This window comes from Candidatus Amarolinea dominans (genome assembly GCA_016719785.1).
GTDB classification, from domain to species: Bacteria; Chloroflexota; Anaerolineae; order SSC4; family Amarolineaceae; genus Amarolinea; species Amarolinea dominans.
On sequence record JADJYJ010000001.1, the window covers coordinates 684,320 to 741,990 of the forward strand.

52 protein-coding genes (2 of these 52 running past the window's edge) are annotated in these 57,671 nt (G+C 62.3%); 31 read left to right on the forward strand and 21 right to left on the reverse strand.

Features of this window, described 5'->3' with window-relative positions; all coding sequences use genetic code 11:
- From IPM84_03270 to IPM84_03290, 5 genes are all read right to left on the reverse strand, one after another.
- On the reverse strand, nt 1-292 hold the 5' portion of the coding sequence (locus IPM84_03270; protein MBK9091792.1) for a thiamine pyrophosphate-binding protein. It extends 1,421 nt beyond the left edge of the window; only the first 292 of its 1,713 coding nucleotides appear in the window; it begins with the start codon at nt 290-292; the stop codon falls past the left edge of the window.
- 138 nt (nt 293-430) lie between these two features.
- Nucleotides 431-1,744: an MFS transporter gene (locus tag IPM84_03275; GenBank protein MBK9091793.1), complete on the reverse strand. Its 1,314-nt coding sequence runs from the start codon at nt 1,742-1,744 to the stop codon at nt 431-433.
- Nucleotides 1,745-1,820: 76 nt separating this feature from the next.
- Entirely contained in the window at nt 1,821-3,050 is a 1,230-nt protein-coding gene (locus IPM84_03280) for an alcohol dehydrogenase catalytic domain-containing protein (protein MBK9091794.1), read from the reverse strand.
- A gap of 2 nt (nt 3,051-3,052) precedes the next feature.
- The gene (locus tag IPM84_03285) at nt 3,053-3,295 is read right to left on the reverse strand and encodes a hypothetical protein (GenBank protein MBK9091795.1); all 243 of its coding nucleotides are present in this window, start codon (nt 3,293-3,295) and stop codon (nt 3,053-3,055) included.
- Entirely contained in the window at nt 3,259-3,858 is a 600-nt protein-coding gene (locus tag IPM84_03290; protein ID MBK9091796.1) for a sulfite exporter TauE/SafE family protein, read from the reverse strand. Before IPM84_03290 ends, IPM84_03285 begins: the two co-directional genes overlap by 37 nt.
- Nucleotides 3,859-4,115: 257 nt before the next feature.
- Here IPM84_03290 and IPM84_03295 point away from each other — a divergent pair, with 257 nt between their 5' ends.
- From IPM84_03295 to IPM84_03355, 13 genes are all read left to right on the forward strand, one after another.
- On the forward strand, nt 4,116-4,892 hold the full coding sequence (locus IPM84_03295; GenBank protein MBK9091797.1) for an alpha/beta fold hydrolase: 777 nt from the start codon (nt 4,116-4,118) through the stop codon (nt 4,890-4,892).
- A gap of 7 nt (nt 4,893-4,899) precedes the next feature.
- Entirely contained in the window at nt 4,900-6,546 is a 1,647-nt protein-coding gene (locus tag IPM84_03300) for a transporter (protein MBK9091798.1), read from the forward strand.
- Nucleotides 6,547-6,715: 169 nt separating this feature from the next.
- Nucleotides 6,716-7,435: a hypothetical protein gene (locus IPM84_03305; protein MBK9091799.1), complete on the forward strand. Its 720-nt coding sequence runs from the start codon at nt 6,716-6,718 to the stop codon at nt 7,433-7,435.
- A gap of 230 nt (nt 7,436-7,665) precedes the next feature.
- Nucleotides 7,666-8,898, forward strand: a complete 1,233-nt coding sequence (locus IPM84_03310) for an exo-alpha-sialidase (protein ID MBK9091800.1) — start codon at nt 7,666-7,668, stop codon at nt 8,896-8,898.
- Between the two features lie 55 nt (nt 8,899-8,953).
- A complete protein-coding gene (locus tag IPM84_03315) occupies nt 8,954-10,990 on the forward strand; it encodes a hypothetical protein (protein MBK9091801.1) in 2,037 nt (678 codons plus the stop codon).
- A gap of 540 nt (nt 10,991-11,530) precedes the next feature.
- Nucleotides 11,531-15,031 (forward strand): S8 family serine peptidase, encoded by a 3,501-nt coding sequence (locus IPM84_03320; protein ID MBK9091802.1) that lies wholly within the window; start codon nt 11,531-11,533, stop codon nt 15,029-15,031.
- Between the two features lie 458 nt (nt 15,032-15,489).
- Nucleotides 15,490-16,515 (forward strand): PstS family phosphate ABC transporter substrate-binding protein, encoded by a 1,026-nt coding sequence (locus IPM84_03325; protein MBK9091803.1) that lies wholly within the window; start codon nt 15,490-15,492, stop codon nt 16,513-16,515.
- Between the two features lie 176 nt (nt 16,516-16,691).
- A complete protein-coding gene (gene pstC / locus IPM84_03330) occupies nt 16,692-17,645 on the forward strand; it encodes a phosphate ABC transporter permease subunit PstC (protein MBK9091804.1) in 954 nt (317 codons plus the stop codon).
- A gap of 31 nt (nt 17,646-17,676) precedes the next feature.
- Complete coding sequence (gene pstA / locus IPM84_03335; GenBank protein MBK9091805.1) at nt 17,677-18,561, forward strand: phosphate ABC transporter permease PstA; 885 nt, start codon at nt 17,677-17,679, stop codon at nt 18,559-18,561.
- 11 nt (nt 18,562-18,572) lie between these two features.
- Complete coding sequence (gene pstB / locus IPM84_03340) at nt 18,573-19,394, forward strand: phosphate ABC transporter ATP-binding protein (GenBank protein MBK9091806.1); 822 nt, start codon at nt 18,573-18,575, stop codon at nt 19,392-19,394.
- Nucleotides 19,395-19,468: 74 nt separating this feature from the next.
- Entirely contained in the window at nt 19,469-20,149 is a 681-nt protein-coding gene (gene phoU / locus IPM84_03345) for a phosphate signaling complex protein PhoU (protein ID MBK9091807.1), read from the forward strand.
- 61 nt (nt 20,150-20,210) lie between these two features.
- Nucleotides 20,211-21,881: a CHAD domain-containing protein gene (locus IPM84_03350; GenBank protein MBK9091808.1), complete on the forward strand. Its 1,671-nt coding sequence runs from the start codon at nt 20,211-20,213 to the stop codon at nt 21,879-21,881.
- Nucleotides 21,882-21,894: 13 nt separating this feature from the next.
- On the forward strand, nt 21,895-22,344 hold the full coding sequence (locus tag IPM84_03355) for an arsenate reductase ArsC (protein MBK9091809.1): 450 nt from the start codon (nt 21,895-21,897) through the stop codon (nt 22,342-22,344).
- 36 nt (nt 22,345-22,380) lie between these two features.
- Here IPM84_03355 and IPM84_03360 read toward each other — a convergent pair whose 3' ends face one another.
- On the reverse strand, nt 22,381-23,070 hold the full coding sequence (locus IPM84_03360; protein MBK9091810.1) for a hypothetical protein: 690 nt from the start codon (nt 23,068-23,070) through the stop codon (nt 22,381-22,383).
- Between the two features lie 281 nt (nt 23,071-23,351).
- Here IPM84_03360 and IPM84_03365 point away from each other — a divergent pair, with 281 nt between their 5' ends.
- Nucleotides 23,352-23,774: a hypothetical protein gene (locus IPM84_03365; GenBank protein MBK9091811.1), complete on the forward strand. Its 423-nt coding sequence runs from the start codon at nt 23,352-23,354 to the stop codon at nt 23,772-23,774.
- Complete coding sequence (locus IPM84_03370; GenBank protein MBK9091812.1) at nt 23,771-24,199, forward strand: HNH endonuclease; 429 nt, start codon at nt 23,771-23,773, stop codon at nt 24,197-24,199. Before IPM84_03365 ends, IPM84_03370 begins: the two co-directional genes overlap by 4 nt.
- A gap of 44 nt (nt 24,200-24,243) precedes the next feature.
- Here the strand turns inward: IPM84_03370 and IPM84_03375 are convergent, their stop codons facing one another.
- From IPM84_03375 to IPM84_03405, 7 genes are all read right to left on the reverse strand, one after another.
- On the reverse strand, nt 24,244-27,489 hold the full coding sequence (locus IPM84_03375) for a hypothetical protein (protein ID MBK9091813.1): 3,246 nt from the start codon (nt 27,487-27,489) through the stop codon (nt 24,244-24,246).
- Nucleotides 27,413-27,682, reverse strand: coding sequence for a hypothetical protein (locus tag IPM84_03380; protein MBK9091814.1), 270 nt, complete (start codon nt 27,680-27,682; stop codon nt 27,413-27,415). The genes IPM84_03375 and IPM84_03380 overlap by 77 nt, the downstream gene beginning before the upstream one ends.
- A gap of 311 nt (nt 27,683-27,993) precedes the next feature.
- Entirely contained in the window at nt 27,994-28,446 is a 453-nt protein-coding gene (locus IPM84_03385) for a DUF3800 domain-containing protein (protein MBK9091815.1), read from the reverse strand.
- Nucleotides 28,436-28,606, reverse strand: a complete 171-nt coding sequence (locus tag IPM84_03390) for a hypothetical protein (GenBank protein MBK9091816.1) — start codon at nt 28,604-28,606, stop codon at nt 28,436-28,438. The genes IPM84_03385 and IPM84_03390 overlap by 11 nt, the downstream gene beginning before the upstream one ends.
- Nucleotides 28,607-28,609: 3 nt before the next feature.
- Nucleotides 28,610-31,813 carry a helicase gene (locus IPM84_03395; protein MBK9091817.1) on the reverse strand — a complete coding sequence of 1,068 codons (3,204 nt, stop codon included), beginning with the start codon at nt 31,811-31,813 and terminating at the stop codon, nt 28,610-28,612.
- A gap of 231 nt (nt 31,814-32,044) precedes the next feature.
- Complete coding sequence (locus IPM84_03400) at nt 32,045-33,199, reverse strand: carotenoid 1,2-hydratase (protein MBK9091818.1); 1,155 nt, start codon at nt 33,197-33,199, stop codon at nt 32,045-32,047.
- A 167-nt stretch (nt 33,200-33,366) separates the two neighbouring features.
- Complete coding sequence (locus tag IPM84_03405) at nt 33,367-34,158, reverse strand: SDR family oxidoreductase (protein MBK9091819.1); 792 nt, start codon at nt 34,156-34,158, stop codon at nt 33,367-33,369.
- 342 nt (nt 34,159-34,500) lie between these two features.
- Between IPM84_03405 and IPM84_03410 the strand changes: the two genes are divergently transcribed.
- Nucleotides 34,501-35,124, forward strand: a complete 624-nt coding sequence (locus IPM84_03410) for a histidine phosphatase family protein (GenBank protein MBK9091820.1) — start codon at nt 34,501-34,503, stop codon at nt 35,122-35,124.
- A gap of 14 nt (nt 35,125-35,138) precedes the next feature.
- Nucleotides 35,139-36,860, forward strand: coding sequence for a DNA polymerase/3'-5' exonuclease PolX (gene polX, locus IPM84_03415; GenBank protein MBK9091821.1), 1,722 nt, complete (start codon nt 35,139-35,141; stop codon nt 36,858-36,860).
- 15 nt (nt 36,861-36,875) lie between these two features.
- Here the strand turns inward: polX and IPM84_03420 are convergent, their stop codons facing one another.
- From IPM84_03420 to IPM84_03435, 4 genes are read right to left on the reverse strand one after another with little or no spacing between them, the layout of a single operon-like run.
- Entirely contained in the window at nt 36,876-37,061 is a 186-nt protein-coding gene (locus tag IPM84_03420) for a hypothetical protein (GenBank protein ID MBK9091822.1), read from the reverse strand.
- Between the two features lie 22 nt (nt 37,062-37,083).
- Entirely contained in the window at nt 37,084-37,488 is a 405-nt protein-coding gene (locus IPM84_03425) for a type II toxin-antitoxin system VapC family toxin (protein MBK9091823.1), read from the reverse strand.
- Nucleotides 37,485-37,811, reverse strand: coding sequence for a hypothetical protein (locus IPM84_03430; GenBank protein MBK9091824.1), 327 nt, complete (start codon nt 37,809-37,811; stop codon nt 37,485-37,487). Before IPM84_03430 ends, IPM84_03425 begins: the two co-directional genes overlap by 4 nt.
- A gap of 12 nt (nt 37,812-37,823) precedes the next feature.
- Nucleotides 37,824-40,439, reverse strand: a complete 2,616-nt coding sequence (locus IPM84_03435; GenBank protein ID MBK9091825.1) for a hypothetical protein — start codon at nt 40,437-40,439, stop codon at nt 37,824-37,826.
- Between the two features lie 190 nt (nt 40,440-40,629).
- On the opposite strand from IPM84_03435, the gene IPM84_03440 reads away from it, so the two are divergent.
- The 10 genes from IPM84_03440 (at nt 40,630) to IPM84_03485 (ending at nt 47,833) form a co-directional block, all read left to right on the forward strand.
- Nucleotides 40,630-40,890: a hypothetical protein gene (locus IPM84_03440; protein MBK9091826.1), complete on the forward strand. Its 261-nt coding sequence runs from the start codon at nt 40,630-40,632 to the stop codon at nt 40,888-40,890.
- 6 nt (nt 40,891-40,896) lie between these two features.
- The gene (locus tag IPM84_03445) at nt 40,897-41,202 is read left to right on the forward strand and encodes a DUF2442 domain-containing protein (GenBank protein MBK9091827.1); all 306 of its coding nucleotides are present in this window, start codon (nt 40,897-40,899) and stop codon (nt 41,200-41,202) included.
- A 339-nt stretch (nt 41,203-41,541) separates the two neighbouring features.
- Nucleotides 41,542-41,748, forward strand: coding sequence for a hypothetical protein (locus tag IPM84_03450; GenBank protein MBK9091828.1), 207 nt, complete (start codon nt 41,542-41,544; stop codon nt 41,746-41,748).
- 97 nt (nt 41,749-41,845) lie between these two features.
- Nucleotides 41,846-43,072 (forward strand): hypothetical protein, encoded by a 1,227-nt coding sequence (locus IPM84_03455; protein MBK9091829.1) that lies wholly within the window; start codon nt 41,846-41,848, stop codon nt 43,070-43,072.
- Between the two features lie 75 nt (nt 43,073-43,147).
- Nucleotides 43,148-43,612 carry a hypothetical protein gene (locus IPM84_03460; GenBank protein MBK9091830.1) on the forward strand — a complete coding sequence of 155 codons (465 nt, stop codon included), beginning with the start codon at nt 43,148-43,150 and terminating at the stop codon, nt 43,610-43,612.
- A 126-nt stretch (nt 43,613-43,738) separates the two neighbouring features.
- The gene (locus IPM84_03465; protein MBK9091831.1) at nt 43,739-45,253 is read left to right on the forward strand and encodes a CHAT domain-containing protein; all 1,515 of its coding nucleotides are present in this window, start codon (nt 43,739-43,741) and stop codon (nt 45,251-45,253) included.
- Nucleotides 45,254-45,266: 13 nt separating this feature from the next.
- On the forward strand, nt 45,267-45,644 hold the full coding sequence (locus tag IPM84_03470) for a hypothetical protein (protein MBK9091832.1): 378 nt from the start codon (nt 45,267-45,269) through the stop codon (nt 45,642-45,644).
- An 82-nt stretch (nt 45,645-45,726) separates the two neighbouring features.
- On the forward strand, nt 45,727-46,272 hold the full coding sequence (locus IPM84_03475; GenBank protein MBK9091833.1) for a hypothetical protein: 546 nt from the start codon (nt 45,727-45,729) through the stop codon (nt 46,270-46,272).
- Nucleotides 46,273-46,298: 26 nt separating this feature from the next.
- Entirely contained in the window at nt 46,299-46,973 is a 675-nt protein-coding gene (locus IPM84_03480; protein MBK9091834.1) for a hypothetical protein, read from the forward strand.
- 554 nt (nt 46,974-47,527) lie between these two features.
- Complete coding sequence (locus IPM84_03485; GenBank protein MBK9091835.1) at nt 47,528-47,833, forward strand: DUF2442 domain-containing protein; 306 nt, start codon at nt 47,528-47,530, stop codon at nt 47,831-47,833.
- A gap of 188 nt (nt 47,834-48,021) precedes the next feature.
- On the opposite strand, the gene IPM84_03490 is transcribed toward IPM84_03485, so the two are convergent.
- From IPM84_03490 to IPM84_03500, 3 genes are all read right to left on the reverse strand, one after another.
- Nucleotides 48,022-51,057, reverse strand: coding sequence for a fibronectin type III domain-containing protein (locus tag IPM84_03490; GenBank protein ID MBK9091836.1), 3,036 nt, complete (start codon nt 51,055-51,057; stop codon nt 48,022-48,024).
- 411 nt (nt 51,058-51,468) lie between these two features.
- Nucleotides 51,469-52,704 (reverse strand): PAS domain-containing sensor histidine kinase, encoded by a 1,236-nt coding sequence (locus IPM84_03495; protein ID MBK9091837.1) that lies wholly within the window; start codon nt 52,702-52,704, stop codon nt 51,469-51,471.
- 2 nt (nt 52,705-52,706) lie between these two features.
- On the reverse strand, nt 52,707-53,399 hold the full coding sequence (locus tag IPM84_03500; protein ID MBK9091838.1) for a response regulator transcription factor: 693 nt from the start codon (nt 53,397-53,399) through the stop codon (nt 52,707-52,709).
- Between the two features lie 161 nt (nt 53,400-53,560).
- On the opposite strand from IPM84_03500, the gene IPM84_03505 reads away from it, so the two are divergent.
- Nucleotides 53,561-54,400, forward strand: coding sequence for a hypothetical protein (locus IPM84_03505; GenBank protein ID MBK9091839.1), 840 nt, complete (start codon nt 53,561-53,563; stop codon nt 54,398-54,400).
- Nucleotides 54,401-54,438: 38 nt separating this feature from the next.
- On the opposite strand, the gene IPM84_03510 is transcribed toward IPM84_03505, so the two are convergent.
- Nucleotides 54,439-54,813 (reverse strand): hypothetical protein, encoded by a 375-nt coding sequence (locus IPM84_03510; GenBank protein MBK9091840.1) that lies wholly within the window; start codon nt 54,811-54,813, stop codon nt 54,439-54,441.
- 1 nt (nt 54,814) lies between these two features.
- Between IPM84_03510 and IPM84_03515 the strand changes: the two genes are divergently transcribed.
- From IPM84_03515 to IPM84_03525, 3 genes are all read left to right on the forward strand, one after another.
- Nucleotides 54,815-55,891, forward strand: coding sequence for a hypothetical protein (locus IPM84_03515; GenBank protein ID MBK9091841.1), 1,077 nt, complete (start codon nt 54,815-54,817; stop codon nt 55,889-55,891).
- Nucleotides 55,888-56,577 (forward strand): TVP38/TMEM64 family protein, encoded by a 690-nt coding sequence (locus IPM84_03520; GenBank protein MBK9091842.1) that lies wholly within the window; start codon nt 55,888-55,890, stop codon nt 56,575-56,577. The genes IPM84_03515 and IPM84_03520 overlap by 4 nt, the downstream gene beginning before the upstream one ends.
- Nucleotides 56,578-56,764: 187 nt before the next feature.
- Nucleotides 56,765-57,671, forward strand: partial view of a (Fe-S)-binding protein gene (locus IPM84_03525; protein MBK9091843.1) — the 5' end (the start) only. It continues 1,124 nt past the right edge of the window; 907 of the gene's 2,031 nt are visible here — the first part of the coding sequence; its start codon is at nt 56,765-56,767; its stop codon lies beyond the right edge, outside the window.

A 57,671-nucleotide genomic window follows, 5' to 3' on the forward strand; every position in this document is an offset into this window, starting at 1 on the left:
TGGCAATCACGGGGCTGCCCTCGGCATAGGCGGTGGCGATGCCGGAAACCATGTTGGCCGCGCCAGGGCCGATGCCGCCGATGACGACGCCTGGCTCGCCCCGGATGCGCGCCCAGGCTTCGGCCATGTGCGCGGCGGCCGCTTCGTGACGAGCCGACACGAAGCGCATGTCATACGCTTGCAGTTTGGTGAGGAACGAATTGTGACTGCCATCGAGCAGTCCGAAGATCGTGCTGACTCCCTCGGCCTTGAGGCATTTCAGCAGTAATTCTCCACCGGTCATCTGAGTCATGAAAAACAAACCTCCATTTGGATTTTTTTGCCACGAATTTCACGAATTTTCACGAATTGTTTTTTGTGTCAATTGGTGGAATTCGTGGCAGAGAATGTGTGGGTTCTTTGCCACGAATTTTCACGAATTATTTTCGTGTCAATTGGTGGTGGCATAGGCGGCGGCGGTGGCGCGGCCGCGCTCTTCGTTGACGAAACGCAGCATGAACAGGCCGGCCGCCAGGAAGACGGCGATGGACAGAATGGCGATGCGCTGGCCCATCTGCTCGGCGCTGGTCACCGCGACGCCCTGGCGCTCATACCAGAGCGCGGCTTCGGCGGCCAGCCAGCCGTAGACGGCCGGGCCGATGAAGGATGAGGTGCGCCCGACAATGGAAAAGAAGCCGTAGAACTCGCCGCTCTGCGCCGGGGGCGTCAGCGCACCCACCATGGTGCGGCTGACAGACTGCACGCCGGCCATGGCGATGCCGGCAAAAGCGCCGATGATGAGGAAGCCGGTCTGGGTCTGGTTGAAGTACAGCCAGATGACGACCAGGATCATCATGCTGATGGACAGGGTCAGCGTGCGCTTGCAGCCGTAGCGGTCGGCCAGGATACCGAAGAAGTAGGCGCCGACCACGTTGGTCACCTGGACGATGATGACGAAGACGATGAGCATGGTTTGATTCATGCCGAAGAGGACCGCGCCGATGATGGCGGCAAAGTCGAGCGCCATGATGATGCCGTCATCGTACAGCAGCACCGCCAGCATGAACTTGAGAAACTCGCGGAACTGGCGTGCGGTGCGGATAGTGCTTTTCACCTGCTGCAAGGCCATGCTGAAGTAAGTCTCGCCCGCAGGGAGCTGCTGCGCCCGGCCGCGCTCGCGCAGCCACAGGAAGATGGGCACGGCGAAGACGGCAAAGAAAAGTCCGGTAATGACCAGCGACACCCGCACGATGAAGGCGCCCTTGATGAACACGATCAGGGGCAGGATGATGAGCAGAATCACGACGCCGCCCGCGGAGCCGATGGCCCAGCCGGTGCCGGAGACGCGGCCGATCTCGGCCGGCGCCGCGATCTCGGTCAGCAGGGCGTTGTAGAAGACCTGCGCACTGCGGTAGCCGATTTCGGCCAGGATGAAGAAGATCATGCCCATGACGATGTCGCCCTTCTGCACGAAGAAGAGCAGACTGGTGAACGCGCAGGTGATGGAGGTGAAAATGAGCAAGAAGCGTTTCTTGCTGGCGGAAAAATCAGCGATGGCGCCGAGGAAGGGGGAAAGAATGGCGACCACGATCATGGCGATGGAGATCGAGAGACCCCACAGCCGTGTTCCCTCGGCGCCGCCCACCACTTCGTTCTTGAAGTAGGCGGAGTAGACGGCCAGCAGAACCACGGCGGCGTACGACGAGTTGGCAAAGTCGTACAGGTACCAGGCCCAGCGTTCGCGGTTGGTGGACAATGGTTTCATCACAGCACTCATCAGCAAAGCTCCTTTCTACACGACTCAACACGACGACGGCTTGTTGCGCCCGCAGCCTGGCAGTTTACGCTTCCGCGGTGGAGGCTGCCAGCCCCTCGAATGCAACCTTGATTGAACGGGCCTGACGTTTGTCCAGGGCGGTGGCAAACGCCTGGCGATAGGCGGACAGGGGAAAACGATGCGTCAACAGGGGATCGGTGCGCAGATCACCGCTCTGCAGCCAGCGCAAGGCCAGGTCGAAGGTGGAGATCTCCTCGCCCTGCCAGGAGACGATGTCATGGCCCACCGCGCCCAGCAGATTGACTTCCTGGTACCAGACGGGGGTCAGGTCCACGTTCATGCGGTGCAGGTTGACGCCCACCAGGACCACGGTGCCACGCGCGCGCGTCCAGCGCAGGGCGTTGGTCAGCGTGGCGGGGATGCCGACGACATCGAAGATGATGTCGAAGCCGCCCAGCAGCATACGATTGCCAGCGCGACCGTGGTAGAGACGAGCGCCGGTGCGCGCGGCCGTCTCAGCATAGCCATCGGCCTGGGCCAGAAAAACATGATCGGCGCCGCACGCGCGCGCCAAATCGGCCTGCCAGGGGAACTCGGCCACCGCGCTGATGGCGGCGGCTGGCTGCACCGCGCGCAAGACCTGGATGAGCAGGAAGCCGATGGCGCCCACGCCGAGCACCAGCACCTGCTGGCCCGCCTGCGGCAGGCAGCGCCAGGCGGCGTGAATGGCGACGGCGGCCGGTTCGGTGAAGATGGCTTGCTCGTCGCGCACGGCCGGCGGCACAGGCACCAACGTGCTGGCGGGGGTGATGAAGGTGTCGCCAAACCCGCCGCCGATGGGGTGATGCTCGCGCGGCTCGGACGCGCGCTCGCACAGCACGCGGTGCCCACGCGCGCAGGCCGGGCAGCGGTCAGGCAGGCCGCGGGCGGCGCAATCATCCGCGCGACCCCAACGCACCACCCGGTCACCAGGCTTGAATTGGGTCACGGCCGGGCCGGCCTCGATCACCTCGCCCACCATCTCATGGCCCAGGTAGATGCGGCGGTGCGAGGGCAAGGCCACAGGCGCCACGTCCAGGCTGGCATCCAGGAAGATCTGATGCAGGTCACTGCCGCAGATGCCGCACAGGCGATTGCGCACGCGCACCCAATCGGGCCGGGGCAGGGGCGGGTCGGGCAGAGTCAACAGGCGCAGGGGAGAGGAGCGGGCAAAGAAGGCCGCGGGGCTGATGCGGCTGAGCAGTTGCGTCAGCACAATGCGGGGGATGTCCATGTCTATCACCAACGTCTGCATGGTCAAACCTTTCGTGACAGTTCCTGCGCAATCAACACCAGGCCGGTCAGCAAGATCATCACGTTGAGGACCTGGCGAAAGCGGTCATGATCGAGTCGGCGATCCACCTGTGCGCCCAGGCCGACGCCGAGCAAGAGGGCTGGCAGGCCGATCAGGTAATGGGTCCACACCGTGGCGGTGAGATGGCCGGCCACCAGGTGTGAGGCGATCACCAGGGCGCTGCTGAAGAGAAAGAGCGCCTGCAAGATCGAACGGAACTCGTTGCGCGGCCAACCCTGCAGCGTGCCATAGATGATGACCGGCGGGCCGGGTGTGTTGTAAGCGCCGCCCAACAGGCCAGCCAGGAAACCGGCCAGATAAACGCCCGCGCCGGCCAGGACGAAGGCGCTGCCGGCGCGCGCCCGGCCGTTGGCGTCAGGCTTGTAGGGGCGGGGGTGAGCAGCGGGCGCAGCAGGGAATTAAGGGCGTAAAGGATCAGCACCGCGGCCAGAATTAGCTTGACCACGGTTTCGTTGACCGTGGCAACCATCCAGATGCCAAGTGGAATCCCACAGGCGGCCGCCAGGGCCAGCCGGGTGACGGCATGCCACTGCAGCGCCTGCCGATAGCGCAGGAGGTTGACCGCGTAGAGGGTGAACCCGGTCATGGCGACCAGCGGCGCGGCGATGCGTACGCCCATCACCCCAGGGGCGGCCACAGAGAAGGCCAGCGTGGCCAGGGGCATCGCGAGCAGGGCAAAGCCAAAACCCGAAATTGTCTGTAACAGCGCGGCAAACAAGACGATGACGGCAAAGAGAATGGTGGTCATACACCTCTGGCCTGGCCGGTGTCCCGTGCAGGTGGTAATCGCACGGGCCTGACGACATGGGGACGTTGCAAACAGTGTACCATAAGATGTAGGAGACCGCTATTTTCGGTAACGGGTGTTGCCAGTAATGCCAGTAAAGAAGGATTGAAGTTTTCCTGACTCTGTGCTAGAATGGAGTCCGGTCCTTCCCATGATACTTTGATCTCTGTTCTCTAGCCCTCACTCACTGCTCAACGAGGAAGACGATGAAACTGGAAATGATCTCGAAGTACCCACTCGCCAACCCGCGATCAACGCCCCTGCTTTTTGTACATGGAGCCTGGCATGCAGCCTGGTGTTGGGATGTTCATTTTCTCGATTACTTCACTCGACATGGCTTCGCGGCTCACGCCGTCAGTCTGCGCGGACATGGAAACAGCGAGGGACGCGGCAATTTGCGCTGGACCCGAATTGCCGATTACGTCGAAGATGTGGCAGCCGCTGCGTCACAATTGCCCAGCCCACCCGTTATCATCGGTCATTCCATGGGCGGGCTGGTGGTCCAAAAGTATTTGGAGAATGCCCTCGCTCCGGCCGCGGTCTTATTGGCTTCCGTGTCGCCGGCCGGTGTTCTAGCCACGACACTCAGAATCGCCAGGCGCCATCCGGTAGCCTTCGCCAAGGTCAACTTAACGCTGAGCCTGTTCCCCCTGGTGTCCACTCCCCAGCTGGCGCGCGAGGCTTTCTTCTCGGAGGGCCTGGGGGATGAACAAGCGCAGACCTATGCGCAAAGGCTACAGGACGAGTCTTATTTGGGCTTTCTCGATATGCTCGTGTTCAATCTGCCCAAACCGGGAAAGGTCAAGACGCCGGTGCTTGTCCTGGGTGGATCGAAGGATACCATTTTCAGCCCCGCCGAAGTTGAGGCAACAGCGCGCGCGTACAACACGCAGGCTGAAATCTTCGCGGGTATGGCGCACGATATGATGCTGGAGCCGAACTGGCAAGCTGTTGCAGATCGAATTTTGGTTTGGCTGACAGAGCGGGAGTTGTGAACACCAAATGATCGAAATCCTTCTCGCCAATCCCCTCCTCTTACTCTTTCTCGTCGGCGCAATTGGCTACCCGCTGGGCAGCATCAAGATTGGCGGCAGCAGCCTGGGCGTTGCGGCGGTTCTCTTCGTCGGCCTGGCGTTCGGCGCGCTGCATCCCGATATGAAATTGCCCGAACTGGTCTATCAGTTGGGGCTTGTGGTCTTTGTCTACACCGTGGGCCTGAGCAGCGGCCGCCAGTTCTTCGCCTCATTTCGCCGCCGCGGCCTGCGCGATAACCTGTTCATTCTCGTCATGTTGATCTTTGCCACCGTTTTGGTGGGCGCTGTGGGCACGGCGCTGCGCCTGTCGCCGGGCGTCACCACGGGCATGTTTACAGGCAGCTTCACCAACACCGCCGCGCTGGCGGCCGCCCTGGAATACATCAAGAGTGCGGCGTCACCGCAGTTGGTACAACAGATGCTGGCCGAGCCGGTCATCGGTTTCTCCCTCACCTACCCCATGGGCGTCATCGGCATGATCCTGGTCATCACCGTGCTGCAGCGCGTATGGAAGATTGATTATGCCGCCGAAGCCAGCCGCGTGCATGACGTCGCGGCCAGCAGTCGGCGTCTGGTCAATCGGACTATCCAGGTGACGGAGCCGGCCGCAATCGGTGTCACGATCGCTGAGCTTTTGCAGCGCCAGCATTGGGACGTCGTCTTTGGACGGCTGCAGCGCGAGGAGAAATTGACCATCGCCGCCGCGGACACTCAACTGCATCTGGGCGACCTGGTCAGCGTGGTAGGCACCGCGGAGGAACTTGACAAAGTGGCGGCCAGCCTGGGCCTGGTCAGCGAAGAGCATCTGGAGCTTGACCGCGGTGAGTACGATTTCCGGCGCGTCTTCGTCTCCCGGCCGCACGTGGCCGGGCAGCGTCTGCGTGACCTCAACCTGCCACAGCAATTCGGCGCGGTGGTCACCCGCGTGCGTCGGGGCGACATCGAACTGCTGGCCCAGGATGACTTAATCCTGGAATTGGGCGACCGCGTGCGCGTGGTGGTGCGGCGCGAAAATATGGACGCGATCACGAAGTTCTTTGGCGATTCCTACAAGGCGCTGAGCGAAATTGACATTCTGCCGTTCAATCTCGGCCTGGCGCTTGGCATCCTTCTGGGCATGTTGCCCATTCCGCTGCCAGGTGGGGTGACGCTCAAGCTCGGCATTGCCGGCGGGCCGCTCATCGCGGCTCTCATTCTCGGCGCCATTGACCATACCGGCCCGTTGGTGTGGAACCTTTCGTACAACACCAACCTGACGCTGCGCCAGATCGGCCTGGTACTTTTCCTGGCCGGCGTCGGCACGCGCTCCGGTTACGCGTTCGTCAGCACGCTGCAGCAGGGCGGCGGCGTCACCATCTTCATCGCCGGCGCGTTGCTCACCATGCTGATCGCCTTCCTCACTCTGTGGATCGGCCGCCGCGTCTTCAAGATTCCCATGGGGCTGCTGCTCGGCATGACGGCCGGTTTGCAGACACAACCGGCCGTCTTGGGCTATGCGTTGCAGCAAACGGGCGATGAACTGCCCAACATCGGCTATGCGGCCGTCTACCCCATCGCGCTGATCAGCAAAATCCTGCTGGCGCAGATCTTGCTCGCCGTCCTGTTGCGCCTGTAGCCGGAGACTTTTTGGGGCAGCCAGCCTGCACAAGGGGAGTTTCACGTCTCCTGTGCGCAAAAAGGCGATTGACAGGGCCGATGGGGGGTGTTATACTGACGATGTGAGACGCATCAGCCGTCCGCACTGGTTGACTTGTCAAACCCATGAACGCTTCGAGAAGGATTTCATGGCCCCTAACCCACCAGGTGAAACACGCAGTGTATGGCCTCTGCTGGCGCTCGCCCTTGTCAGCGGACTGATCACCATGGTCCTCTCTGCGCCGAACGGCGACGCCACCCGCGAGGCCGGCGCCGCCGGCGACATGAGCCGGCTGCTCTTCAACTCGCCCATCCAGACGCCCCGGCCGATCGGCGTCATCACCGATGACGCCCTGGCCCGCGTGTTGGGCGAGCGCCGCTATGCATACCCCAAGCCGACACGTATTGGTACTCTCACATCCACCCCGCAGAGGACTGCCACCGTTACTCGAACACCTGACGGTATTCGTACGATTACGCCACCATCTGCGGTGATCTTGTCGCTGCCACAGACAACTCACCTCACTTATCTTCCACATGTCAACGTTTTCTATGGCTGGAAAGGGGTTGGCAATGCCATCGAAGAAGGTCAGCATTGGTCGGACACCTCTCATCTCGACAACTTCAACCTGGGCTGGTGGTACGACTGGGGAGACGACAGCAGTTATGGCGAGTATGATCGCCTCGGCTTCGTGCCGATGGTGCGGTGCGGATTCTTCGGGAATTCCACTGACCCCTTGCGCGCGCTTGTTGCGCTGCATCCGGGACGCACTTGGTTGGTCTTCTGGGACCCCTACTCCCACCCCTTCGCGACTAGATGTGCGAAACTACCTGATGAAGCCGATGGCTGGATTCATGGGGTCATCTGAGAATCCTGGTTATCTCCGCCTTGCCTGGTTCAGTGTGGCTTATGGTGATGCGCGAACGCGCTTGATGGAAACCGAAGCAACCGGCACGCCGCCTTATCGGTTGACGATCTTAGGAAACGAATGGGCCAGTTACGACCCGGCGTGGCCGCCAACACCAACGATCACGCCAACGCATACACCAACGCCGTGAAGGGAGGCATTCAATGCGACGAATCAGGATGCTGATGACGATGTTTCAATGGATCACGGTTTCATTCGTCATGGTTTCTAGCGGCTGGGTAGAGGAGGTGTTGTCCGGTGCAGGGTCAGACGGCGCGCATTCCACGTTGCCGTTATGTTCGTCTGTTCCATATTCGTATTGGAGCAATCTCGTGCCTTCTCCAGTTTACGAGGAAGATCGCATGCTCTTTTTTGTCTACTCGCCACAACTCTGGCGCAGTCGTGACAACGGCGCTACCTGGCAGATGATCTATCATGCATCAGTCATTGGGGAAGAAGCCTACGACCTTGCTGTCGTTCGTGCGTCTGGAGATGCAGACGTGACGCTCTACATTCGACATTGGCATAATCGGCGTAAACTATACGGTTTCGTGCGCAGTACGGACGCAGGCATCACCTGGCAAGAACGCACAGCTTGCGATCCGTATTGCCAAGGGGTGTTTACCACGGATCGTGCAGAAACGATCTTTGCGGTTCGCGCTGAGCCATTGTTCCCCACCGAATCCGGTTCGGGTATTTTGCGCTCTGACGACGGCGGTCTGAGTTGGCAGGCGGTGTGGGACGCTACCAACGCCTATTTCTTGTATGTGTCGCCAACGTTTGCCGAAGACAGCACTCTGTATGGCCTGGCGGATTACCTGATAAGATCCACGGATGGCGGCATGACCTGGCAACGGCCTGAAGAAGATCCAGGGCCAGCCTACCTGGTGATATTTTCGCCGAACTTCGCCCGCGATCACACGGTGTTTGGGGCGCAGGTGCAGACCTTGCTCAGGAGCCAGGACGGCGGTTGGACCTGGCAACCGGTATTTGGTCTTGGCGGCGAAGCTCATATAGCAGACCTGGATCTTTCACCCAATTTTGTCGAAGATCGCACGCTGTTCATTGCGACCGAAAATGCTGTGCTGGTATCCTACGATGATGGCGCGAACTGGTCGGTCATCGCGAGCGGTGTGCAGAAACCACGCCTCGATGTCAGGAGGTCGGCAGGTGATTCCAACCAGGTTGCACCGGGTATTGGCGGTCTGCGCCAGCAGGGGAGCGGTCCAGAAGGTGTCGCGTCGCCTGCGGTCCGTGCAACGTTCAGTCACCAGGCTTACTTACCTTTGGCCGGCAAGACTGGGCTCCGTACCCGGCCGTTGAGCCTGTTTCTTTCGACCCAGGCTGGCAGCAACCTTCACTACTATCATTCAGACGACGGCGGGTTGACGTGGAACTGCCTGAATGCGCCGCCGGTGTTTTGACAGAAACCCGTTTTCTTGGAGAAAACGGGTTTCTATCTGAAAAGGACTCGACACGATGTTCAAACTCTGGATGTGGCTGCTCTTGCTCCCGGTTCTTTTGTATGACGGGGGTCTGGTGCAAGACGGCGCCCCCACGGTCTGGCCGCAGGAGAACCTCATCCTGACAGCCCAGGTTGCCGGGGATGTCTCGAGCGTGGCGCTGGCCGGCTCCTATGCTGCAATCGGCCTGGGCCAGACGGTGACAGTGCTGGACATCGCTCACCCCACGATGCCCGTTCTGATCGGGCGGTCGTTGGCGCTCTCGGCCCCGGTGGTCGCGATGACGTTTGCGGCGGTGGCGCCCGCACACGTCAACCGACGCGATCAGCCGCCTGCCTTTCTCTACCTGGTGACCGGCGCGACTCTCTCCATCGTGGATTTCACCGATCCCCTCTCGCCCACACTGGCGAGTTCCCTGGCGCTTCCGGCCGCGGCCGAGGATGTGGCCGCGGCCGCGGTTCCCACTGCGACCGGTTCCTGGTCGGTCTATGTGTACGTGCCGGTGGGCGAGGCCGGTCTGCGCATCGTAGATGTCAGCGACCCAACCCAACCGCGGGAGACTGGCTTCTACGACACGCCGGGCCATGCCTGGCGCGTGGCCGCCGATCTGACCAGCGTACCGGGGCAGGTGTACGCCCATGTCACCGATGAACACCGTTATTACTACATCGTCAATGTCACTGATCCCGACCAGCCGCTGTTGACGGCCAGTTATAGTGGCTACATGGGGATGATGCAAAGCGGCGATGTCGCTTTGGCCGGCGGCTACGCCTATATTGGCGGCGATTCCGGGATGGACATCATGGATCTCAGCGATATCACCCAACCACGTCGCGTGGTGGGAGCTTCGATGGTATCCATCGGATTCATCTCCAGGCTGGCAGCGGCGGAGCGCCGCGTGTTCGTCCTTGCGGACAGCGGGATCGTGAATACTATCAACGTCGCCAATCCACAACGCCCGCTGGTCAGTTGGCGCTATTACGATACGCTGGGAGAGGCGGGTGAGGTGGCGCTTGCCATGCTGCCAGGGCAGGAGACCCCCCTGGCATTTGTTGCCTGCGGCAGCCGGGGCCTGCAGGTCATCAGCGGCGCCGATCCCACCGCCCCCATGCGCGTGGGCTGGTTCAACCTGCCGGGGCGTGCGTATGGGGTCAGCCTGGCGTCGCAGTCGGTGTGTGAGGCCGGTAGCTGCACCCCCCAGGTGTTGGCCTATGTGGCGGATCATGATGGCAGCATGCACATCGTGAATGTCAGCCAACCCGACCAGCCGGCGCAGATGGCGGCATACGACAGCACGGGTATGGCCTGGAACGTCACCCTGGACGAGCAGATCGCTTACGTGGCGGCGGGACCGAAAGGGATGCGCATCGTGGATGTGCAGGATCTCGGCCAACCGTGGGAACTGAGTTTCTTTCAACCCTACGATACCTTTATCCGGGATGTTGCGATTGCGGGGCGCTATGCCTATGCGGCCGATCGCATGCACGGCCGTCTGTACTCACTTGACATGAGCGATCCGGTTCATCCTGCGGAGATCGGCCTCTTCGACTCGCCGGGAGGAGCGTATGCGGTCACGGCGGTGGACAACCTGGTCTACCTGGCCGACGGGGCAGCGGGGCTGCGCATCGTGGACGTTTCCAAGCCCGACAGCCCGTTCGAGGTCGGCTCCTGGCAGTCGCCGGGGGTAGCGGTGGAGGTGGCCGTCAGCGGGACGCTGGCCTACGTGGCCGGCCGTGAGGAAGGGCTGCACATTGTGGATGTCTCCAACCCGGCGCAGCCGCAGCTCGTGGCAACCTACGACACGCCGGGCCTGGTGTGGGGCGTGGCCGTGGACGGCACATCGGTCTACCTGGCGGACGGGCCGGCCGGTGTGCGCCTGCTGGACGTGAGCGACCCGGCGCGGCCGCGGGAGACTGCAGCCTATGTCACCCCTGGCTACGCCTGGAATGTGGCGGTGGCGGGGGATCAGGTGTACGTCGCGGCGGAGAGCGGCGGCCTGGTCATCCTGCGCCACGTCGTGCTGCAACCCCTGTATCTGCCGCTCGTGCGGTAGTAGCCCACCGAATGAATTCGGTGTCTGATATGTGAAACCCGCTCAAGCGGGTTGCGCTGGTGGGAACTGGTCTTGTCAGGTCGCGGTGGTTGGGGTTGTGAATTCGTTCTCCACAAGTCTTACGAATTCAGCCGTCGCACCCAATACCAACCTGCTTTAGCAGGTTTTGGTGTATCAGACCGTGAATTCAGCCCACCGAATGAATTCGGTGTCTGATATGTGAAACCCGCTCAAGCGGGTTGCGCTGGTGGGAACTGGTCTTGTCAGGTCGCGGTGGTTGGGGTTGTGAATTCGTTCTCCACAAGTCTTACGAATTCAGCCGTCGCACCCAATACCAACCTGCTTTAGCAGGTTTTGGTGTATCAGACCGTGAATTCATTCACGGGGGTGTATCAGACCGTGAATTCATTCACGGGGGTGTATCAGACCGTGAATTCATTCACGGGGGTGTACCAGACCGTGAATTCATTCACGGGGCTCTCGGCTTGCCCGGCGATTCGTGCGGCAGCCAGCCTGCGCAAGGGGAGGAAGGAGTATCTTATGCTAACTCGGTTTTCTCAATTTGACAGGACGCGGCGCCTGCGCGGGCTGGCGCGACTCATCATCCTCAGCCTGCTGTTGACTGGTTTGCCGGCCGGCGCGGCGCCGCCAGCGCCTGGCGACGGCAGTCATTTCGTGCGCATCTCTGATTTTGCTGTCAGCGAGGTGACTGCCCTGGGCCTATCCCCCCAGGCCGCCATCAACTACGGCAGTTTTCGCTGGCTGCAGTTGAATGCGGCCGACCTCGCCCGCCTGCGCGCCAGCGGCCTGCCCTTCACTGTGGACGAAGATGCCGGTAAGGTACAGGTGCGTGATTTTGTCTTCGATCCGCTGGCCGTGGGTGAACCCAATCTGCCGGAGGCCATGCAGACCCTGGACACCGGCCCGGCCCTGCGCCTGGTGCAGTTCGCCGGCCCCATTCAGGACGCCTGGCTGGCGGACCTGGCAGCAGCCGGGCTGAAGCCGCTGCAGTACTACCCCTCCAACACCTACCTGGTCTGGGGCACGGCGACGCAGGCTGAGGCGGCTGCCACGCAACCCTTTGTGCGCTGGCAGGGCGCTTTTCATCCGGCCTACAAGCTCAACGCAGACCTGCACAACCGCCGCGGCCGCATCGAGAATGTGGACGTGATGTTCTACAACGACGGCCAGCCCGACCAGACCCTGGCGGCGCTGGCGAAGTTCGGCGCTCAGCTTGTGCAGGTTTTTCCCTCGCAGCCGGACCGGGCCTTCTTCGACGCCATCGTCACGTTGGACGCCGACGCACTGACTGCTGTCAGCCAACTCGGCGCAGTCCTGGCTGTGGCCTATGCCAGCCCGCAGCCGCAGGTGCAGGATGAAGCGGCCGATCAGATCCTGGCCGGCAACTACGCAGCCGGCCGGCCGTTTCCGGGCTATCGCGCCTGGCTGGCGGACCTGGGCTTCGATGGCCGCGGCGTCACCTGGGCCGTGATTGATACCGGGGTGGATTACGATCATCCCGACTTCAGCGGCCGCATCGTGGGGGGGGCCGATTTCCCCGGCGCCTGCAGCATCCCCGGCCAGCCGGGCAGCGACTGCGCGGGCGGCGGTCATGGCACGCACGTCGCCGGCAGCATCGCCAGCAGCGGCGCCGGGGGCTTTGGCAATGCACAGGGTTTTCTGTACGGCCTGGGCGTGGCGCCTGGCGCCAACATCTTCGCCATGAATCCTCTCTCGGGCAACGTCTGGCCGCCGGCCGGCGGCTGGCAGGAGATGAGCCGGCTCGCCATCCTGGGCGGGGCGGTCGGCGGCAGCAGCGCCTGGACCAGCGGCGAAGGGATCAATCATGGCTATCAAGCCACGGAGCGCATACACGATTTCATCGTCCTGGACGGCAACTTCGACACGCCGACCATCGCCGAGCCGTTCGTCGAGGTCTTTCCGTCCGGTAACAGCGGCTATCTCGCCAACACGCTGACCGCGCCCGCCGAGGCCAAGAACCTGATCGTTGCCGCCAGCAGCGTGAATCCCCTCTTCGGCTGGGGTGATGACATGAATGCCACTTCTGAGTTCAGCAGCCGTGGGCCGACCGTGGATGGCCGCTATGGGCCAACGCTGGCCGCGCCGGGCGAAAACATCGCCTCCACGCGCAACCACCTGGGCGGCGATTGCAGTACAGCCATCCTTGGGGCCAACAACCTCTACGCCTACTGTTCAGGCGCCAGCATGGCCGCCGGCCACACCTCCGGCGCGCTGGCGCTGCTGACACAGTGGTGGCGCAGTTTCAACGCCGGCGCCAATCCCAGTCCGGCGATGGCCACGGCGCTGTTGGTCAACGGCGCCGTGGACATGGGCAGCGGCGCCATCCCCAACGTTCTGCAAGGATGGGGGCGCATCAACCTGACCAACGTCATCAGCAGTGGCCTGGCCATGGTCTATCATGACCAGTCCACCGTGCTACGCGACACGGGCGAATTCTGGGAAGTCACGGTGGGCGTGCCAGACCCGACCCGGCCGCTCAAGGTGACGCTGGCCTGGAGCGACGCGCCGGGCGCGGTGGGCGCCAACCCCGCCCTGGTCAACGACCTGAACCTGACCGTGACCGATGACGCAGTCACCTACAAGGGTAACGTCTTCGACCACGGTTGGTCGGTCAGCGGCGGCGCGGCCGACGCCAGGAACAACCTGGAAAACGTCTATCTACGCACGCACGGCGAGACTGCCACCATCCGGGTGGAGGCTGCCAACCTGCCGGGCGACGCGGTGTTGTACAACGGGGATGCCACCGACCAGGGGTTTGCGCTGGTGTGCGCCAACTGCACCGTGCGGCCCGATTTCACCCTGGCAGGCTTCCCGACCCGCCAGTCGGTCTGCGCGCCGATCAGCGTCGCCTACACGCTGACCGTTGGCGCCATCCTGGGCTTCGACCAGCCGGTGAGCCTGAGCGCCAGCGGCGCGCCGGCCGGGGTCATGGTCGGGTTCAGCGGCAATCCCGTCACGCCGCCGGTCACCCCGACGCTGACGCTCTGCAACACGGCCGCGGCGCCGCCAGGCGCCTACTCGATCAACGTGGTGGGCATGGCGGTCAGCGCCACGCACACCACCACCGTGGGGTTGGATGTCTTCGACGCGGCGCCGGCCGCGCCGGGGCTGCTCGCGCCGGCCGACGGCGCACCGTTGCAGCCGCGCCGGCCAACCTTCACCTGGGATGCGGCCAGCCAGGCGCAAACCTACGCCATCGAGATTGCGTTCGATGCCAGTTTCAGCACGATCGTCGCTGCCGCCAGCGGCCTGACCAGCGCCAGTTTTACACCGGCCAGCGACCTGCTCACCAGCACACGCTACTACTGGCGCGTCCAAGCGTTCAATACGTGTGGGGCGGGCGCAACCTCGGCCGTGTTCAGCTTCACGACTCTGAACATCCCCGGCGCCTGCGGGCCAGGAACGGCGCCGGTTACGCAGGTCATGCACGACTTCGACGGACCGCATGCGGCCGACGGCTGGACCGCCGTCACGGTGAGCGGGCCAAACCAGTGGGGGTTGGCAACCAACCGCTGGCACAGCCCGCCGCAGTATTGGCACGCCGGTGCGCCGGCCGCTGTCAGCGAGGTGCATCTGATTTCGCCGCGGTTCAGCCTGCCCAGCGGGCAAGCGCCGCTGACGCTCCAGTTTTGGAACAGTCAGATATTCGAGGACGGCACGGCCGGCTGTTACGATGGCGCTCTGCTGGAAATCACCACCGATGATGGGGTGACCTGGGCGCAGGCGCCGAACGAAATGCTCTTGACCCAGCCCTACAACGGGGTCATTTCGTCCGATTTCGACAACCCGCTGGCCGGTCGCCTGGCCTGGTGCGGCGATCAGTGGGAATACCTGCACAACATCGTGGATCTGAACGCATTCGCCGGGCAAACGGTGCGCTTTCGTTTTCGCGTCGGCACTGATCGGACGGTCGGCCGGCCCAGCGGCGGCTGGGAGATAGACGACCTGGCCGTGCAATCGTGCCAGTCGCAGGTTCGATACTTCCCCCTGGCGCCGTAACGTCCCCCCCTCGCAGGGCTGCGGCCAGACGACGACCTCAGAGGGGATCCCCCTCGCAGGGCTGCGGCAAGATGACGAACTCAGAGGCACGCAACGTCGTCACAAGTCAACGCTGCGATGTCCATTGGCCCCTGCGAGGGTTGTTGGCCGAAGAATCGCCCAACCTTGCGCAGGCCCGCCGGGTAAGGAGCTTGCGCCGCGGCGGGCGTTGTCGGCTGGCCCGGCGATGTGTGCGGCAGCCAGCCTGCGCAGGGCTGCGGGCAAGAGACGTTATCAAGCCTTAATCCACAAATTACCAATCATTAACCGTCGCATAATGCCGAGTTAAATCAAGCCGGCTATCCTCAGCGTGCGGATCGAGATCTGCGTGCGCCTGCCTTTCGATAGGGCAAGGGCCGCGGCAGCCTTTTCACCGCATGACGTAAACCTGTTAAGGTCAACATCGAGGAGAAATTTCTATGCGTACGAGATTCGTTTATGCCCTCACTCTGCTGGCGCTGACGTTGAGCGCGTGCGGCGCGCCCGCAGCCACCCAGGCGCCCGCAGCCACCCAGGCGCCCGCAGCCACCCAGGCGCCCGCAGCCACTCAGCCGGCCGTAGCCACTCAGCCGGCCCAGCCGACCGCTGCGCCCATAGCCGAATTGAGCGGCGACATCGCCATTGATGGCTCTTCCACCGTCTACCCCATCACCGAAGCGATCGCGGAAGAGTTTGGCGCCGTGCATCCCAAAGTCAAGGTAGCCGTGGGCATCTCTGGCACCGGCGGCGGTTTCAAGAAGTTCTGCAACGGCGAGACCGACATCTCCAATGCGTCGCGCGCGATCAAGGATTCCGAAAAAGAAGTCTGCGCGCAGAGCAAGGTCGAGTATACGGAGTTTCTGGTTGGCCTGGACGGCTTGACCGTCGTGGTCAATCCCAAGAACACCTTTGCCCAGTGCCTGACCGTGGCTCAGTTGAAGGCCATTTGGGACACCGGCAGCGCGGTCAAGAATTGGAAGGACGTTGATCCCAGCTTCCCGGATCAGCCGCTGACCCTCTACGGCCCCGGCACCGATTCTGGCACCTTCGACTTCTTCACCGAGGTCATCAATGGCAAGGCCAAGCAATCGCGCGCGGACTACACCGCCAGCGAAGATGACAACGTCCTGGTGCAGGGAATCGAAGGCGACGCCAATGCGCTCGGCTACTTTGGCCTGGCCTACTACATCGAAAACAAGGACAAGCTGCGCGCCGTGCAGGTTGATGGCGGCAAGGGCTGCGTCGAGCCGAACTTCGACACCGTCAACCAGGGTGCCTATGCGCCGCTCTCACGGCCGCTTTACTTCTATGTCAAGAACAGCGCGCTGAGTCGCCCGGAGGTCTTTGAGTTTACCAAATTCTACATTGACAATGCGCAGTTGATCGTAGATGAGGTCGGTTACGTGGCTGTACCGCAGGCGCGTTACGATGAAGGCAAGGCGGCCCTGGCCAAGTTTGCCAAGTAAACGTTGACCAGGGCCTGTTTGCGAGGCTCAAGTACAACGTAATGACACCATGCCAGCCCGGCGCCGGGTTGGCATGGTGTTGTGTTCAGAGTGGCGCAGAATTTCAACTTGGCGTAAAATTATGCTCAATCACGAGCTTGTTCAACTGACTCGCCAGGGAGACTGGCAGCAAAACCATGGATCAACTACAGGCGAATAGGACCGCGCAGCACGAGCGCGCTGCCCCTGGCGCGCCCCTGGTGGGCAACCGCTGGCGCTCAATGCGCGAGCGGATCATCGGCAGCGTGCTTTTTCTGTGCGCTGCCGTTTCTATCTTGACCACGGCCGGCATCGTGGGCGTCCTGATTTTCGAGGCCCTTGAATTTCTACGCGCCGTGCCCTTACTCGATTTTCTGACCGGCACCGTATGGACGCCCCTTTTCAGCCCGCCCAGCTTTGGCGTTCTACCGCTCGTGGCCGGCACCGCCGTCGTCTCGCTGATTGCCATGCTCATTGCCCTGCCATTGGGGCTGTTGGCGGCCATCTTCTTGAGCGAGTATGCCAGCCCGCGCGTGCGCCGGGTGCTCAGACCGCTTCTGGAAATTCTGGCCGGCGTGCCCACGGTAGTATACGGCTATTTTGCCCTGACCTTCGTCACGCCCCTGCTGCGTCAGTTGTGGCCCGATATGCAGGTTTTCAACGCCTTGAGCGCCGGCATCGTCATGGGCATCATGATCATCCCCCTGGTCTCATCCCTCAGCGAAGATGCCATGACCGCTGTCCCGCGCGCGCTGCGTGAAGCGGCCTACGGCTTGGGCGCCACCAAGCTGGAGGTGACGCTGCGCACGGTCGTGCCCTCCGCCCTGTCTGGCATCACCGCGGCCTTCATTCTGGCGATTTCCCGCGCCATCGGTGAAACCATGATCGTCCTCATCGCCGCCGGGCAGAGCACCATCATGCAGCTCAATCCGCTCAAAGCGATGGAGACCATGACCGCATTCATCGCCCGCGTCAGCCTGGGCGACAATCCGCAGCAGAGCATCGAATTCAAGACCATTTTCGCCGTCGGCATGCTGCTCTTCATCATGACCTTCGCGCTCAACCTGATCAGTCAACGCATCCTGACCCGCTATCGCCAGGTCTATCAGTAGATTTGTACCGCAATTAGGGTAAAAGAAATAGATGGACATAGCATCCAACCCAAATCTTGAGTTTCGCCGGCGCCTGGCGCGACGCAAGCGCGCCGGGCGCATCTTCGCCGCCGTGACCTTTGCCGCCACCCTCATCGGCCTGATCGTGCTGGCCGTCCTGCTGTTGGATGTGCTCAACAAGAGCCGCGGCTGGCTCGATTGGCAATTCCTGACCAGCTTCCCCTCACGTTTTCCACAGAAGGCCGGCATTCTTTCCGCCTTTGCCGGCTCCCTCTGGCTTGTCGGACTGACCGCGATCTTCGCCTTCCCCATCGGCGTGGCCGCGGCCATCTACCTGGAGGAATACGCGCCGCAGAATTGGGTCACGAATTTGATCCAGATCAACATCGCCAACCTGGCCGGCGTGCCGTCCATCGTCTACGGTCTGCTGGGCCTGGGCATTTTTGTGCGCACCCTCATGCTGGGACGCAGCCTGCTGGCCGGCGCCTTGACGATGAGCCTGCTCATCCTGCCCACGATCATCATCGCCTCGCGTGAGGCGATGCGCGCGGTGCCGCCCTCGCTGCGCCACGCTTCACTGGCCCTGGGAGGCACGCGTTGGCAAACAGTCTGGCGCACCGTGCTCCCGATGGCCTCCTCTGGCATCCTGACCGGCACGATCCTGGCGCTCTCGCGCGCGGTGGGCGAAACCGCCCCGCTCATCACCATCGGCGCCTTGACCTACATTGCTTTCTTACCCGAAAATATCTTCAGTCAGTTCACCGTGCTGCCGATCCAGATCTTCAACTGGACCTCGCGGCCGCAGGCTGACTTTCGCAACCTGGCGGCCGCAGGCATCGTCATCCTCCTGGCTGTTCTGCTGACCGCCAACGCCATAGCCATCCTGCTGCGCGATCGCCTGCAGAAGCGTTTCTAGCGAGTAACTCAATGCAACGAGAATCAGTCATTTTATCGCCGCCAGCTACAGGCGCCGCCTTGTCCAGCCAGAGCGCCTTTAGCGTCGAAGGCCTGAACTTTTGGTATGGCGCCAGCCAGGCGCTCAAAGACGTCACCCTGGAGATTCCCGAACGCAAGATCACCGCGATCATTGGCCCCTCAGGCTGCGGTAAGAGCACTTTCTTGCGCTGTTTCAACCGCATGAACGAACTGATCCCCGCGACCCGCGTGGCGGGCAGAGTCTGGTTCCAGGGTCTTGATCTTTACGCGTCCATCGTTGACCCGGTGGAAGTGCGCAAGCGCATCGGCATGGTCTTCCAGAAACCCAATCCGTTCCCGCAGTCCATTTTCGATAACGTAGCCTACGGCCCGCGCGTCAACGGCTATCACGGAGATATGTCCGAGTTAGTTGAACGCTCCTTGCGCCAGGCTGCGCTGTGGGACGAGGTCAAGGACAAGCTGCGCGCCAGCGCGTATGCCCTGTCCGGCGGACAACAGCAGCGCCTGTGCATTGCCCGCGCCCTGGCCGTGGAACCTGAGGTCATCCTGATGGATGAGCCGTGTTCCGCGCTTGACCCTATCGCAACTCTGAAAATTGAGGAATTGATGGTAGAATTAGCTACACAGTACACCATCGTCATCGTGACGCACAACATGCAGCAGGCGGCGCGTGTCTCCGACATCACCGCGATGATGATGCTGGATGACAATCGCAAATCAGGCACGGTCATCGAGATTGGCCCAACCCGTGCTATTTTCACCTCCCCAAACGACAAGCGTACCGAGGATTACGTCACCGGACGTTTTGGTTGAGTCATGCAACTTTGCGGCGCCACCTGCCGGATGGCGCTTGCAGGCCGACAGGCAAGCAGGAGCAGATCGTGTCAATTCGTCAGCACTTTGAACGTGAGATCGGAAAACTGCAAGCAGATGTCCTTCTCTTGGGCAGCATGGTCGAGAAGGCCATTCTCGATTCCGTGGACATTCTGCAACGTCGCGACCTGGATGCCGCCCGACAATTGGTCGCGGACGACCGCCTGATCAACGAGAAACGCCTTGCCATCGAGGACAACTGCCTGGCGCTGATCGCCATGCAGCAACCGATGGCGAGCGACCTGCGCACGCTGGCGTCCATTCTGGAGATTGCCACCGAACTGGAGCGCATGGGCGACTACGGCAAGGGCATTGCCCGCATCACGTTGATGCTGGCCGACGAACCGCTGACCCATCCACTGCATGATATTGACCTGATGAGCCGCAAAGCGTGCGACATGCTGCGCCGCGCCCTTGACGCGTTCAACCGCCGCGATGTGCAGGCCGCACGCACCCTGCCGGCCGAAGACGATGAGGTGGACGCCCTCTACGTGCGCACGCAGAATCGCCTGATCAGCAGCATCGTGGCCGACCCGCGCACCATTGACCAGGCCATGCGCCTGCTGTGGGTGGCGCACAACCTGGAGCGCGCGGCCGACCGTGTGACCAACATCTGCGAGCGCACCGTGTTCACGATCACCGGCCGCATGATCGAACTGGACGTTCTGGATTCCGCCCAAAGCTCCCCCGGCTAAACATCACTGTGGCGCAATCCGCCGGATTGCGCAATGACCGGATTGTCAACGAGGTGATGCCATGTCCGATAGCCCAGCCTCTGCCCTGGCCCAGGAAGTGGAGCTCAAGTTTCGCATTCCTGGCGAAGATGAGTTCAATCATTTACTCGCGCTCACACGCCTGGACGATTTCACCCTGCACGACAAGGGCGTGAAACGCGGCGAGGATGTCTATTTCGATACGGCCGAGCGCAACTTTCTGCACGCCGGCTTTGCCTGTCGCCTGCGCCCACGCGCAGATGGCGCCTGGCTGGTGACGCTGAAAGGTCTCCATGCCGGCGGGGACCAGGCGCAGGGCCTGCATCAGCGCAGCGAGGTTGAAGTCAGCCTGACCAGCCCCGGCCCGCCCGAAACCTGGCCGGATGGCCCGGCGCGCACCCTGGCCCAATCCCTCGCTGCGGGCGATGCGCTGGAAGAGTTGATCCGCATTCAGCAGACGCGCCACGTGCGCCAGGTCGCGTTGGCCGGCCGCGTGGTGGCGGAGATGAGCCTGGATGCGGTGTTGTTCAACGCGGCCGATGAACCGCTGTGGCTGGCGGAGATCGAGTTGAGCCAGGACGGCAGCCAGGCGGAATTGCAGATGTGCGGCGCGGCGCTGCAAGCAGCCTTTCCCGCATTGCAGCCGGAACCGCGTTCCAAACTGTTCATTGCCCTGGCGCTGGCCGGCGCCGCCGAGACAGAACTGGCCCTGGCCGCGGGCGAAGAGGTCGGCGTTCCCGATACGGCCAGCGCGGACAAGGGCGGTCGGGCGCCGGGCGTGCGCAGCGATGACCGCATGAGTGAGGCGGGGCGCAAGACTCTCCGTTTTCATTTTCGGCGCATGCTGCGCCAGGAAAAGGGCGCGGCCAAGGGCGAGGACATCGAGGCCCTGCACGATATGCGGGTGGCGACCCGCCGCATGCGCGCCGCGCTGAAGATCTTCGAACCTTATTTCGATGAGGATGCCCTGCGCCCGTTTGCGCGCAATCTGCGCCGCACCGGGCGCGCCCTGGGCCAGGTGCGCGATCTGGATGTGCTGCTGGATAAACTACAGCGCTACACCGCCAGTTTGCCTGAGGCGGAGCGCGCCGGGCTGGAACGACTGCGCCTGGCCTGGGAGGCGCAGCGCGCCGCGGCGCGCCGCGCCATGCTGGCCTTCCTGGAGAGCAACCGCTATCGCCAGTTCAAGCGCGATTTCGAGGCGTTCCTGACCACGGCGGACGCGGGCGCGCGACCGCTCGTTCGCAACCAGCCGCAGCGTGTGCTGGTCTGCCATGTGGCGGCCAGCACGGTCTGGCTCGATTTCGAGTCTATCCGCGCGTATGAGTGGGTGCTCGATCGGCCGTCGCTGGAGATGCTGCACCAGTTGCGTATCGAGATCAAGGGCTTGCGCTATCTGCTGGAGTACCTGCGCGAGGTGTTGGGCCACGAGGTCGCGCCGGTGATTGCAGAACTGGTGCAAACGCAGGATTTGCTGGGCGATCTGCATGACGCCGATGTAGCCGTACACCTGCTCAGCGATTTCCTGACCCAGCAGACCGGTCTGCCGGAGGCGCGCGCGGTCAAACAGCCCGAGATGACCGGGGTGGTTGCCTATCTGACGAGTCAGGAGGCGCAGGTGCGCAAACTACGACGCCGCGTGCCCGCGGCCTGGAAGCGGCTCAATGCGCCCAGGCTGCGGCGCCAACTGGCGCTGGCGGCTGCAAATCTGTGAGCAAGGGGATTCGATGAAACGCCGCGTTCTTTTCCTGTGTACCGGCAACTCCTGCCGTTCCCAACTGGCTGAGGCCATCGTCAACGCGCGGGCGGGCGACGCCTGGGCCGCGGTCTCCGCCGGCACGCAGCCCACCGGTTACGTTCACCCGCTGGCGCTGCAAGTCCTGGCTGAGATCGGCATTGTTCCGGCGCAGGCGCGCTCCAAACACGCCGACGAGTTCCGCCAGACGTCATTCGACCTGGTGATCACGGTATGCGACGACGCCGCGGAGAACTGCCCGGTCTGGCTGGGGCCAGGACGCCGCCTGCACCTCAGCTTTCCAGACCCGGCCAAAGCGCAGGGCAGCCCCGCAGAGATCCTGACCGCATTCCGCCAGGTGCGCGACGACATGACCGAGCGGGTGCTGATGGCGCTGCGCGCAGCGACCGCCTTTGGAGTCTCGCAGACCTCACGGGTCTGACAACCCGGCGCTGCACCATTTTCCCCATGACGCAACTCAATTCTCGCCCGCACTGACGCCCCACTCCTGCCGCCACAGTGGGTGTGCGACGGTCAGATGCTTGCCCACTTCCGGCGGTTGGGTGACCTCGATGTCTACGCCAGCCGCTTCGAGGATCTCCTGAAGCAGCGCCGGATCCGAGAGCGCGTCCAGGATGGCTGTGTGGCGCGCCCAGGTGGCGCGCAAGGCGGCTTCATCCCACACCCCCCAGTACCCGCCATCATCGAGGACCGCCCACTCGGCCATAAACGGCGCGACGATCTGCAGCAGATCGCATACCTGCATGTGTACTTCGGGTGAGCTGAACTGAGTCTTGGTGAAGAGGTGCTCGTGGATCAGCCCATAGCGCCCCGGCGTTGAATCGCCGAACGGCGCGTCGCAGTATTCGATCAGCCTGCCGGTGCGTCCGAAGGTGAGGTAGAGCGTTTCACAGCCCGGCGGCGCGATGACGACCCCCCGCACGTGATCGTCCACCGGCTCGACATCAATCTCGAACGTGCTGGTGGGGATGCCGTCATCGGTCTCGATCTCGATGCTCCGGTAGCGCTCGCCTGTTCCCAGAATGCGCTCGTCCACGACCCTGCACGGCCATCTCAGCCCCGCGCACGCGGCCTCAAGTCGGGCGCTAAGCTGCGGCAGTTGGCCCAAGTCACGCAGAGCGCCCTGATAAAAGATTGTAATGCCCACGATTACCTCCTACAAATGATGCGGACGGACCTATCGTATCGGCCACCCGCCGTGCGCCTCGATCACCGCGTCGATCTCCCCCATGACCCGGATCGTCTCGTTGAGTGCGACCACCATGCAGCCATAGGATGCAATCTTGCTTCAGGGCAACAAGAAAAGGTGTACGGTTCATGGGAAATGCCTCCTTGCTGCCTGAGGCGATTTGTGATAGACTGGCGTCAAGAACCTGGCGTCAAGAACAATGAGAGTGCAAAATCAGCTTCAGTAGGGATGAGATCAAAATGACTCTGCAAACCATCACGTTACGCTTGCCCGAGATGCTCTATCGGCAGGTCGAACACCGTGCTCAGCGGATGCGCCGCTCCGTCGAAGACGAGTTGATCATCGTGGTGTCAACCGCGCTGCCAACTACTGATGACCTCCCGCTCGACATTGCCGGCGATCTGGCACAGCTCACTTTTTTGACAGACGCTGAGTTGTGGCAGGCGGCGCAGACCACGCTGCCATCCAGGGATTCCGAACGGATGCAGGCGCTCATGTTCAAGCGACAACGCGATGAACTGACCGTCGCGGAAGAACGGGAGGCACAACGGCTGGCGCACCGCGCCGATCGGACGATGCTGGTGCGCAGCCAGGCGGCCGCTCTGCTCAAAGATCGCGGCCACGATGTCTCGGAACTGAAGCCGGCCAAGGCTGCGGCATGAGTCACGCCTACATCGCGCCGGTGCTCCGGCAGGCCGTGGTCGAACGGGCCGGGCATCGTTGCAGCTATTGCCAGACTGCCGAAAACATCACCGGCTCGCTGTTCACGGTGGATCATATCATCCCTGAATCGCTCGGCGGTCGCACGACGCTCGACAACCTGTGCCTGGCCTGCTGGTCCTGCAATCTGATCAAGCACGACCGCATCGTCGCCACGGATCCTGAGACCGGCGCCACAGTTCGCCTCTTCAACCCCAACACCCAGGAATGGCACGAGCACTTTGCCTGGCAGATGGGCAGCCTCTTGATCGTCGGTTTGACGCCGACGGGGCGGACGACGGTCAACGCCATCCGGATCAATCGGCCTGAGCTGGTCAACGCACGCCGGTTGTGGATCCAGATCGGCAGCCATCCACCGCAGGACTGACCCCCCTCTTATCCCCCTCTTCAATAAGGGGGCGACGAGACTCCCTACTGTATCGGCCAGCCGCCGTGCGCCTCGATCACCTCGTCTATCTCCCCCATGACCCGGATCGTCTCGTTCAGCGCGACCACCACGCGCTGGTAGTGCGCGATATCCTCCGCGGACAACACGCGCCCCTTGCGATCCTTGAGCCACTTCTCGCACACCTGGTAGCCGCCGATGTGGAAGTTCCAGACCGCCTCCGGCACGCCGCGGAAGCCGGCCGTCTGTGCCTTGTCGAGCCAGACCGCGCCATCGGCATAGACCACCTTTTCGACCGTGGGGGCCGCGGGGCCGGCATAGGTGGTGATGCGCCGTGCCAGCGCCGGCGATTCCAGCAGGTGCAGACCGACCAGCTCGCCGCCGAGTGTCGCCAGGGAGCGGAATAACTCCAGGCTACTCGTGAGCGGGACGCGCGGGAAGTCAATTTTCAGGAATTCGGCGTAGCGGGCGCGGTAGGTGGGGCTATGAAGTACCGCATATGCAAAACGAAAGATGTCGATCGCTCCGACTGAGCTATCTGAATCACCTTTGTCGCTGTCAACCGATTTCGCCCCAAGCTTGGTACGCACTTGCCGGATGAATTCCTCGGCCATGTTGAGAGTCGAATCAACCGGTAGAGATATTTGCAGGTTGCTGGGATAGACATGGAGCGGGAAATAGTAGTTATACTCTCGTGTGTTGATAGAGATCGCGTTTCCATCACCCATGTGTTTTGTGACAAAGACGTGAGAGAAACCTATTTTCGCCAATTGCCGCACCGTAATCAGCGCGACATTGGGCACCAGAAGGCTCTTCATGACAGTTCCGCGGGTACGTTTGATGACGCTATCGTGGAATAGGATAGGACGCACATCGAAAGGTCGATATAACCATTTCTGTCGGCATGCCTTGCCAGTATGTGTGTCTCTTAATGTTCGTCGGCATGTTCCGAGATCAAAACCGTCAAAATCAGGCAATTTATAACGTCTCCCGACTTCCTCGTTGCTAACACTTGGATCCATCAATACGGAGAGTCTGGCCTCGAAATCGGCTTCTGATTCACTCGAAACGAAGCTATCGCGACCGGTTTGTATCCCGCTTACAAACTCTCTGAATACCGTGGCGATCGAAGGCCAGTCCTCGTATTCCTCTGCTAGGCGTAGAGATTTGGGCACGAAGAAGAAAGTTGGCTTCGTTGCCGGCAGCGCCTGCCAAACCATACTTCGCGGCGCTGCTGTGGAAAGAACTGAGTACTTGGCACTTCGCGTGCCCCACATATCGTAATGAAGTAACGAGTTTTGAGCACCTCCAACTGTCCGACAAAACAATCCCACTGAGACACCTTGTTTGATATCAAATACGTTTTCGTCTGGCGAACCGTCAGGACAAGTATCGGCTTTCATCACGCTTCCGTGCAAGTCAACAATCCCTACCCAAGAGAACGCGCGGAGCAATGACTCTCGCATTTGTCGATGCGTAACACCATCCAAGTAGGTGTTGTTAGTGATAAACCCCAGTATACCCATGCCTGAGGCATCCAGAAGGTACTGGGCAAACCGTATGAACTTGATGAAGTCATCATCGAGGTTAATCTTTCGCTCGGCAAGCCCTCGTTTGTAGTCGTCCAGCAACTCAAGAATCCACGGGATTCGGTTCAACTGCCCGAAGTTGGAATACGGCGGATTCCCGATCACCACCGTGAACCGCTGCCACCGCTTGATCGCGTTCACCGCCTGCGCCTCGTGGGCCAGCGCGGGCGTCCAGCCGGCGAAGGCCAACTGCCCCCGCTCGTCGTCCGGCGGCTCCAGCGCGTTGGTCAGGTAGACGCGCACGCGCTCGACGCTGCCGAAGCGGTAGCCGGTCTCGTGCAGCTTCAGGCCGATCTTCATGTGCGCGATGGCGTAGGGCGCCATCATCAGCTCGTAGCCGTGCAGCCGGGGCAGCAGGTGGCGGGGGACGTAGTCGTTCCAGTAGTCGGCAAAGGATGAAGGCTGAAGGATGAAGGTTGAAAGGCCGGGTAGCTGCTTGCGCTCCGGAGAGTCCCACTTGGCCCGCAGGTGCCGGTAGATCACCTCGATCACCTCGACCAGGAAGGTCGCCGTGCCGGTCGCCGGGTCCAGGATCGTCACGAACGGCGACGCGGAGTCCGTGCCTTCAGGAATGGCAAAGACCTTTGAGGTTTCCGAAACCTCAAAGGTCTGGCGTGTAAAGGTCTGGCGCATCTCGCCCCACGTCACCGTAGACGCCAGCCCGTCCGCCAGCCCGAACTCAGTCTGCAACAGCTCGTGGACGCTGCGCACGATGTAGGAGACCACCGGCTGCGGGGTGTAGAAGATGCCGCGCTGCACCTTCAGCTTCTTGTCGTAGGCGGCCAGGAAGTGCTCGTAGAAGTGGATCACCGGGTCTTCGCCGCGCGTCCGGTTGCCGAAGTCGCGCAGGATCGCCGGCAGGTCGGTCTCGTCCCCGCGCAGCAGATCCACCACGTCCTGGATGCCCAGCTCGTCGAAGTTGATCCCGCCCTGGCGGCCGCCGATGTGCAGGAAGGTCTGGAGCATCTCCTTCAGGAACGGGTTGGTGATCGGCACCACCTCGGCCAGCATGTCGGAGTAGAGGGTCGTGTCGTGGCGGCCCCCTTGCAGGTCGGTGCGCTGGATGGCCGCGGTCAGCAGCCCATAGGTGACGGTCTGGGCGTAGGTGTCGGCGAACTGTTCTTCGGTCAGGTCATGGATCAGCGCGGTCTGGAACGCCCGGTGCAATTGGCGCAGCGGCCCGCGCTCCGATTCGTGCGCCATCAGAGTGTTCGCGGCCCCGCGGGTGCGCCGCGCCAGCTCGGCCAGCCGCTCGGCCAGCGCGTCCGACGTGCGGATCACGTGGCCCAGGCGGTGGCGGAAGGCGTCGGCCCACTGCTGGCGCCAGGCGTCCGCGTCCGCGGGATCGGCCGGCCAGCAGAGCCGCTCGTGCAGCACGGCCGCCACGTAATCCAGCTTCAGGCCGGTGTCCGCGCCGTCCCAGCCCAACACGCGCAGCGTGGGCAGGTCGCCGGCCTCCTGGCGGAAGTGTGCGAAGGCGATCTCGCGCTGGTCGCTCGCCTCATCGCCGAACGCGGAGATGAAGATCAGATCGCCCAACGCCCAGGCCGCCGACCCCGCCCGGTTGGCGCCCGCGCGCTGCTTCAGCGCCAGGTGGCTCAGGATCCTACGGAGCACCACCACCGGCATGCGCTTGCGCTCGAACTCCACGAAAAAGATGCCGAAGGGTTGGCCGTCGGCCATCGGCCGCAGTTGGTGGATCGCCTTGACTTTGGCCGCGTCCGCGTCCCGCAGCCCCAAGCTCCGCGGGCGAGTACTCGAAGGTGAGTTCGTCGAAGCCGTATTCCTGCAGCGGCCAGTCAAGCTCGTCTTCCAGGTAGCGCACCAGGTCGGGGAAGGTTTTGATAGAACGCAGGGTGTCGGCGGAAACGGGCATGGGATAGGCTCCTGTCAGTACTTTTACGCTGGGTCGCATGGCAATTGTGCAGCAATCTGCTGCACAATTGGACGCGAATTGGATGAAATGAGACGCGAATTAGATAGGGTTGGATACGCGCTCTTTGTGCAAGATACGCCTGCACAGAAAACTTTCGCGATATTGACAGCCGCAGCACTTCGTGGTATCCTCACATTTAGAAGTGCGGCTCGTAACACCTGGCGACTCTGACCACCTGCGGTGGCCTAGCCTACCGGCGCAATTCCGGCGGGGACAGATTGAGATCGGAGCCCAGGGTGAGCCGCTATTTTTTATTCCCACAGTGCGATCTGCAGCAACTCCTCAACCACAATCCGCGGCGCGATGAGATCGTAGAACTCACGTCTGTTGCGCGCATACTTCTGAAACAACGCCCACGCCACGAAATCCACTGCCTGTAAACCCTTCTCGGCAATGGAATCTCCATGTCGAATCGTGACATTTGCCGATAAGCCTGCCAGGTTATCCAGGATGGCATGTTCCAATAGCTGACGTAACCTGAGCGACGTGTACCGTTTATCGAGACAGAGGTCGAGTTGCGGCTGGCGTTTGGCCGCCCGGCGCACAGCATCGGCGACGACCAGGCGATAGATCGCACGTGGGTCGGTTGGCGGCCGCAGGATCGCAGCTTTGTCCAGGACGACGGCCACGATCTCGATCGGTGCCGCGGCAATCGCTTGCAATAGCCGTGCCGTCACTTCGGGCGGCGATGCGTCAGCCTTCATCTCGCCCGAAGCCAGACTCGGCGCCACGATTTGCGGCGGTGGATTGACGATCCACGTCCAGGGCACGCGGCTGCCCTGTGCTCAACAGCGCAACCACCAGATAGGGTTGGCCGCCGAACGGGATGTCATCTCCCGATTCATCGAGAAACGCGTGGGCCATTCGTTAGTTCAACTCCATCCAACATTTCAAGATCGGCGTGACCCCCACCGGCGCTTGCAGCGGACGCAGATAGTCGGCGACCACCTGCCGCTCCACCCGCTTGCGCAGCTCGGAGAGCGCCGCGCGATCCAGGGCGCAATGCCGCGGGGTGTCCGGCTCGGAGCGGATCAGGTTGGCGATGGCGCCCGGCTCGGTCAGGACGCGGCTGCCTTCGAGGTCGTAGCAGAGCCAGACCGTGAAGCCGGCCGCGTCGCTCCAGCGCGGCTGGCCCGGCTCGGCCTCGATCAGATTGGGATCGGGCCGCGGGATGCGATAGCAGAAGAAGACGGCGCGCGCGTCCGGCCGCGGCGAAACCCGGCCGGAGAAGACTTTGAGCGGCAGCTTCGCCAGCGTCGCGGCCAGCGCCGGGTGCGCCCCCAGCAGTGCCGTGTATTCCAGCCGCAACTGCTCCGCCTCTGACAGCGTGCCGTCGCACTGCTCGTTGATCTCCTTGATCGGATCGAAACGGTCGTCGGGGGTCAGCAGCGTGCGGCCCTCGATGCCCAGGGTGCGCGAGATCACCAGCGTCTTGCTGGTGACGCGCTGGAAGAGGTGCAGCAGTTCGTCCAACTCATCGGGCGGCAGGAAGTTCCAGAACGCCACCCTCCCGCGCAGCAGCTTCAGCTCCGGGTGATCGGCCACCAGGCGTGCCTCCACCGCGGAATTCATGCGCCGGTCCACGCGGCCGATGCGTTGCATCAGGCGGACGGGGTTCCAGTGGAGATCGTAGTTGATCAACCGGGTCGCGTCCTGCAAGTTCAGGCCTTCGGAGAGCACATCGGTGGAGATCAACACCCGGATCGGCGGCTTGCCCTGGGCGGCCAGCTCGGCGCTGCTCAGGCCGTTGTAATACGGTGCAAAGCGGCGGATCACATCGCTGCGCTGGCGTTGATTGCTGCCGCCATCAATGCGCTGCAAACCTGTGATGCCGGCGGCCGCCAACTCCCGCTCCAGGTAGCGCGCCGTGTCGGCGAACTCGGTAAAAATGATGACCTTCTGCGCCCTGAGCACCGGATCGGTCTTGAGGAGCTTGATCAGCGCCTTGAGCTTGTCATCCCGATCTGGCGTCACCCGCCCGACCTCGCGCAGGAAATCCACGAGTTGATCCAGATCGTCGAACGTGTCGTCCAGGATCTCATCCACATCGAACTGGGCCGGGTCACGCCGCTCGATAGCGCCGAGGATGTCCTCATTCAGGAACTCCTCGACCTCGTCCTCGTCGGCTTCTTCGGGCCACAGATCCAACTGGTGCGCCTGGGCATAACCGATCAACTCCCCGTTCTTGATCCGCCAGCGTTCCAGGCGGCGCCGATCGTGCTCGGACGTCACATGCACCGTGACCCAGGCCAGCAGCTTTCGCAACAGCCGCCAACATGACCCCTCGAACGCCCGCGCCGAGCTTTCGAAGCGTTTGAGGAACAGGGTTCGGATGAGCATGACGACCTGACGCTGGCGGTTCTCGTCGAACGACTTGTAGGTGACGCTCTCTTTGTCCCCGCGCCAATAGGCCAGGGGATAGTAGATGCCCAGGACGAAGAGCGGCCGCTCCTTGTGGAAGGCGGTGCGCACACTCTGCAGGAGCACGCCGTAGGTGGATTTGATGCTGTAGGGGACGACCTTCGGCGGTTCGCGCTCCGGGAAGAGCGCGCCGTTGCCGCCGTCGAGGCGCTGGCTTTCCTTCACATAGGCCCGGCTGCGCTGCACCACCAGGGCATCGAAGACCGGGTCGCGGCGCAGCGCGCGCTCCGCCTCTTTGATGTCCGCTTCGACCAGCAGGCTCATCTGCTCGGACGCCGGCAACCGGCCGAGGATCTTCTTCTCAAGATCAATGAAATGCCGGCGCAGACTGTGGATGCCCAGGGTGGGCGCGAAGCGCCGCTCGTCCCCGCCGGTGTACAACTCGATCATGTGCCGAAAATCATGCACCGAGTTATTGACCGGCGTCGCCGTGAGACAGAAGACCTGCTTGGGCCGGTCGCTATCCTGCAGGTAGCCCTGCAACAGGCGGTAGCGCGATGGCGTCTTGATCCCTTCGCCGGCAATGCCGGGGTTGCGGAAGTGGTGCGCTTCATCAATGATCACTGCGTCCGCGTCGCGCACGGTCATCTCGATCTCCCTGGGCCACTTGCCGTGCCGCTGCAGATCGGTATGGTTGTAGATGACCAGGTTGACGAAGCCGCTGAAGACCCGTTCCAGATATTGCCTGAGCACCGGCTCCCACACATCCTCGCGGGCCGCCTTCGGCGCGAAAAGGACGACCTGCTTGCCCTCCTTGAACACCAGCCGCTCGATCAGCATCAGCCCGACGTAGGTCTTGCCCAGGCCGACGCCGTCGCACAGGAACGCACCGCCGAAACGGTCGGCGATCTCCAGCAGCTTGCGGTAGGCGTCCTGCTGATATTTATCGAGCAACGGAAATACGAACGAGCGCTGCTGATCCCAGGCGTCCGGTTCCAGCTCGCGACCCCGGAAGAATTCATCCAGCGCCTTGAACCAGATCTCGAACGGCGTGCGCGGCTGGGTGTGCCGCTCCACCGTGCGCAGGATATCGGGCGTGATGTCTTCCGCTTCTTCCCAATACTGCTCGTACCACTCCTGCAGCAGCCCCACCTCCGGCCCTTTGATCTGCACGTTCAGTTCGACGTTGTCCACCAGCCCCGGATAGGTGAAATTGGAGGACCCGACCAGGGCATACGACCCCAATACGGCCAGCCGGCCATGCGTGATGTACGCCTTGGCGTGAAATTTGTCCCGGCTATAGACCCGACACTCGATTTTCCCCGATCGGATCGCCTCGACGATAGCCGGCACGCCTTCCAGGAAGTCGTTTCGGACCTTCTCGCCCTCCAGGCTCTGCTCCAACTGGCCCTGGATGCGCTCCAACCCACGCGCAAAGGCTCGTTTGGTGCGAGACGACACTTCGTCGCCCATCAGGATGCGGATGTGATCCACCGTCTGCCATTTCTCCTGCAGCCCCAGCAGCGCGCTGATCTCGAAGTAACCGGTCGCGATGTCAATGGCCGACGACAGCTCGCACCAGTCGGAGAGGTAGGAACGGACTTTCCAGTCCGTATCGCTGTTGTCCACGATAAAGAGATCGCCCCCGCGACCGGCGGGCTTGATAGAGGATGTTGCTGGCGGGCGACGTTGGGATGATGGGTTGGACATAGGCGCTATTCTTTCGGTCAGATTCGTGGAGCAAATTTGTTCGTTGGGATGTTGGGTTGCTGTGGTCAGGGAGTATAGCACGGTTCGTGGCGAGGAGCAAAGGGCGTGGGAATCAGGAGATCGTTCGTCAGTATGCACTTCAGCGCACTGAAGTGCGTACTACGAACCGTTCGTGGTGCGCATTTCAGCGCGGCGAACAGGGCGCGAAGGGGTTGTCAATCCCCTTGCGCGCTACAACTGTCCGCGCAGGGTGCCCACGTACCCCGTCAGTTCCACATAGCCCTGACCGGTAATCGGTTGGCCGGCGCTCTCGCCCTGGATGGCGACCGCGCCTTCCCAGTAGGTTTGCGCCAGGCGCAGTTCCTGGTCGGCCTGGCGCGGGGTAATCTCCAGTGTCAGGCCGTAGGCGGGCAGCGTGACACGCCAGCGCGCCGGGTAACGCCCGCCGCTGGCCGCGCTCTGCCAGGTGTCGAGTACGCTGATCTGGACATCGCTGCCGGCCAGGTGCTGCACGCGGCCGTCAGCGGCGATCAGGCTGCCGCTCGACTGCGGCTCGATGCTGCCATCCTCGCGCCGAATCTGGTAGACCATCAGCTCACGGCCATCGTCGAGCTGCAGGGCAAACCAGTCCCAGCCGATGGCCCGCTCGCCCAGGGCCGTGGTGCCGAACTCGTGATCCATCCAGCCGCTGCCGGTGACAGCAAACGTCTGGCCGTCGAGGGTGACGGCGCCCTGCAGCGGCAGACGCGTCAGCGAGTAGTACATGGACGCGTTGCCCGCCTCCGGCCCTTTTTGATGCAACCCGGCCTCGCCATGCAGTGCCGGCGGCTTGCCCCAGGCCAACGTCAGGTCAAGGGCCACACTGTTCTGTTGCGCCAGCAGGTGCTCGGTCTGCGGCCCCACGCCTGTCACCGACCAGTCTTCCAGCCAAACCCGGTAGGGCTGCGCCTGCGCGCCGGCCAGCCCGGCCGCGCCGCGGCTGAAACGGTCGAAGGCATAGAACTGCTGCCCGCTGATGTCGCTCAGAGCAAAGTGCGCCATGTAGACCTGGTTGGTGGCCCAGTCCGAACTGCGCAAGGCCGTTTCGGCGCTCAACGCGCGGCGGAAGAAGGTCAACTGAAAACCGAACTGGCGCCCGTCCGCGCTCACCAGGTTGCCCACGTAATACCACCATTCGGTCAAATAAGCCGGATGCGCGCCGTGGTCGCGCGGAAACTCGAGGCTCAGCGGCGCGGTGACCCGCTCGAACCCGACCGTGGATGGCGCCGCCGCCGCCACCACCTGCCCACTGACCTGCCCATCCGCCTGCGGTCGTCCCAGCCACCAAACCCCGCTCACAATCAACAGCACCACCACAATCAGCCAAAACGCGCTACGACGCGTCATGCGATCTCCGATTCACGATTTGCGATTTTCGACCTCCGGTCTCCGCTCTCCGATTTTCAATTTCAGATTTTCGATTTTCGGTCTCCGCTCTCGCACACGAATCTCCGCTCTGCACTTTGCACTTTGCACTCTGCACTCTGCACTTTGCGCTCTCCGCTCTCCGCCCTCTACTTCAAAAACCTCGCGGCCGTCGCCAATCCCCAATCGAACACGCCGGGCAGGGTGTGGTTCAAGAACACGGCGAAGCGGGCCGTGCGCGTCAGAACAAGCTCATGCTTGCCGCGCGCGGCCGCGTCCAGCGTCAACTCGGCCACACGGCGGGCGCTCATGCGGCGCAGCGGATTGCGCGGTTCGAAGCCACGCCCGGCGACGTTCCGGCTGAAGCCGGTGCCGCTGGTGAAGAACGGACAAACCGTCAGCACACGCACGTTGTGCTGCGCCACTTCCGCGCGCAGCCCCTGCGAAAAGCCGTTGACCGCAAACTTGCTGGCCGCGTAGATGCTGTCGCTGGGCGTGCCCACCTTGCCGGCCACCGATGAAATGTTGATGATGAGACCCCGCTGCCGCGCAATCATGCCGGGCAGCGCCAGCCGCGTCGCGTAGATCAGCCCAAACAGATTGGTGCGGAAGAGATCCTCCACCGGCCCCATCGTCAGGTCCTTGGCCCACACGCCCAAGCCCTGGCCGGCATTGTTGACCAGGACATCGAGACGGCCGAACGTCTCCTGCGTGACGTGCATCAGGCGCTCGATCTGGCCGTACTCGCGCACATCGGTCGGCGCCACCAGCGCCTGACCGCCCGCGGCTCTCAGTTCGGCCGCCAACTGCTCCAGCGCGTCCACGGAACGGGCGGCCAGCACCACCGTGGCCCCTTCACCGCTGAACGCCCGCGCCAACTCGCGGCCGATGCCGCTCGACGCGCCGGTAACCACCACAATCTGATCTTGAAATCGTTGCATGACATCCCTCACGTGCTTGAAACTATACGGGAAGAAATTCTTACAAGCCGCCATCACTTGGACTCGCGGCCGCAGCCTGGAGTCACCAAGCCCACTCTCACCGCAGCCAGCAGTTCCAAATGTAGCCTGGTTTTTTACCACAGAGATCACAAAGAACGCAGAGAAGTTGCCGATTTGCGCCTGATCTGCCGTTTCTTTGTGTTCTCTGTGCTCTTTGTGGTTGAATGTGTGCTACGTTTGGAACTACTGCAACGCAGCGCCGCGATTTGACAATCACCGCCAGGCGTCTACACTGGACTGGCACACCCTATTGACGAAAGGTAGAAATCAATGCGTCTTTTCATGATACGACACGGTCAGAGCCTGGTCAACCTGGAGGGCTGGAACCAGGGCAATACGGACGAAGGCTTGACCGACCTGGGCCAACGCCAGGCTGCGGCCCTGGCCCACTGGCTGCCCACCAAACTCCCCACGATGGACATCCTCTATTGTAGCACCATGCGCCGCGCCCTGGAAACGGCTGCCCCACTCTGCGCTGCCTACAACATCACCTTGCAGCGCGAGGACCGCCTGCGTGAGGTCGGCAACAACCGCCTCGACCATTCCCCCTATCCGAACGATGACCTACCGCGTGACTACGCCGATTACTGGGGCAGCGAGCGCCCTTTCAACTCGATCACCCCGGCGATGGGCGAGGGCGAGAGCTGGATGCACTTCCGCACACGCGTCGGCTCCTTCCTGGAGGAAATCGTGCAGCGTCACCGGCAGCAGACCGTCGTCGCGATCTGTCACGGCGGCGTTGTGGAGGCCACCTTCGACCACATCTTCAACGTGGGGCCGTGGCGTCGCTGTGAAGTCTGGCTGCGCAACAGCGGCATCACGCAGTTCGAGTACGTGGAGCACCCGCGCCGCGAAACCTGGCGCCTGCACTACCACGACCGCGCCGACCATCTCAACGACCTCTGAAGACAGGTAAACCCATGACCAACCACGAGCTCGCCAACACCTTTCGCCTGATCGCCGACCTGCTCGACATCCAGGGCGAAGTCATCTACGTCACCCTGGCCTACCGCAAAGTGGCCGACAGTCTGGAAACCCTGGGCCGTGACATCGCCGATGTCTGGCGTGAGGGCAAACTGCGCGAGGTGCCGGGCGTGGGCAAAGCCATTGCCGATAAAATGGATGAACTGCTGCGCACCGGTCAGCTCGGCTTCCTGGAACGGCTGCAGGCCGAAGTGCCGCCCTCGCTGGCCGAACTGCTGCGCGTACCCGATTTGGGGCCGAAGAAGATCGCCCTCTTCTGGCGCAGCCTGGGCATCACCACCCTGGCGCAGTTGGAAGCCGCGGCGGCCGGCGGTCAACTGCGCAGCCTGGCCGGCATGGGCGCCAAATCAGAGGCCAAAATCCTGGCGGGACTGGAATCGCTGAGCCGGCGCAGCGGCCGCACGCCGTTGGGCCTGGCCTACCCGGTTGGCCTGCAAATGCTGATCGGCCTGCGCACCGTGCCCGGCGTGGTGAACGCAGCCCTGGGCGGCAGCCTGCGTCGCATGAAGGCCACCGTGGGCGATCTCGATCTGCTGGTGGCCGCGGCCGATTCCGCGGCGGTCATGCAGGCGTTCGTCAGCCAGCCAGGCGTGGCGCGCATCCTCGGTCAGGGCAGCACCAAATCGAGCGTGGAGTTCAGCAGCGGCCTGCGAGCGCAACTGTGGGCGCATCCGCCGGCACGCTTCGGCACCGCGCTGCAGTACGCCACCGGCTCCAAAGAGCACAACGTGCGCCTGCGCCAACTGGCCCTCGACCGCGGCCTGTCCCTGTCGGACCAGGCCTTGACGGCCGCGGACGGCCGCGAAATCCTGTGCGCCAACGAGGAAGAGGTGTACGCCGCGCTCGGCCTGCCGTGGATTGCGCCGGAGCTGCGCGGGGACCGCGGCGAGATTCAGGCCGCGCTGGCCGGCCGCCTGCCCAGGCTGATTACGCCGGGTCAGCGCCGCGCAGAGCTGCACAGCCATTCGACCTGGAGCGATGGCCGGGCCTCGATCCGAGAGATGGCCCTGGCCGCGCGGGCGTGTGGCCTGCAGGTGCTCGCCGTCACCGATCATTCGGGCGGGCTGGGCATCACCGGCGGCCTCAAGGTGGAGGACATTGCGCGTCAGCGCGCGGAGATAGACGTGGTGCAGCAGGAATTGGGCGATTCGCTGCGCCTTCTGCAGGGCGCCGAGGTGGAAATTCGCGCGGATGGCTCGCTCGACTACAGCGATGAAGTGCTGGCGCAGTTCGACATCGTCGTGGCCTCTCTGCACACCAGCCTGCGTCAACCCCGCGACCAGGTGACCGCGCGGCTGCTCAACGCGGTGCGCAACCCGCACGTGGACATCATCGGCCACCCCACCGGCCGCCTGATTCCTGACCGCGAGGGCGCTGACCTGGACATGGACGCCATCCTGGCCGCGGCCGCTCAGAGCGGCGTCGCGCTGGAGATCAACGCCAATCCCAGCCGGCTCGACCTGGACGACATCGCGGCCCGCCGCGCCATCGGGATGGGCATCCGCCTGGCGATCAACACCGACGCGCACGACCCGGAGCACCTGGCGCAAGAGCTTTTCGGCATCGCCACCGCACGGCGGGCGTGGGTCGAGCCGCAGCACGTCATCAACACCTGGCCGCCGGATGCCCTCCTCGCCTGGTTACGCAGCCGCGCCTGACAATTCTTGCTTCGTCTACCCTCCATCCCACTGGCCGGCGATGATGGCGACATCCGCCAGCGTCACCGCGCCGTCGCCATCCAGATCATACCAGCGGTCGAAGACCGGTTGGGCTGCGGTCTCGCCCCAATGCACAGCGACGGACTGCACATCCACCACGTCGGTCAGGCCGTTGCCGGTCAGGTCGCCCTGCGCATACATAACCTGAACTAACGCGGGTTTCTCACCAAATGGTTGGCACAATGGATGCCTGAATCTTCCGATCTCGGCTAATCAATGGCACACCCAAAGATAAAGCGGTAGCAGCAACGATACGATCAGGAAGGTCTGGAACCTGGTCACGCTCGATTCTTCGCATCATGTCGGCCACCACGCGGTCAAAGGGGATTTCAACCAGGGTCGCGTTCGGTTGGGACAGCATCTCAATGACACGTTCAAAGGAAGTTGACGCAATCTTCCCCTTCTCGATCAGATATACCAGTTCCGCCAGCGTAATCGAGGCGATTGCGATTTGATCACCACCCTCATCAATGGCATCCATGAACGTTGTTGCCGCTTTGGACAGGCGAGAATCATTGTAAAGATACCAAAGCAGTGCATGAGTATCAGCAACGACGCGAATTGTCATGCCTCACTCTCTGCAAAAGTTGACCACATTTCCTGTTGCACTTGGTCAATATCCTCTGCTGATGGCGCTGTACCTAAGTCGGACCATAAGCCGCGCAACGGAATACGAGACGGCGGTGAAGAAATGGATTCAATTTTCATCAACAACCATTCAACTTTCGGTGCAAGTCGAACCACTAAACGAGCTTGGTCAACAGGGCGCAATCGTTGAGCAAGCAGAACTACTTGTTCAAAGGTTACTTCATTAACAACCGCCAAAACACCAGAATTCATCTTTCGCCCCTTTCTTGGAATCATTGTACCACGGATTTCATCTCCTGGCACGTAAGATGGTCCTCACTCCTCCTGCACCCACGAGCGGAAGCGGCGACACCCGAGGCAAAATCCGCGCTTCGTCGAGCCAACCCCATCCCACTGCGCGGCGATGATGGCGACATCCGCCAGCGTCACCGCGCCGTCGCCATCCAGGTCATACCAGCGGTCGAAGACCGGTTGGGCTGCGGTCTCGCCCCAATGCACAGCGACGGACTGCACATCCACCACGTCGGTCAGGCCGTTGCCGGTCAGGTCGCCCTGCGCGTAGAAGCGCCGCCACGTTTCGATCCACTGCCAGGCGGCCGGGTCCTCATGGCCCAGGCGCCAGATGGCGATGCCCGCAATGTCATAGGCGTCTGCCAGGCGCAGCCGGTGACGCACCGCCAGCCCATCGAAGAACCAGACCTCGTGCGCGCCGTAGCTGAACCACGGCTCCTTGACATGCCCGCTGCCGTCCGCATCCTGCCATTGCAGGGTCGCGCCGTGACTGGCCAGCCGCGCCATCGCCTCGGTCCAGGTGATGGCCTCGCCGCTGCTGCCCACCCAATCGTAGCCGTAGACAGGTATGCCCAGCCAGATCAGCGCCGGGTCCACCGCGCTCACGGCAAAATCGAGCACATCCTCGGCCCAGGCCAGCGGCGCCAGCGGTCCGGCCGGGCTGGTTGACCAGTGATAGTCGTAAACCATGATGCGGAAGCGATCCACCACGCGTCCCAGCGCCGCGTAATCCTGCGCCTGCGGGCCGTTCCACGTGCCCGGTTCCGAGGTCTTGGGATGCACCGCGATGCTGACGCGCTTGCCCTGGCCGTGCAGGCTGCTCGCCAGCTCGGTCATGAAGGTGGTGAACGCGTCGCGATCGCCGGCGTAGAGGCTTTCGTAGTCAATGTCAATGCCATCGAAGCCCCAGGCGTTGATCTGCGCCAGGATGGTCTGGATGTGTACCTGGCGCAGGCTGGCGCTGTTGATGATCGTGCTCACACGGGCCGGGTCGAACTGATTGGTGATCGTGGGGAAGATCAGATGACCGTTGGCGTGCATCTGACTGACGAGGCCGGCGTTCACCGGCGCCAGCGCGATCAGGCTGCCATCCGCGGCCGCGCTCAGCTCGTACTGGAACGGCAGGATGTCATCCAGCGCGGCCGCGTTGGCCTGGTAGCTCGCCAGGGCCGCGGCCTGATCCCAACTGACCGGCATCCAGGGCGCCACGCCCCGCCGCCGGTCGAGATTGGCGTAGCCGTCGTAATCATGCACCGCCACGCCGCCAAAACCGGCCGCGCCCGCGTACGCGTTGCGCGTCACGGCCAGCTCGCCCAGCATCACCCGGCGCCCCTCCTCGTAGAAGGTGATGTAGGCCGGCTGGCCGCCCGGCGCATTGGTTTCCACGCCCACGCGCACCGCCTTGCCCACGCTGCCCGCAAACGTCACCTCACTGGCGGCCAGCGTCACCAGGCCGTTGCCGCCCCAGGCATGGTCGCGGTAATCCATCAACGTGGCGACGCTGACCCGGTTGAGCACATGCTCGCTCAGTGGGCGCGTCTGGCCATTGTAGGTGACGCTCCGGCCGTCGTACCAGAAGGGGATGTCCACCACCAGGGCCAGCCCGGCGCCGCCGGCGGTTAGGCGGCTGTTGACCGCGTCGAGCAGCGCCAGGTACTGCTGCGCCGTGCCCTGCGGATCGGTTTGCCATTCCGGCAGCGTGTGTGGTTCCACATCCAGGTGTACTGCGAGCGGCCGGTTGCTCGGCGGCAGGGCCAGGGTCTGCGTGATGGCGCGATCTATCAGCCCCAGCAGGTCCGCGTGATGGGGTGTCAGCGCCCAGGGCGCGTAGCCCAACAGCCATTCGACCTCCAGCCCGTGGCTGTTGGCGTCGCCGGTGAACGCGCCGAGCGCGGCCGCGTTGCTGCGCAGATAGCCCTCCGACTCGACATAAATCGAATTCAAGTGCTCCTGCGCGGTGAAGGCGAACAGCGCCTGGCGCGCACTGCCCGCCACCACATCGTCCCAGACCCAAAGGCCGCGATGGGTTTCAGGGCCAGGCGTCGGGGTTGGCGTGGCGGTCGGCGGCGGGCCATTGGTGCCCAGGATGCTGATGTCGTCCAGGTAGAAGGTCGCCTCGCCGCCGCCGTTGCCATCGTAGACGTTGAGGCGATTGAACTGCGTGGGCGTGGCCGCGCCGTCGTGCAGCAGGACGGCCAGGGGAATCGTCACCTCGGTCCAGGCGTTGGGAGGCGTCACGCCGCCGGGCAGAAAAGGCGCCAGGTAGATCCAATCGAACTCCGGGTTGCCGGCGCTGTTGTCGCCCAGGCTGACGGCCAGCACCTGACCGCCGCTGGCGCCGCCGTGCAGCCAGAAGTGCAGCGCGGTGTAGCCAGGGGCGGGGTACACGCCGGCGTTGTGCGCCAGCGAAAAGCCGCCCCAGCCCGTGAAGCTGACGCGCATGGCGTAACTGCCGCTGTGAACCTGCTCTGTGCTGCTGAAGTCCAGCGTGCTCAAGGGCGTCTGCTTCCAGAGCGCCTCATGCGCCCACGGCGGTGCCAGCGCGTCGGTGTAAAGCGGCAGGTCGGTGGCCGCGGGCGCGGCCGCGGCCAGACCAATCACAGCAAAACCGATGAGTAGTAGTATAATGAGGCGCAGCATACGGATACCTCCGTGAATGCGGGAGATTAGAGGAAGTATACCAAAGAGAAAACCAAATGTCTACACCTAACAGATCATCGCTGAACGCCGCGCCCGTATGAACGCGGACGCTTGTCTTTCACTTTACTGAACGCGAAGGTCGGAGTATACTGATGGTTATGACGCCAGCTTTTCGATGAGAGGCAAGACTATGACAGGTGCTAGTGTGAACCTGGCCGTGAAGGTGCCCGAAGCCCTGCGCAAGCGCGTGCGTGCCGTCGCTGCGTTGCGCGGAGAGACGATCGCGGTAGTCGTGCGTACGGCGTTGGCAGACTATGTCGCCCGTGCCGAGAGTGAAGCGAGCGACATTCGCTTTGCCAACGATGTGTTGACCCGCATCGCCGAGGGCGCGCCTACCTATTCGCATGAAGAGGTATGGACCGAGATCGAGCAACGCGAGGCAGTCGGTTAGAAACCAATGCCTATTCCCTTCGGAGCCTATATCCATGTGTGCAGTGTGACCATTCTGCCGAACTCTCACCTGCACCTGCAGTTTGACGATGGCAGCGAGCGAGTGATTGACTTCGAGCCGCTTCTTCTTGGCCCCCTATGGGGCGCCCTGCGCGATGAAGCGTTGTTCGCCCAAGTGTGCGTCAATGCCGACACCGGTACGATCGAATGGCCGAACGGCGCTGATCTCAACCCGGTGATTCTTCACGACTGGCCGGAATACAGCGAACAGATCATCGCTGAACGCCGCGCTCGCTATGCCGCGATAGTCTGAACTTCACCCGGCGTGCCTTCGAGGAAGCCGAGGGCATGGCTGTGCTGGCTCCTGCCATAAGGGCAGAGATCCTGGGAGTGGCCTGAGCAAGGGAGCGGTGTTTTCACCTGCTATCTACTCGAAGCCCTGGCCGACCAGGCCGATTTCGACGAGAAGGGCTTTGTCACTGTCTCCGACGCCAGTCGCTACGTGACCGATGGCGTCAAGCGCTGGGCGACTGATCATGGCGCGCCACAAACGCCGACGTTACAGGTCACGGTGGCGGGGGACATCGTGCCGGTGCGCATTGCGTGAAAAGCGGGTGCAGACCAGTTCAACCTGGAACGCAGGTTGCAGGTCATGAAGGACGCGCTGCGAGGTGGCAATGCGGAGGTCATATTTGAATCCCCGACGCTTGAAAGTCGACTGTTGGAGAACATCAGAAGCGAAGGGCGATTTGGCAGTACCGCGTCGGTATGCAGCGAGCGGGCGAGGATTGTGCAGGAATTGAATCGGCTGGCGCTTGAATATGTCGGCCGTGACATTAACGAGATGTGCGAACGGTGAACTCATCCGCTGTCACGACAATATGAAATGCGTAACTGATAGTCAAGGGCAACACTATCTACACTAAGTGCAGTACAACGGAGTCGGAGTCGATCCTATGAAACCAATATTCCGGTTCTTTGCGTTCTTCTTTATTCTGACTGGCCTCTTTATTGGCGGGGTCACAAGACACGTTGTCCCTGGAATGCTCGCTGGTATCTTGGTAGGGATCCCCATCGCTTTAGCTATCGCCACTCGTAAGATCAGTCTGGCGACCGCCTCCCTTGTCGGATTTGTGCTAGTTGCCACTTTGATCATCCTGGGGCGACAGGCCTTCATAGGAGCTGCGTTGGTGAGTTCAGTCACCTTCTTGGTGACCAATATTCTAATGGCCGACGAGTTGCGGGGACTATTCGGCGGGAGTCTTCTGAGGGCGCTAAAGTATCAAATTGATGCGGCGTTGGGCGCATCTGGGGACCCCCAAGTAGTTCATCCGGATGGGAGTGTGCGCCCGGTCAACTCGGAGAAAACACCTGGCCCGCGCGTGGTGGTACTCCGACCTGGTGCTGCGGCAGTCTTTGAGAAGCCGGGGTGTACTAGTCGCATCAGTGGCCCAGGAGTACTTCTCATTGACCCCCTTGAGTGGCTTGTGGCGACTTACAGCCTGAGTCCTGTTGAGAAGACGATTACGCTGAATGACGTGCTCACTGAGAACTGGGATTTCTGCACCGTCACACTTGATGTCAGGTTCTCGGTAAGTCTTCACCCCGATGTGGCGAGCGGAAGGGTGCCCTTCTCACAGAGCGATAAGGACGTTATCCAAAAACTGAACGCCGCATCACCGCGGTGGGAGAAAACTGAAAAACGAGTTCTGAACGCCGTAGAGACAGCAGCGAGAGAGCTGTTCGCCCACTATGTACTCCCTGGGGCTCGGGTTGACAGTAACGGACCTGTGAGACTCGCAACGGACCTGGGCAGTAGATGGGGGAAGGAGATCGCCGCTCTTGCCTCGCAGTACATGGGCTTACCGATCAGACTCGAGTACATCGGCCCGAGGATCATTCAGCCAAGTCCTAACGCAATTAAGCAACAACAGAGACTACGAACTGAGGCGATCGACCTAGACACTGGCCTGCGCCGGATGATAACGTTCGCTCGCGGTTACCAGGCGGCGCGTAACGAAGGTATCAAGGATGAACACACGCTACTCCAACTGATGCAGCTTGCATTCGGCAAGTTCGATTCTGACCAGATAAAAGTGTCCGGCCGAGCAAGGGTGCTCGTCGCTCGTTTGAAGCTAGACGGAGAGTTCAAGTGGTTTCGGAGGATCGATCGAGCGAGCTAATCGATTCTCTCAAAAATCACCAGCACACCGGCGTCAGCGATCAAGATACTCTATGTGATCCCTGGGAGTGTCGTCGTGGCTTTGGATATGCCCGAGGAAACATACGCCGAATTAGAGCAGATGGTGCTTGACAATGATCCGAGAATTGCCCATCTCAGAATCCTCGAATTGAGAAAAATTATCGTCGCAGAGCAAGAGCTAAGCGCCACATGGCACTCATATCCTGACTATGACTATGACTATGAGTATGGACTTGATCAACTTCGAGGCATGATCAGTCAGTCACGAGAGGAGAAATCTGAGTTCTCTACACTCGAAGACCGGCTGATCATTGTCCTCAGAGACATTCGGCTGTTTGGTCCCAGCAGTGATGCGCGCACGGAGCAATCTCGGGTAGTTCACTCGCTCAACCAGCTAGCTAAGGAACTAGGATCTGAGAAGTCCTTCACTGACCTGTGCAAACGCCCTCACCACGCCAATAAGCGCAGATCAGACTGGACATATACTGCAAGCGGGCACGAATTGCGCCTGTTTCCTTAGGCGGAAAAGCGAAGTCTATTCCCGCTTGCAGTATAGAGGAGTGCCCAATTTGGCTTCTGCCCTGGAGCATATTCGAGGGCACACTGACAAGCACTGATGTTAGCGTCACCTGCGGAGAAATTAAGAATGGATTACAAACTCGGGTTTCAGACACTCAAGACAGCCCTGGTTTCAGCCAATCCGCAGCACTTAGCGGAGCTGGCAACGCTAATGGATCGCTTCGACAAAAACGAGCGCGCCGAGCGACTGTTCGGCAGCAGCGAAAACACCCGCAACGAACGTGCCCAGATCGTCTTTGCCCTGAATGAGCTTGCCCTGCAACACTGCGGTGTCAGTTTCAACGATCTGTGTCAGGGTGTGCAGCCGAAGCCGGTCGCGCAACCCGAAGCCAAGCCAAAACCCACCACGCCGACCTCCACTCTGCGCCCAGAACCCGGTTGGGTGACCTTCAAGCTCCAGCTTGCTCGCCAGGCCGGCCTTGAGTTCGAGGTGCGGGCGCTGGAAACCCCCATGGGCGAGCCTCGCACCAGCGGCCGGTTGCCCGTTGACACCACCGACTTGGTCGCGGTGCTCAAGGTGCTGGAGAAATCCGGTTACACCCCAGACGACTTTACCTCGGCTCAAACAGAGGCGCTACAGCGAGTAGGGCTGGTGCGAGACGGCCGGCTGGTTGCCGACCACCTGAAGCGTATCGGCAAAGGGCTATACGACGCGTTGTTCCCTGGTCACGTTGGTGTGGCTTTCCAGATGGCCTTCAATCAGGCCCGTCTGAACCGCGCGACGATCTTCTTGCAGTTGCGCTTCGACCACGACGCCGTGGACTTGGCTCGCTACCCGTGGGAGTTAGTGCATGACGGCCAGCGCCACCTAGTCTCCGCTGGCGCTGTGGAGATGGCGCGCTACATCACTTACGGCGAGGCCGCACTAACGCTCCCGGTCAAGCCGCCGGCCCAGATGCTCTTCGTCGAGTCCCGGCCACGGGACTTGACCACGCTGCCGCAGGAGAACGAACGCCTGGCCGTGTGGAACGCCCTGCAATCGTTGACCAGCGCGGGCAAACTAATCCCGGAGCGTCTAGAAACACCCACCTACGACGCGTTACTCGACCGCATCGGCGGCGCCGACTACCACTTGATCCACTTTGACGGCCATGGCATCTTTGCCAGGCGCTGTTCTCAGTGTCGAACTATGAATTACTCTCACCTAACCGTATGCCTCAGTTGCCAGACGCCTTTGGACGATGTACCGCCTTTTGGCTACCTGGCTTTCGAGGACAACTCGGGCGCGGCCGACTTCGTCAGTACCGAGGACATGGAGAACCTATTGCTCAACAGTCAGGTGCGGCTGATGTTCCTCTCGGCCTGCCAGACCGGCATAGTGCGCGGAGAGTCGTTGTTCGGCGGGCTCGGACCGGGCCTGATCCGCTCTGGCGTGCCGGCCGTGGTCGCCATGCAATTCTCGGTGCCAGTCATAGCCACCATCAACTTCGCTGAGAGCTTTTACACGGCCCTGGCACGCGGCGAGACGGTCTCCCGTGCCGTTGCCCAGGGCCGGCGCCGCCTATTCCGAGGCAACACCTGGTTCATACCGACCCTCTATCTGCGTAGTCAGGATGACGAGGGGCATCTGTTCGCCGAATAATGGAGGATTTCACATGGAAGAGATCGGATTGCAGGACCTGATCTTCCAGGTCAAACAGGAGCTATTGGCGCCGAATCCCGCGCAGCGCGCTAAAGATTCCTACCCGCTCTTCTTCATCGACAGGGTGGAGCTAGAGATCGCCGTCAAAGTGGGCAGGACAGCCAGTGGGGGCATCAAGCTCACCGTGCTGGACTTCGCCGAGGTAAGCGCTGGCAAGCCGGTCGAGAAGGAGCGAGGACATGTGGTCAGAGTGTCGCTGTCGCCTCTGTTGTCCAAAGAAAACATACTGACCCAGGCACTGAGAGACCCGCGTGTGCGCGAAATGATTGAGCAGACATCGGTCCAAGGACTGGTTAAAGGTGGACCGAGTCTGGCCAGCACACCAAAATGAGAATGCACCACCACCGCCAATGCAGGCTCGATCGTCGCCACGAGCAGAGTATCCTGCTTGCCTGGGATCACGGGAGAGGACAATGAAGGAAATCCATCAGATCATCGAACAGCTTTCACCCACCGACGCCAAGTCCATCCTGCAGGTCCTCGCGGCCAGCGACGAAGCGCTTGCCGCCCGCATCACCGAGATGGCGCTGGCCCGCCTTCGACAGGTAGACGTGGAAGAGGTGGCCGCGGCTTTGTACGACGAACTAGAGGCTCTGGAAGTCGAAGAGGTCTGGGATCGGGCGGGCCGCACGCGCCACGGCTACGTCGAGCCGAGTGAAGCCGCCGATCAGTTGGTCAAGGCGGCGTTGGCGCCCTTTCTGCAGGATTTGGCCAGGTACCAAACGCTGGGACTGCGGGCGGAGGCTAACCGGATGTGCGAAGAATTGCTGCTCGGCTTCTACCAATTTCAGCATGAATCCACGTCCAAGTTCAAGAACTGGGCGCCGGATGCCCCAATTAATTTCGCGGAAGCGGTGGTGGACGCGTGGAAGGCAGGCTCGCCCACTAAGAGCGATATCAAGGCGCTCAAAGCGTTCGTCACGGCGGAGTTGGGTGGTTGGGGGGCAAACCTGCTCTGATTACATCTGGGGGGGACACGGGGTCAATGAATAGAGAGCGGCTATTTGAGTTCCTGGAGACGTGCGATCCATCCAACTTGCTTAACCTGTTGAGCGCGGCCTACGACGACATGGACCATGACCAACGCCGGGTGGTGTTTGGCCCGCTGATCAAGACGCAGCCACCGGCCCAGGTGGACGGTGAGGAATTGCTGGACGAGGTTGAAGAATTCCAGCGCGAGTCGTTGGCTGGCGCTTACTATGCGCCCTTCGCCATCAATTCAAAGAACTGGACGCATATTCCTGAAGAGACCAAAGAATGGTTTGAGGACTTGGGCGATCTGTTGCAGGACAGCAGCCAACTGACCATCCAGGGCGATCACTTGCACGCCGTTACCTGCTTCGGCGTACTGTACGGGTTGATTGACGCCATGGAACGTGGCGAGAAGATCGTATTCGGCGATGAGATCGGCGGTTGGATGATCCCCGGCGACGAGCAGCAAATCCTCGCGGCCTACATCACTTCGTTGGCGGCCGTGGCAACGCCTGCCGAATTTGCGGCCGTGGCCCTGCCGTTGATCCAACGTGACTGGCAGTCATTGTCAGATCAGGTCTATGCTGCCGCCGTCCATGTCGCCAGCGAGTCGCAGCGGCTGCACCTGGAAGCCAAGATCCAGCGACTGAAGGCCAGGACCAAGCGACCGGCCCGCAACGAACCGTAGCACGAACCGTCAGTCAAAAAGAAGCCGAGGGCGCGGCTGTGCTGACCTCCTGCAAGCAGGGCAAAAATCCTGGGCATGGCCTGACCAGAGGCATCGCGGGTTCAACCACCCTCTGCGCGCTGCGCTCACCGGCCAGACCGACTCCGGCCAGATAGACTTCATCACCGTCTCCAGCGACAGACGATGGGGCGACAGTTTTAGCGCACGCGCCCGTCCCTCACTTTCCTGAACCTACAAGTCGGAGTATACTGATGGTTATGACGCCAGCTTTTCGATGAGAGGCAAGACTATGACAGGTGCTAGTGTGAACCTGGCCGTGAAGGTGCCCAAAGCCCTGCGCAAGGCGCGTGCGTGCCGTCGCTGCGTTGCGCGGAGAGACGATCGCGGTAGTCGTGCGTACGGCGTTGGCAGACTATGTCGCCCGTGCCGAGTGAAGCGAGCGACATTCGCTTTGCTAACGATGTGTTGACCCGCATCGCCGAGGGCGCGCCTACTTATTCGCACGAAGAGGTATGGGCCGAAATCGAGCAACGCAGGGCGTCGGTTAGAAACCAATGCCTATTCCCTTCGGAGCCTATATCCATGTGTGCAGTGTGACCATTCTGCCGAACTCTCACCTGCACCTGCAGTTCGATGATGGCAGCGAGCGAGTGATTGACTTCGAGCCGCTTCTTCTTGGCCCCCTATGGGGCGCCCTGCGCGATGAAGCGTTGTTCGCCCAAGTGTGCGTCAATGCCGACACCGGTACGATCGAATGGCCGAATGGCGCTGATCTCAACCCGGTGATTCTTCACGACTGGCCGGAATACAGCGAACAGATCATCGCTGAACGCCGAGCTCGCTATGCCGCGATAGTCTGAATTCCGAGGCGGGACGGATCGCACTGGAGTCAATTGATACAACAGGCGCCGGTTGGTTCCAACCGGCGCCTGTTTTTATGGCAGCGAATCGTTCAGCGGCCACACCGGTCGGGGCGTGATGTGACCGCCATGGGGCCGGGGAGTTTCCGGCCGGCCCCATGAGTTTACATGATCGTCATCGCGGTGGTTTAGCGGGCGGTGCGCTGACGCAGCGCCATGCCCACAACCGTCATGAGCACCAGGGCCAGGGCCAACGGCAACCAGAGGTTGGTCGCGGCGGGTGCGCCACTGTCCAGGCTGCTCAACTCCACACCGGTCGGCGGCGTCGTGGGCGTCGCAGTCGGTGTGCTCGTCGGCGGCGGCGTCGTTGCGGTCGGCGTGGGGGTGGCGCCAGTTGGCTGACATGACTGCACCGTCACGTCGTCAACGTCCCAACCGGTATCGCTCACCGAGGTGTCGGAGCCGAGGCGCCCGCGGAACTGTACGGTCTGTCCGGCCAGGCTGCTGACGTCGGCGATGGTCTGGAAGTAGCTGGTCCCATTGCACCAGGCCTCCAGGCCGGCCAGAGGATTGCTGAAGCTGGCGGAGACCAGACCGGTGTACGGGCCGGCCAGCAGGTTGGCATTCGGCACCTGGGTCCAGGTGGCGCCGCCGTCGGTCGAAGATTCCAGGATACCGCCGTCGTAGCAGGCGGTGGCGCCGCTGCTCTCCAGGTTCGGCAGGTGCCAGAACTTGATCACGACCGGGTTCTGGCCGCTGGGCAGGGCCACAGCCGGCGAAACCAGGCGCTGATCAGAGACCGTGGCCGGGTCGAGACCGCGGAAGTGCGAAGCGCCGCTGTGCGGGTTGGTCGTGATGATCGCCCAACTGTCGGCGCCGCTGGCTGCGCTATGGGTCCAGCCGGCTTCGCCAGCTTCGAACCCGTACTCATAGAGGATATTGGCGGTGGTGCCGGGGCCGCAGTCGCCAGGCGCGCCCTGGGTGGTGAAGCTGAAGGTGCTCGAGTAAGCGCCAGCGCCGCAGGCATTGTTTGCCTTGACGTGCCAGTAGTAGGTGGTGCTGGTGTTGAGCGAGGCGCCGTTCCAGGAGGTGCCGGTCAGGCCAGTGGCCGAAGCCACGATGTTGGTGAAGCCGGCATCGGTGGCAACCTGAATGTCATAGGTCGTCGCGCCGCTCACCGCGTCCCAGGTGAAGGTGGGTGTAGCGCCCACACCGGTCGCGCCATTGGCCGGCGCGGTCAGGTTCGGCGCGCCGGGCGCAGCCGCCTGCACGGTCAGCCCAACCGGGGCCTGATGCACGTTGGGGCCGGCGGCCGTGCCCACGACGTTGAAGTTGTAGGTACCCGCGGCCGCGCCGCTGATGGTCATCGTACTGCTGCCGGGCGGGGTGACCGGGTTGGCGCTGAAGCCTGCCGTGCCAGGGTTGCCCGAGGCGCTCAGAGTCACCGGGCTGCTGTAGCCGCTGACGCTGCCGATGTTCACGGTGTACGCAGCATTGGCCCCAACGCAGATTTCCTGGCTGGCTGGCACTGCGGCGATCGTGAAGTCAGCCGTGCCGCATTCGTTGAACTTGAAGGCGCCGATGCGCAGGCGCCAGCCGACCGAGCTGGTGGTGGGCACGTATTCGTTGACGTACCAGAAGGTGCAGTCATCCACCGGGTCCACGGTCATGGAAGTGTAATCGCCCCAGCGCTGGCTGCCGGTCTGGGAGCCGGTGCCGTTGATGACGGACGCTTCACCCTGCGGCATGGTGCCCAGCGGGTCGCCCGAGAGGCGGCCGGTGTACCACGAGCTTGGGAAGGTGGTGGTGCCGTTGGAGGCGCTGTAGCCCAACGCCATGTTGCCGGCGCTGTCCTGGGCAATCGAACCCATCCAGCGATGGATGGTGTCGGAGGTGCCCGGGGCGTAGGTGCCTTCCTGGTAGATGACCGGGCTGGAGTTGGGGCTGCGGATTTCCCACCAGCGGATACCGGACATGGTGGCCGAGGCCTCGACCGACTGGTTGGTCACCAGCGACTCATGGGTACCAAAGTTGCGGTAAGCCAGGCGGAATGTGGGGCGCTGGCGATAGCCGAGGTGATCAATCTTGTTGGCGGTGCCCGGCTGCGGTATGCAGGAGCGGCCGGAGCAGAAGACAGGCGACGAATCGAAGGCCGCGACCGGAATGGTGTTCGCGAGGGTGAACGTCGAATTGGCCGGTGTGACAAAGTCTGCGTGGAACTTCCACAGGGTCAGCGCGTCCTGAGGCGCGCCGTAGGGGCCGCCGTTGTCCATGGAGCCAACGAAGTAGTTGGGCGAACCAGCCGGCGGCATGGTGCTGCCGTCCATGTCCGTAGGCAGCAGACCATCGCCGAGGTTGAAGGCGCCGCCCGCGGAGGCCGGCGTCGCGAGGAAGGAAATCACCTGCGCAGCCGGATTGCCGGAGATCAGGTCCGCACGCTTGACCGCGTAGGCGCCGATACCCGTGAAGGTCGAGCCGCCGGCAAACTCACGCGTGCTGATGTAGAGCGCATCGGGCCAGAAACCGTACTTGGGATAGTCCGGGAAGTTGGTGCCGGTGCTGAAGGCCCAGCGATAGTAGGTTCCTGTGGGGTCGGACGTGGTCGAGACGGCCACGCAGTTGAAGTAGGTGGGGCCTGAGGCCGTGAACTGGCTCAGCATCCAGCGGTCCGAGACCTGGTCGTGCAGGACGACCGGATCGCCGGAGTTGTCGGTCTGGCAGTCGCCGCCAAAGCCGGCCCACAGGGTGTTGTTGAGCGCCGGGCCATAGAGCGAGGTGCCAGTCTTGTTGAAGACCTGGAACGACAGGTTGCTCATGACCACGACGTGGTTGGGGCCAACGTCGCCATTGGGATCGGGCGGAGAAACACTGGAAACGTTGGGAGGGCCATCGAAACTGACAATCGGGGTGGGGATCAGCGCCGGTCCGTAGATGGTTTGCAGGGCCGCATCGGCGTCCTGCGGGCCAAGCGCGCCTTCGAGGCCAGTGGGGCGCTCGGGAATCTCGCTGAATCCCTCCCCAGGCTTGGGAAGCAGCGGTGTGATCGAACGCAGGGGGGCCGAGATGTCAAAGCGAACGGCGGTGCTAACGCCACGGTAGATGCCGGTGGGAACTTCACTCCCTTGGGCGGTAGGGGCGGCGAGCGCGGGAACGACAAGGGACGGGACCATGACAACGATCATGATCAACACCAGTGAACACGAGGCTAGGAAACGACGGCTCATTGCATGTCTCTCCTTATGATATTGCCCATGCTGGGCGGCGACGAGAAAGATGGGGAACTGCCTGACGGAGACTCACAAACTGTGGGGAGCAGGATTATAGCATCTGGCGACGGTAATAGCAAACAGCCCTACCGCCGGGCGCGTCAGGCTGGGGTCGCCATCCTCCCCTTGCGCAGGCTGGCTGCCGCACACATCGCCGGGCCAGCCGCAAACGCCCGCCGCGGCGCAAGCTCCTTACCCGGCGGGCCTGCGCAAGGTTGGCTGATTTTTCGACGAACAACCCTCGCAGGGGCCAATGAACATCGCAGCGTTGACTTGTGACGACGTTGCGTGCCTCTGAGGTCGTCATCTTGCCGCAGCCCTGCGAGGGGGAAGTGGAATCCCCTTGCGCAGGCTGGCGAGGGGATTGGATCAGGCGACAGGCAGGGTGAAGAAGAAGCGGGCGCCCTGACCCGGAGCGCTTTCAGCCCAGATCTGACCGCCGTGCCCCAGGATGATGTGGCGAGCGATGGAAAGCCCCAACCCCGCACCGGTTTCACTACTGCGCAAGCGGGCGCGGTCCCCCTTGTAGAAACGCTCGAAGATGCGAGGCAGCTCACTGGCCGCAATGCCGGGGCCTTCGTCCCACACTGTGAACAGCGCCCACTGGCCGTCGGCCAGACCGACGGGCGGGGTCGGCAAGGGGATGTCAGTCGTCGCGGTGATGGCGCCATCCTGACACTGAATGGTCACCAACCTGATACCCACGCGTCGCCCCACGGCGCTGAACTTGATGGCGTTGTGCAGCAAATTAGCCACCACTTTTTGCACCTGTTCAGGGTCCGCCAGCACCGGTTCCGCGCCCGCCAATGTCAGCACCACCTGCAAGCTCTTGCGGTCAGCCTGGGGGCGCAGGCGCTCGATCACCGGTTCGACGATGGCGAGCGGGGCAATCGGCACAAATTTCAACAACACCTGCCCCGACTCGATCTGGCTCAGATCGAACAGCTCGCTGGCCAGTTGTTGCAGGGCATCGGCCTGTATACACATGTTCTCCAACAGGCGACGCGCCATGGAGGGATCATCGAGCGCACCGTTACGCAAGGTCTCCAGGGTCAACTGCAGGGCGGCGATGGGGGTGCGCAGATCGTGCGAGATGTTGGCCACGAATTCACGGCGGGCGCGGCCCAGGCGTTGCAGTTCGCTGACATCGTCCAGGGCCAGGACGACGCCCTGCTGGCGAGCCGCCCACGCGCGCACACGCCACAGACGCGCCTTGAACGCCACCTGGCGCTCCATCAGAGCGTGGCGCTCCAGGGCATCATCCACCGCCTGGCTGATCTCATAGCTCGGCAGCGCCTCGATCAGCAGATTGCCGGGAGCCATGTTGGGGTTGATGAGCTGCTGCGCCTCCTCGTTGAGCCACAGCAAACGGCGGTCATCATCCAGGATCAGCAAACCGCAGGTAGCCACGATCCCCAGCGCCTGACGCTGCACCTGGCCGGCAGCCAACGCGTCGCGTAGTTCGTTGTAGGCGCGCTGACGGCGCGCCAGTTCATACTGCGACGCGACCAGGCGCGCGCGCAAACGTTGAACCCACCACGCCAGGCCCAGGCTGACCGCCAGCAAGGCCAACGCCAGCCAGCCAATGGCTGAGATGCTTGTCATGGTCAAGCCTCGAAACGATAGCCCAGGCCGCGCACGGTCTGGATGTGAACAGGGTGCGCCGGGTCATCCTCGATTTTTTCACGCAGCCAGCGCACGTGTACATCCACGGTGCGATCGTCGCCAAAAAAATCCTGACCCCAGACGTGACTCAGCAGCAAATCGCGTGAGAGGACGGCGCCGCGGTGGCGCATCAACTCGGCCAGCAGGCTGAACTCCTTCGGCTTCAACGCCAGTTCCGCGCCGTTGCGGGTGGCCCGGCGCGCAATCAGATCGAGCACCAGGTTGCCGGCCTCCAGGGTATCGCGCGGCGCGCTGCTGCGCGTGCGGCGCAGCAGCGCGCGCACGCGCGCCAACAACTCCCCCAGGCTGAACGGTTTGGTCAGATAATCGTCCGCGCCGGTCTCCAGGCCGATGATCTTGTCCAACTCGCCGCCGCGCGCGGTCAGTATCAGGATACTGCAATCGGCGGTTGCCGGCTCGCGACGCAAACTGCGGCAGACCGACAGCCCGTCCAGTTCAGGCAGCATCAAATCCAGAATGATCACGTCCGGCGCCAGCGTCCGGGCCAGCGCCAGCGCCTGCAAGCCAGTGCTTGCCTGCGAGACCGCGTAGCCTTCCTTATTCAGGTTGTAGACCAGGGCTTCACGCAAGGTCGCTTCATCTTCTACCACCAGAATCGTGTGTGTTTCCTCCACGCCATCCCCTCCTGTCGGGCCTGGAAATTCCAAATCCCAAATCCCAAGTATAACACCATTCTAACACAGAACCGGGCGCGATTCGAAAAAGCGTTGACGTAGCAGGCGCTTGATGATATAATGGGGCCAAGTCGAGTGCGGTAAACAAGGTAGGTGTCATCATGAATCAAACTCAACAGCAAGCCTTCGTTGACGTGTGGCGTACGGGCATTGCGTTGGTGGATGCGGTCAACCGGATGGATCAGCGCAGCGCACAGCGCCAGGTGGCTGCGCGTAGCCGCCTCGACACGCTGATCGAGGTGTATGGCATCGGTGCATTGGTGCCGCTCTTTTACACTCACGTAGAGGGCGGCGGGCATTATCCCCACAGCTTTGCCACCCTGAGCAGCCATGAGGCGCTGTTGGAATTGGGGCGCTGTCGCGACATGCAAACGCCCGCGGAATCTACCTTCGCCTACGTGTCGCTGCACCTGCGCCGACACGGGCGTCAACCCTGGCTGGCGGTGGATGTGCGGCCGCTGCCGCTGGCTGCCAACCTGGATCGCGCGGCCTGCGAACAGAGCCTGGCCGCCGGTGAGGGCGATGCCCTCGTACTCAAGCTGTTGACCGGTCGCCTCTACATGAAACCGCGACGCCAGGTCAGCCTGGACCCGGTGGAAACTCGCCTGGTCGAGGAGATGCCCAAGTCGCATTTCAGCCTGCCAGAACAGGTCTGCGCGCTCCTCCTATGGCGTGATTTTCAGCACGAAGAGGGCAAGTTGGACATGGCCGCCGTTCCGGCCTGGGCAGCAACCGTGCAGCACGTGGTCGGTGTTCTCAACGGCCACGGACTGAGCAGCGCCCGCAGCGCCGCGTTGTACGACGTTGACACGATGCAGGTGCGCAGCCTGCGTCAGCACCTCATGCAAACCGTCAGGCTGAACAACAACGCCGATCGTTATACCGTGTTCGACCCCCCGCCGGCGCCGAAGTTCCAGGGCGCGGCCAAAACTGCAGCCTGACGCTGTCAGCCTCAGCCTGCCTGGAATTCAGACAGGATTCACAGGATTGACAGGATATTCGAACTCTCGTGCCGATAGTTTTGCACACCACAGAGCAAGAATCCTTCCTGTTCATCCTGTTCATCCTGTTCATCCTGTCCAAATCGGCCTGCAGGGTGAGCAGTTACCGTTATCCCGGCTTGCATCCCTGCGTGTGAGCCGGGAATCATGGCAATTCGTGTCTGAATCCGCAGGTTGTAAAACAGTTTACAGACCGGGACGTGAACCACAGCGATAATCAGCCCACGAGTACCCCTTGCAGTTTCGTTATCAGACAAGTTGGCAAGAAGTGGGTTACCGCTGATGGCTCTTTCCGCGCAAATGACCGCCCTGCGACTGTTTCGAATTGCGCTCTTCGTCAAGGTGATCACCATCTTGGCCAGCCTCCTGGTCGCGCTGGCCCTGGGCGAACGGGCGGCACAGCAACATCTCAGCCTTGCCATGTTCCTCACCACCCTGCTGCTCGTCCTTTTCGGCACCAACTGGTTGGAAGCGCGCCTCGGCGCCGCCTATTTTCCACTGGCCTTACTGCTGGCGATACCCCCGCAGGCACTGGAGTGGGGACTGCGGCCCCTCGTGCCCGGTCAGAACCTGCTGACCGATTTTGGCGCCGTCGAACCGTTCCTCTTCCTCGTTCTGCTGGTTGTCCTGGCCGCCGGGCGCTATGGCTTTGGCGCGGCCTTGCTGGCCACCGTCGCGGCCGCCATCGCACACAGCCTGGCCGTCCTTTGGTTCGATGGCCTGGCGCACGTGGATCTGATTAGCCTGGCGGCGCGACTCTTCATCCTGGGTGCGGCGGCGATGACGACCGCCTGGCTGCGGCTGCCCCAACCGGCCGCAACAGACACCCATTCGCTGCCTGTGCCCGTCACTGACAAACTGTCCGCCGATGATTTGCGCCGGCGCCTGGCCCGCGTCCTGCTCGAACTGGATGCCCGCGTCGAAGGCATCGAAAACCGGTTCGCTGACGACGGGACGCCGCTGGGATACGCGCTGGCCCTCACCCGCCTTGACATCTCGCACGCACGGGCGCTGGCTAACCTGGCCGATCCGGCCTGCACGTGTCGCCTGGGGCTTGAAGAAGCGGTACGCCATCATGTCGCGACATTCCGTGAACGCACGGGCGCCAACGTGGCTCTGCAACTCTGCCTGGCGCCGGACAGCTTGGGGCCGGAGCAGGCCGCGGCCGCCTTTCACATCGTGGAAGAAAGCCTCAACAGCCTGGCATCCAGGCCGGACGCGCAGGCCAGCGTCTCCTTGAAATGCAGCGGCAGCCATGTCGCGCTCAGTGTCCACGGCCAGCAAGACGGCGCCGATGCTGTGTTCTCTGCCGCTGACGCGCGCCTGAACGCCTTGCGCCAGCGCGTCGAAGCGGTCGGCGGCATGTTTTGCATCAGCCACCAGGCCCAAAGCGGCACCACCGTCGCTTGCGTCTTTCCGCGGCGCGTGTGACTACGCCACCCTGGCAGCCCAAAGCCATCCTACGCCTGCTCCTTCTGGCGCTCCTCCTGCTGACCCTGGGCGTGCTCTACGGTCCCGCGCTGATTGACCTGGTCCGCGATCGGGCACGCGTCGAAGCCTGGCTGGCCGCGTTTGGCCCCTGGGGCCCGCTGGCGCTCATCCTCCTCAACACCCTGCAGATCGTTATCGCGCCCATTCCTGGCTACTTCGTGCAGGCGGCCGCCGGCTATCTCTTTGGCACACTGGCCGGCGGCATCTACGGCACGATTGGCATGGTGACCGGCGGCGCACTGGCTATGAACCTGGCACGCTGGTATGGGCGACCCCTGGTCGTGCGCCTGGCCGGACCAGAGCGGCTGCAGCGTTGGGAAGGGGTCATCCACAGCGATTCGATCTGGCCCTGGTTCATCCTGCTGCTGGGGCCGGTGGGCGACATCCCGTACTTCATCGCCGGCCTCACCCATGTGCCGATCTGGAAGATCCTCCTCATTGCCCTCGTGCTGCGCGCCCCCTCGGTCTTCGTGGCTGCGGCCGTCGGCGCCGGGGTCATCGTCCTCCCGCCGGCCTGGTGGCTTGCCTTTGGCGCCATCCTGGTCGTGATCGCCTCGCTGCTGCACCGCTACCGTGAGCGCCTCGAACACTGGATGGATCACCTGCTCCTGCGCCGCGTCGCCTGAATCTCCCCAGCCGTCGGACCGCGAGTCCCGAACTTGTTCGGGTTATTTTCATATGAGGTTAGCGCAAATTTCCACGCTAAATGTGATTTACATCAGCCTATTGTCTACGGTGCCTGTGATAAAATAGACACATCCCGTGAAAGGATCTGTTTTCTCTCTTGCAAACCTGTAGAAAGGCGTTCATAAAATGCTCACGCTGCCTGAAAAAATCCTCTTCATTCTGTGTGTCGCCGCTGCGCTCTACTATGGCTATCTAGGCTTCAAGAAAATCTACCTGGTCATCCGTCGTGGGCAAGGCGAGCTTGACGTGAAAAAATTCGTCGCCCAACTGTTTGACGCCGCCATCAACTGGCTGGCTCTGCTGCCAACCTGGCGCGCGCGTAAAGTCCCCAGCATTTTCCACGCCATGATCGCTTGGGGTTTCACCTTCTACTTCCTCGTCAACTTCGGCGATGTCGTACAGGGCTACTTCCCCATCACCTTCATGGGCAACGGCCTCATCGGCAACGTCTACCGCTTCCTGGCCGACATCTTCAGCATCTCCGTCCTGGTCGGCATGGTCTACTTCCTGATCCGGCGCTTCATTGTCAATACGCCGGCGCTCACCTATCGCAGCAACATCAAGCTGATGGACCGCATCAAGGCCGGCGGCATCCGCCGTGATTCGATGATCGTCGGACTCTTCCTCCTGCTGCACGTCGGCTTCCGCTTCCTGGGTGAATCGTTCACCATTGCCGGCGAGCGCCTGGCGACCGGCGCCGGGGATGCCAGCCAGCCGTTTGCCAACCTGGTCAGCGGGTTGTGGGGCGGCATGAGCGCCGGCGCCATCGAAGTGATGCAGCATGTGAGCTGGTGGGTGGCGCTGGGCCTGATCCTGGCCTTCATCCCCTACTTCCCGCGCACCAAGCACATCCACCTCATCATGGCCGGCGTCAATTTTCTGACCAAGCCCAAGCGCACCTCGCGCGGCGCGCTGGAGCCGATCAACTTCGAGGATGAGTCCATCGAGCAGTTCGGTGTGGCTCGCCTGGAGCAGTTGCCCTGGACGCACCTGGTTGACGCGTATGCCTGCATCATGTGCAACCGCTGTCAGG

Coding starts and splice junctions, on each gene's coding strand:
- IPM84_03510 (MBK9091840.1), bottom strand. CDS start 54,813: ATGGTGATCACCTTGACGAAGAGCGCAATTCGAAACAGTCGCAGGGCG.
- IPM84_03380 (MBK9091814.1), bottom strand. CDS start 27,682: ATGCCCGTTTCCGCCGACACCCTGCGTTCTATCAAAACCTTCCCCGAC.
- IPM84_03495 (MBK9091837.1), bottom strand. CDS start 52,704: ATGACAAGCATCTCAGCCATTGGCTGGCTGGCGTTGGCCTTGCTGGCG.
- IPM84_03375 (MBK9091813.1), bottom strand. CDS start 27,489: ATGGCCGACGGCCAACCCTTCGGCATCTTTTTCGTGGAGTTCGAGCGC.
- IPM84_03315 (MBK9091801.1), top strand. CDS start 8,954: ATGTTCAAACTCTGGATGTGGCTGCTCTTGCTCCCGGTTCTTTTGTAT.
- IPM84_03275 (MBK9091793.1), bottom strand. CDS start 1,744: ATGAAACCATTGTCCACCAACCGCGAACGCTGGGCCTGGTACCTGTAC.
- IPM84_03435 (MBK9091825.1), bottom strand. CDS start 40,439: ATGCTGCGCCTCATTATACTACTACTCATCGGTTTTGCTGTGATTGGT.
- IPM84_03310 (MBK9091800.1), top strand. CDS start 7,666: ATGTTTCAATGGATCACGGTTTCATTCGTCATGGTTTCTAGCGGCTGG.
- IPM84_03425 (MBK9091823.1), bottom strand. CDS start 37,488: ATGACAATTCGCGTCGTTGCTGATACTCATGCACTGCTTTGGTATCTT.
- IPM84_03480 (MBK9091834.1), top strand. CDS start 46,299: ATGAATAGAGAGCGGCTATTTGAGTTCCTGGAGACGTGCGATCCATCC.
- IPM84_03420 (MBK9091822.1), bottom strand. CDS start 37,061: ATGTATGCGCAGGGCGACCTGACCGGCAACGGCCTGACCGACGTGGTG.
- IPM84_03385 (MBK9091815.1), bottom strand. CDS start 28,446: ATGAAGGCTGACGCATCGCCGCCCGAAGTGACGGCACGGCTATTGCAA.
- IPM84_03305 (MBK9091799.1), top strand. CDS start 6,716: ATGGCCCCTAACCCACCAGGTGAAACACGCAGTGTATGGCCTCTGCTG.
- IPM84_03455 (MBK9091829.1), top strand. CDS start 41,846: ATGAAACCAATATTCCGGTTCTTTGCGTTCTTCTTTATTCTGACTGGC.
- IPM84_03290 (MBK9091796.1), bottom strand. CDS start 3,858: ATGACCACCATTCTCTTTGCCGTCATCGTCTTGTTTGCCGCGCTGTTA.
- IPM84_03450 (MBK9091828.1), top strand. CDS start 41,542: ATGAAGGACGCGCTGCGAGGTGGCAATGCGGAGGTCATATTTGAATCC.
- pstA (MBK9091805.1), top strand. CDS start 17,677: ATGGACATAGCATCCAACCCAAATCTTGAGTTTCGCCGGCGCCTGGCG.
- IPM84_03280 (MBK9091794.1), bottom strand. CDS start 3,050: ATGCAGACGTTGGTGATAGACATGGACATCCCCCGCATTGTGCTGACG.
- IPM84_03400 (MBK9091818.1), bottom strand. CDS start 33,199: ATGACGCGTCGTAGCGCGTTTTGGCTGATTGTGGTGGTGCTGTTGATT.
- IPM84_03445 (MBK9091827.1), top strand. CDS start 40,897: ATGCCTATTCCCTTCGGAGCCTATATCCATGTGTGCAGTGTGACCATT.
- IPM84_03490 (MBK9091836.1), bottom strand. CDS start 51,057: ATGAGCCGTCGTTTCCTAGCCTCGTGTTCACTGGTGTTGATCATGATC.
- IPM84_03320 (MBK9091802.1), top strand. CDS start 11,531: ATGCTAACTCGGTTTTCTCAATTTGACAGGACGCGGCGCCTGCGCGGG.
- IPM84_03465 (MBK9091831.1), top strand. CDS start 43,739: ATGGATTACAAACTCGGGTTTCAGACACTCAAGACAGCCCTGGTTTCA.
- IPM84_03300 (MBK9091798.1), top strand. CDS start 4,900: ATGATCGAAATCCTTCTCGCCAATCCCCTCCTCTTACTCTTTCTCGTC.
- IPM84_03325 (MBK9091803.1), top strand. CDS start 15,490: ATGCGTACGAGATTCGTTTATGCCCTCACTCTGCTGGCGCTGACGTTG.
- IPM84_03440 (MBK9091826.1), top strand. CDS start 40,630: ATGACAGGTGCTAGTGTGAACCTGGCCGTGAAGGTGCCCGAAGCCCTG.
- IPM84_03405 (MBK9091819.1), bottom strand. CDS start 34,158: ATGCAACGATTTCAAGATCAGATTGTGGTGGTTACCGGCGCGTCGAGC.
- IPM84_03370 (MBK9091812.1), top strand. CDS start 23,771: ATGAGTCACGCCTACATCGCGCCGGTGCTCCGGCAGGCCGTGGTCGAA.
- IPM84_03350 (MBK9091808.1), top strand. CDS start 20,211: ATGTCCGATAGCCCAGCCTCTGCCCTGGCCCAGGAAGTGGAGCTCAAG.
- IPM84_03365 (MBK9091811.1), top strand. CDS start 23,352: ATGACTCTGCAAACCATCACGTTACGCTTGCCCGAGATGCTCTATCGG.
- polX (MBK9091821.1), top strand. CDS start 35,139: ATGACCAACCACGAGCTCGCCAACACCTTTCGCCTGATCGCCGACCTG.
- IPM84_03410 (MBK9091820.1), top strand. CDS start 34,501: ATGATACGACACGGTCAGAGCCTGGTCAACCTGGAGGGCTGGAACCAG.
- IPM84_03295 (MBK9091797.1), top strand. CDS start 4,116: ATGATCTCGAAGTACCCACTCGCCAACCCGCGATCAACGCCCCTGCTT.
- pstC (MBK9091804.1), top strand. CDS start 16,692: ATGGATCAACTACAGGCGAATAGGACCGCGCAGCACGAGCGCGCTGCC.
- IPM84_03470 (MBK9091832.1), top strand. CDS start 45,267: ATGGAAGAGATCGGATTGCAGGACCTGATCTTCCAGGTCAAACAGGAG.
- IPM84_03485 (MBK9091835.1), top strand. CDS start 47,528: ATGCCTATTCCCTTCGGAGCCTATATCCATGTGTGCAGTGTGACCATT.
- IPM84_03505 (MBK9091839.1), top strand. CDS start 53,561: ATGAATCAAACTCAACAGCAAGCCTTCGTTGACGTGTGGCGTACGGGC.
- IPM84_03395 (MBK9091817.1), bottom strand. CDS start 31,813: ATGTCCAACCCATCATCCCAACGTCGCCCGCCAGCAACATCCTCTATC.
- IPM84_03390 (MBK9091816.1), bottom strand. CDS start 28,606: ATGGCCCACGCGTTTCTCGATGAATCGGGAGATGACATCCCGTTCGGC.
- IPM84_03355 (MBK9091809.1), top strand. CDS start 21,895: ATGAAACGCCGCGTTCTTTTCCTGTGTACCGGCAACTCCTGCCGTTCC.
- pstB (MBK9091806.1), top strand. CDS start 18,573: ATGCAACGAGAATCAGTCATTTTATCGCCGCCAGCTACAGGCGCCGCC.
- IPM84_03475 (MBK9091833.1), top strand. CDS start 45,727: ATGAAGGAAATCCATCAGATCATCGAACAGCTTTCACCCACCGACGCC.